At 60.7% G+C, this 49,136-nt stretch carries 40 protein-coding genes; 22 read left to right on the top strand and 18 right to left on the bottom strand.

Annotation, left to right across the window (positions count from 1 at the left end):
• Window positions 1–158 precede the first annotated feature (158 nt).
• From GIV35_RS19645 to rloA, 3 genes are read right to left on the bottom strand one after another with little or no spacing between them, the layout of a single operon-like run.
• Entirely contained in the window at window positions 159–1,145 is a 987-nt protein-coding gene (locus tag GIV35_RS19645) for an alpha-L-glutamate ligase-like protein (RefSeq protein WP_003193326.1), read from the bottom strand.
• The gene (gene rloB / locus GIV35_RS19640) at window positions 1,145–2,677 is read right to left on the bottom strand and encodes an osmotic stress tolerance membrane protein RloB (protein WP_105227806.1); all 1,533 of its coding nucleotides are present in this window, start codon (window positions 2,675–2,677) and stop codon (window positions 1,145–1,147) included. The genes GIV35_RS19645 and rloB overlap by 1 nt, the downstream gene beginning before the upstream one ends.
• Before the next feature lie 18 nt (window positions 2,678–2,695).
• Complete coding sequence (rloA, locus tag GIV35_RS19635; RefSeq protein ID WP_014719501.1) at window positions 2,696–3,220, bottom strand: retropepsin-like aspartic peptidase RloA; 525 nt, start codon at window positions 3,218–3,220, stop codon at window positions 2,696–2,698.
• A gap of 270 nt (window positions 3,221–3,490) precedes the next feature.
• Between rloA and GIV35_RS19630 the strand changes: the two genes are divergently transcribed.
• From GIV35_RS19630 to prpD, 6 genes are all read left to right on the top strand, one after another.
• Complete coding sequence (locus GIV35_RS19630; protein WP_014719500.1) at window positions 3,491–4,204, top strand: GntR family transcriptional regulator; 714 nt, start codon at window positions 3,491–3,493, stop codon at window positions 4,202–4,204.
• Window positions 4,201–5,094, top strand: a complete 894-nt coding sequence (gene prpB, locus GIV35_RS19625; RefSeq protein ID WP_003193320.1) for a methylisocitrate lyase — start codon at window positions 4,201–4,203, stop codon at window positions 5,092–5,094. The genes GIV35_RS19630 and prpB overlap by 4 nt, the downstream gene beginning before the upstream one ends.
• A gap of 42 nt (window positions 5,095–5,136) precedes the next feature.
• A complete protein-coding gene (prpC, locus tag GIV35_RS19620) occupies window positions 5,137–6,264 on the top strand; it encodes a bifunctional 2-methylcitrate synthase/citrate synthase (protein ID WP_236264457.1) in 1,128 nt (375 codons plus the stop codon).
• Between the two features lie 183 nt (window positions 6,265–6,447).
• On the top strand, window positions 6,448–9,042 hold the full coding sequence (gene acnD, locus GIV35_RS19615; RefSeq protein WP_236264458.1) for a Fe/S-dependent 2-methylisocitrate dehydratase AcnD: 2,595 nt from the start codon (window positions 6,448–6,450) through the stop codon (window positions 9,040–9,042).
• 11 nt (window positions 9,043–9,053) lie between these two features.
• Window positions 9,054–10,244 (top strand): 2-methylaconitate cis-trans isomerase PrpF, encoded by a 1,191-nt coding sequence (gene prpF / locus GIV35_RS19610; protein ID WP_236264459.1) that lies wholly within the window; start codon window positions 9,054–9,056, stop codon window positions 10,242–10,244.
• 199 nt (window positions 10,245–10,443) lie between these two features.
• Window positions 10,444–11,928: a 2-methylcitrate dehydratase gene (prpD, locus tag GIV35_RS19605; protein WP_105227800.1), complete on the top strand. Its 1,485-nt coding sequence runs from the start codon at window positions 10,444–10,446 to the stop codon at window positions 11,926–11,928.
• Window positions 11,929–12,059: 131 nt separating this feature from the next.
• Here prpD and GIV35_RS19600 read toward each other — a convergent pair whose 3' ends face one another.
• Genes GIV35_RS19600 through GIV35_RS19580 form a run of 5 tightly spaced genes read right to left on the bottom strand, consistent with a single transcriptional unit; the run spans window position 12,060 to window position 17,582 of the window.
• On the bottom strand, window positions 12,060–12,788 hold the full coding sequence (locus GIV35_RS19600) for an alanyl-tRNA editing protein (protein WP_236264460.1): 729 nt from the start codon (window positions 12,786–12,788) through the stop codon (window positions 12,060–12,062).
• A gap of 2 nt (window positions 12,789–12,790) precedes the next feature.
• A complete protein-coding gene (locus GIV35_RS19595; protein WP_105227796.1) occupies window positions 12,791–13,783 on the bottom strand; it encodes a serine O-acetyltransferase in 993 nt (330 codons plus the stop codon).
• 37 nt (window positions 13,784–13,820) lie between these two features.
• Window positions 13,821–14,735 (bottom strand): PLP-dependent cysteine synthase family protein, encoded by a 915-nt coding sequence (locus tag GIV35_RS19590; RefSeq protein WP_105229178.1) that lies wholly within the window; start codon window positions 14,733–14,735, stop codon window positions 13,821–13,823.
• A gap of 16 nt (window positions 14,736–14,751) precedes the next feature.
• A complete protein-coding gene (moeB, locus tag GIV35_RS19585; RefSeq protein ID WP_236264461.1) occupies window positions 14,752–16,614 on the bottom strand; it encodes a molybdopterin-synthase adenylyltransferase MoeB in 1,863 nt (620 codons plus the stop codon).
• A 23-nt stretch (window positions 16,615–16,637) separates the two neighbouring features.
• A complete protein-coding gene (locus GIV35_RS19580) occupies window positions 16,638–17,582 on the bottom strand; it encodes a DMT family transporter (protein WP_034128416.1) in 945 nt (314 codons plus the stop codon).
• A 109-nt stretch (window positions 17,583–17,691) separates the two neighbouring features.
• Between GIV35_RS19580 and GIV35_RS19575 the strand changes: the two genes are divergently transcribed.
• Complete coding sequence (locus tag GIV35_RS19575) at window positions 17,692–19,116, top strand: aminotransferase-like domain-containing protein (RefSeq protein WP_213153651.1); 1,425 nt, start codon at window positions 17,692–17,694, stop codon at window positions 19,114–19,116.
• A 104-nt stretch (window positions 19,117–19,220) separates the two neighbouring features.
• Here the strand turns inward: GIV35_RS19575 and ppsR are convergent, their stop codons facing one another.
• Complete coding sequence (ppsR, locus tag GIV35_RS19570; RefSeq protein ID WP_003193298.1) at window positions 19,221–20,039, bottom strand: posphoenolpyruvate synthetase regulatory kinase/phosphorylase PpsR; 819 nt, start codon at window positions 20,037–20,039, stop codon at window positions 19,221–19,223.
• A 178-nt stretch (window positions 20,040–20,217) separates the two neighbouring features.
• Between ppsR and ppsA the strand changes: the two genes are divergently transcribed.
• From ppsA to GIV35_RS19530, 8 genes are all read left to right on the top strand, one after another.
• Window positions 20,218–22,593, top strand: coding sequence for a phosphoenolpyruvate synthase (gene ppsA, locus GIV35_RS19565; RefSeq protein WP_003193296.1), 2,376 nt, complete (start codon window positions 20,218–20,220; stop codon window positions 22,591–22,593).
• Window positions 22,594–22,699: 106 nt separating this feature from the next.
• Window positions 22,700–23,689: an alpha/beta fold hydrolase gene (locus GIV35_RS19560; protein WP_105227792.1), complete on the top strand. Its 990-nt coding sequence runs from the start codon at window positions 22,700–22,702 to the stop codon at window positions 23,687–23,689.
• Between the two features lie 229 nt (window positions 23,690–23,918).
• Window positions 23,919–24,410, top strand: coding sequence for a ribonuclease E activity regulator RraA (gene rraA, locus GIV35_RS19555; protein WP_014719488.1), 492 nt, complete (start codon window positions 23,919–23,921; stop codon window positions 24,408–24,410).
• A 25-nt stretch (window positions 24,411–24,435) separates the two neighbouring features.
• Window positions 24,436–25,431: a zinc transporter ZntB gene (locus GIV35_RS19550; protein ID WP_054897192.1), complete on the top strand. Its 996-nt coding sequence runs from the start codon at window positions 24,436–24,438 to the stop codon at window positions 25,429–25,431.
• Between the two features lie 86 nt (window positions 25,432–25,517).
• Entirely contained in the window at window positions 25,518–25,763 is a 246-nt protein-coding gene (locus GIV35_RS19545) for a hypothetical protein (RefSeq protein ID WP_014719486.1), read from the top strand.
• A gap of 2 nt (window positions 25,764–25,765) precedes the next feature.
• Window positions 25,766–26,590, top strand: coding sequence for a mechanosensitive ion channel family protein (locus GIV35_RS19540; protein WP_003193288.1), 825 nt, complete (start codon window positions 25,766–25,768; stop codon window positions 26,588–26,590).
• 87 nt (window positions 26,591–26,677) lie between these two features.
• Window positions 26,678–27,268, top strand: coding sequence for an RNA polymerase sigma factor SigX (sigX, locus tag GIV35_RS19535; RefSeq protein WP_046382425.1), 591 nt, complete (start codon window positions 26,678–26,680; stop codon window positions 27,266–27,268).
• A 107-nt stretch (window positions 27,269–27,375) separates the two neighbouring features.
• Window positions 27,376–28,356 carry an OmpA family protein gene (locus GIV35_RS19530; RefSeq protein ID WP_105227786.1) on the top strand — a complete coding sequence of 327 codons (981 nt, stop codon included), beginning with the start codon at window positions 27,376–27,378 and terminating at the stop codon, window positions 28,354–28,356.
• 57 nt (window positions 28,357–28,413) lie between these two features.
• Here the strand turns inward: GIV35_RS19530 and cobA are convergent, their stop codons facing one another.
• From cobA to GIV35_RS19490, 8 genes are all read right to left on the bottom strand, one after another.
• Entirely contained in the window at window positions 28,414–29,157 is a 744-nt protein-coding gene (gene cobA / locus GIV35_RS19525; protein WP_236264462.1) for a uroporphyrinogen-III C-methyltransferase, read from the bottom strand.
• A 10-nt stretch (window positions 29,158–29,167) separates the two neighbouring features.
• The gene (locus GIV35_RS19520) at window positions 29,168–31,876 is read right to left on the bottom strand and encodes a nitrate reductase (RefSeq protein WP_223023632.1); all 2,709 of its coding nucleotides are present in this window, start codon (window positions 31,874–31,876) and stop codon (window positions 29,168–29,170) included.
• A complete protein-coding gene (nirD, locus tag GIV35_RS19515; protein WP_200649260.1) occupies window positions 31,876–32,193 on the bottom strand; it encodes a nitrite reductase small subunit NirD in 318 nt (105 codons plus the stop codon). The genes GIV35_RS19520 and nirD overlap by 1 nt, the downstream gene beginning before the upstream one ends.
• Complete coding sequence (gene nirB, locus GIV35_RS19510) at window positions 32,190–34,643, bottom strand: nitrite reductase large subunit NirB (RefSeq protein WP_034128365.1); 2,454 nt, start codon at window positions 34,641–34,643, stop codon at window positions 32,190–32,192. The genes nirD and nirB overlap by 4 nt, the downstream gene beginning before the upstream one ends.
• A 232-nt stretch (window positions 34,644–34,875) precedes the next feature.
• On the bottom strand, window positions 34,876–36,543 hold the full coding sequence (locus GIV35_RS19505; RefSeq protein WP_236264463.1) for a bifunctional protein-serine/threonine kinase/phosphatase: 1,668 nt from the start codon (window positions 36,541–36,543) through the stop codon (window positions 34,876–34,878).
• Window positions 36,543–37,754: a nitrate/nitrite transporter gene (locus GIV35_RS19500; protein WP_032903097.1), complete on the bottom strand. Its 1,212-nt coding sequence runs from the start codon at window positions 37,752–37,754 to the stop codon at window positions 36,543–36,545. The genes GIV35_RS19505 and GIV35_RS19500 overlap by 1 nt, the downstream gene beginning before the upstream one ends.
• A gap of 146 nt (window positions 37,755–37,900) precedes the next feature.
• Window positions 37,901–38,476 (bottom strand): ANTAR domain-containing response regulator, encoded by a 576-nt coding sequence (locus tag GIV35_RS19495; RefSeq protein ID WP_003193274.1) that lies wholly within the window; start codon window positions 38,474–38,476, stop codon window positions 37,901–37,903.
• A 13-nt stretch (window positions 38,477–38,489) separates the two neighbouring features.
• Entirely contained in the window at window positions 38,490–39,689 is a 1,200-nt protein-coding gene (locus GIV35_RS19490; protein WP_236264464.1) for a CmpA/NrtA family ABC transporter substrate-binding protein, read from the bottom strand.
• 247 nt (window positions 39,690–39,936) lie between these two features.
• Between GIV35_RS19490 and GIV35_RS19485 the strand changes: the two genes are divergently transcribed.
• From GIV35_RS19485 to GIV35_RS19465, 5 genes are all read left to right on the top strand, one after another.
• Window positions 39,937–40,857, top strand: a complete 921-nt coding sequence (locus GIV35_RS19485; RefSeq protein WP_236264465.1) for a secretin N-terminal domain-containing protein — start codon at window positions 39,937–39,939, stop codon at window positions 40,855–40,857.
• A 14-nt stretch (window positions 40,858–40,871) separates the two neighbouring features.
• Complete coding sequence (locus tag GIV35_RS19480; protein WP_034128368.1) at window positions 40,872–41,087, top strand: FliM/FliN family flagellar motor switch protein; 216 nt, start codon at window positions 40,872–40,874, stop codon at window positions 41,085–41,087.
• A 164-nt stretch (window positions 41,088–41,251) separates the two neighbouring features.
• A complete protein-coding gene (locus GIV35_RS19475) occupies window positions 41,252–41,641 on the top strand; it encodes a winged helix-turn-helix domain-containing protein (RefSeq protein WP_072447526.1) in 390 nt (129 codons plus the stop codon).
• The gene (locus GIV35_RS19470) at window positions 41,628–42,095 is read left to right on the top strand and encodes a transglycosylase SLT domain-containing protein (RefSeq protein WP_054897185.1); all 468 of its coding nucleotides are present in this window, start codon (window positions 41,628–41,630) and stop codon (window positions 42,093–42,095) included. Before GIV35_RS19475 ends, GIV35_RS19470 begins: the two co-directional genes overlap by 14 nt.
• A gap of 85 nt (window positions 42,096–42,180) precedes the next feature.
• Window positions 42,181–43,200, top strand: coding sequence for a quinone-dependent dihydroorotate dehydrogenase (locus GIV35_RS19465; RefSeq protein WP_236264466.1), 1,020 nt, complete (start codon window positions 42,181–42,183; stop codon window positions 43,198–43,200).
• Window positions 43,201–43,327: 127 nt separating this feature from the next.
• Here GIV35_RS19465 and rmf read toward each other — a convergent pair whose 3' ends face one another.
• Window positions 43,328–43,543, bottom strand: a complete 216-nt coding sequence (rmf, locus tag GIV35_RS19460) for a ribosome modulation factor (protein ID WP_002553055.1) — start codon at window positions 43,541–43,543, stop codon at window positions 43,328–43,330.
• Between the two features lie 532 nt (window positions 43,544–44,075).
• Between rmf and rlmKL the strand changes: the two genes are divergently transcribed.
• Together rlmKL and GIV35_RS19450 are read left to right on the top strand one after the other, a co-directional pair.
• Entirely contained in the window at window positions 44,076–46,340 is a 2,265-nt protein-coding gene (rlmKL, locus tag GIV35_RS19455; RefSeq protein ID WP_034128371.1) for a bifunctional 23S rRNA (guanine(2069)-N(7))-methyltransferase RlmK/23S rRNA (guanine(2445)-N(2))-methyltransferase RlmL, read from the top strand.
• A gap of 223 nt (window positions 46,341–46,563) precedes the next feature.
• A complete protein-coding gene (locus tag GIV35_RS19450; RefSeq protein WP_236264467.1) occupies window positions 46,564–48,987 on the top strand; it encodes a sensor domain-containing diguanylate cyclase in 2,424 nt (807 codons plus the stop codon).
• Window positions 48,988–49,136: the final 149 nt, after the last annotated feature.

The following is a 49,136-nucleotide window of genomic DNA, read 5'->3' as shown; positions in this document are numbered from 1 at the left end:
GGAGGGGATTGTAGTCCTCTGTAGGACTTGCTCCTAGAGGGGATGTCGGTGATAGCTCGATAGAGGGTATAGGCTGAGAGGCAAATGGCTTGTCAGAAAGCTATCGCAGGCAAACCAGCTCCCACCCATCGAGCCCGGGCTTGCCTGCGATGCGCTGCTTAGCCTTCAACCGGCGGAATATGCCCGAACATCTCCTGCACGAACTTCACCCGTTCCTCGGGGGTTTCTGTCACCCCGGCCGCCTTGAGCTCTTCAAGCCGTGCCTCCACCGCATGGGTGCGCAAAGTCAGGCCGCAATCGTTGGCAATCTGGATGTTCAGCCCAGGCCGAGCGTTCAGCTCGAGGATCAATGGGCCTTTTTCCTGGTCCAGCACCATGTCCACGCCGATATAACCCAGCCCGCACAGCTCATAGCAGCCGGCGGCGAGCTTCATGAAACCGTCCCAGTTGGGCAGTTGCACGCCATCCACCGCGTTGGTGGTGTCGGGGTGCTTGGTGATGATGTTGTTCAGCCAGGTGCCGCGCAGGGTCAGGCCGGTGGCCAGGTCTACACCCACGCCAATCGCGCCCTGGTGCAGGTTGGCCTTGCCGCCGGACTGGCGGGTGGGCAAGCGCAGCATCGCCATCACCGGGTAGCCCATCAGCACGATGATGCGGATGTCCGGCACGCCTTCATAGCTGATGCTCTTGAAGATCTGGTCGGGCACCACGCGGTACTCGATCAACGCGCGGTCGCGGTGGCCGCCGAGGGAATACAGGCCGGTGAGGATGCTGGAAATCTGGTGCTCGATCTCCTCATGGCTGATGATTTTGCCGGACACCGTGCGATAGCGCCCTTCAAACCGGTCGGCCACCACCAGGATGCCGTCGCCGCCGGCGCCCTGGGCGGGCTTGATCACGAAGTCGCTGCGCCCACCGATAATCTCGTCGAGCTTGTCGATCTCCTTTTCGGTGGAGATCACCCCGTACATTTCCGGCACGTGGATGCCGGCCGCCAGGGCCCGTTCCTTGGTGATGATCTTGTCATCCACGATGGGGTACAGGCTGCGCTTGTTGTACTTGAGCACGTAGTCGGCATTACGCCGGTTAATGCCCATGATCCCCCGCGCTTCCAGGGCCTTCCAGGTCTTCCAGAAGCCGAACATCAAGAGTCAGCCTTCAGGAACGCCTTGAAACGCACCAGCTCGGTGAGGCGATAGCCGCGGTAGCGACCCATGGCCAGCATGAAGCCCACCAGGATCAACAGGATCGCCGGGAAGGTGAACACGAAGTAGACCAACTCCGGCACGCTCATGATCAGGTGCGCCAGGGACGCAGCGAACAGCGTGCCAATCGCCACTTTCAGCGCATGGTTGGCGCCACGCTCCTCCCAGGTGATCGACAGGCGTTCGATGGTCATGGTCAGGATCACCATCGGGAACAGCGCCACCGACAAGCCGCGTTCCAGCCCCAGCTTGTGGCTGAACAGGCTGATGGCGGCAATCAGCACCACCACGAAGGTCAGCACCACCGACAGCCTCGGCAGCATCTGCAGTTTAAGGTGTTCAAGGTACGACCGGAGCGACAGGCCCAGTGCCGTGATGATCGTGAACAGCACAATCCCGAAGCCCAGCTGGGTCTCGCGGAATGCCAGGGCGATCAGTACGGGGGTGAAGGTGCCCAGGGTCTGCAGGCCGATCAGGTTGCGCAGGATCAAGATCACCAGCACGCCTATCGGGATCATCACCATGATCATGAAGGTCTGCTGGGTTTGCAGCGGCAGGCCGTACAGCGAGTATTCGAGGAAGTTGGCGTCGGTGTTTTCGTCCGTCAGCTTGGCCAGGCGGATGGCGTTCATCTCGCTGTTGTTCAGGCTGAAGGTCACCATGGCTTTCTTGCCGCCATCGACGGTGATCAGGTTTTCATCGCCGGTCCACCACAGCAGGCGGTCGGCGGGCAGGCCCTGTTCACCAGTCTCCGGGTTGAAGTACAGCCAGTCGTTGCCGTTGAAACTGCGCAGCCATAGTTCCGGGGTTTGCGGCTGGTCGGCCACCAGGCGGATGGTGTGGACTTTCTCTACCGGCACGTGGGCGATGGACAGCAGCAGTTCGACGATCTTGGCTTTGTGCGGCGTCGAGGGGTCGCCGGCCAGCAGCAACTTCACATTGTCGTCGTTGAGGTTGTTGGTGCGCTTGATGGCCTCACTGATAAAGGTCTCGACGTCGGCCGAGTGCTGGCGGATCGGGGCCAGCAAGGCTTCGGCGGCGATCTTCTCGGGGCCTTCCACGGGCATGCTGTCGCGGAAGGTCGGGCCTTTGATCTTGACCTTTTCGCCGCTGTAGCGCTTGGTCAGCACCAGGCGGTAATAGAGGGTCTGGTTGCCCTTGGCCCGACGCGCCGACCAGGTGACCTTGCGGTTGCCGTCGATGCGGTTGACGCTCACCCCGTAGTTGTTCGAGATAAAGCTCTCATTGAGGCTGACGAAGTCGCGGCTCAAGGGCGGCACGAACATCTGGATCTTGACCGGGTCTTTCGGGTTGGCGACGAACTCGACCTTGGCGTCGATGTTCCACAAGTCGTCGGTGGCATCTTCGGTGACGGGAATTCCCAGCACGAAGATCTGATAAGCGGTGACCGAAATGCCCAGCACCACCAGCAAGGTGATCAGGATTTTCAGGTGCAGGGTCAGAGAGCGCATTCGGTTTACTCGGCGGTATTAAGCGTCGGCGGCGCAGGCGGGTTTGCCTGCTGCATATTTAAGACTAGGGTCGACCAGCGCATCAAAGCGTTTCAAGGCTTCGGAGCCAATCAGCAGCGGGTATTGGAATGCGCTGCGGTCAGTCAAGTTCACTTCGATGCTGCGTAAAGCACTGCCCATGCAGATATCCAGCGCAATCACTGGGCGGGCGGTGTAGTTCTTGTCCTCATCGGGATCGTAGTCGCCGGCGCGGCGCTTGATCTTGCTGACGCGCGCCAGGGGCAGTTCGATGGGGTGGGAATGGGCGGTGTCGATGGCCAGGTAGAAGCGTACCCAGGATTCGCCATTGCGCTTGAAGCGCTTGATATCGCGGGCACTCAACGAGGCGGTCTTGGCGCCGGTGTCGAGTTTGGCCGCCACTTCCAGGTCGATACCCGCAAGCTTGGCGTATTCATTCAGGCCGTACACGGTCTTCTCGGCGCCAGCGCCAAGGCTCGGTATGCACAGCAGGCACATCACTAGTAGGTAAGGCTTGAGTCTCATAAATCCTGAGGCAGGGCAGTGCACTGTTCATTTCATGGGGACTGGCATTGCTGCGCAATCTCGGGTGCGCCCTTTCATCATTTGATGTCAGGCAAAAGCGGCGGGCATTCTAACATGATGCTTTTTTGGCGCCAGCGCTGGCAGGCGGCCATGCCTTGGCAAGCGAATGAGGGGGTTATTAGACGATTGTCGACAATGTGTATTTATTCTTTGACTGTGAGAGGCTTATTGGCTAGTTTTTGCGGCATTGATTTTAAAGGTGTCGACAATATGCTGGAGCAACTGGAAAAACCATCGGTGGCACCAGACGATTCCCAGACCATGTCGGAGAACGTCTTCCGGCGTATCCAGGCCGCCATCGTCAAAGGCGAAATCGCCCCCGGCAGCAAGATTTCCGAGCCGGAGCTGGCGCGCACCTACGGCATCAGTCGCGGCCCGCTGCGCGAAGCGATCCATCGCCTGGAAGGCCAGCGCCTGCTGGTGCGGGTGCCTCATGTCGGCGCACGCGTGGTGTCTTTGAGTCATGCCGAGCTGGTCGAACTGTATGAGATTCGCGAGTCCCTGGAGGGCATGGCCTGTCGCCTGGCCGCCGAGCGCATGACTGACGCAGAGATCGAGGAGCTGCGCCAGGTGTTGCACACTCACGAACGGGATGCGGCGTTCCAGGCCGGTGTCGGCTATTACCAGCAGGAAGGCGACTTCGATTTTCACTACCGCATCATTCAAGGTGCCGGTAACCGCACCCTCACCCAAATGCTCTGCGGCGAGCTGTATCAACTGGTGCGCATGTACCGCATCCAGTTCTCCGCCACCCCCAATCGTCCACGCCAGGCCTTTGCCGAGCATCACCGCATTCTGGACGCGATTGCCGATCGCGACGGTGAACTGGCCGAACTGTTGATGCGCCGGCATATCGGCGCCTCCAAACGCAACATTGCCCGTCACTTCCCGGACGGTGCGCCTTCATCACGAGGTGAGTCATGAGTTCCAACAACAACAGCACTCCCGGCCAGCGTTTCCGTGACGCCGTCGCCAGTGAACAGCCCTTGCAAGTGGTGGGCGCCATCAACGCCAACCATGCGCTGTTGGCCAAGCGCGCCGGCTTCAAGGCGATTTATCTGTCAGGTGGCGGTGTAGCCGCCGGCTCCCTCGGCGTGCCGGACCTGGGTATCACCGGCCTGGATGACGTGCTCACCGACGTGCGCCGCATTACCGACGTGTGCGACCTGCCGCTGCTGGTGGACGTGGACACCGGTTTCGGCTCCTCGGCGTTCAACGTGGCGCGTACCGTCAAGTCGATGATCAAGTTCGGCGCCGCCGCCATCCATATCGAAGACCAGGTGGGCGCCAAGCGCTGCGGTCATCGCCCCAACAAAGAAATCGTGTCCCAGCAGGAAATGGTCGACCGCATCAAGGCCGCCGTGGATGCGCGCACCGATGACAGCTTCGTGATCATGGCGCGTACCGACGCCCTGGCAGTCGAGGGCCTGGAGTCCGCCCTGGAGCGTGCAGCCGCGTGCATCGAGGCCGGTGCCGACATGGTATTCCCGGAAGCCATCACTGAACTGGAGATGTACAAGCTGTTCGCCTCCCGCGTGAAGGCGCCGATCCTGGCGAACATCACCGAGTTCGGCGCGACACCGCTGTACACCACCGAACAGTTGAAATCTGCGGATGTTTCCATTGTGCTGTACCCGCTCTCGGCCTTCCGTGCCATGAACAAGGCCGCCGAGAATGTCTACACCGCGATTCGTCGCGACGGTACCCAGCAGAACGTGATCGACACCATGCAAACGCGCATGGAGCTTTACGATCGCATCGACTACCACACCTTCGAGCAGAAGCTCGACGCGCTGTTTGCCGCGAAAAAATAAACCCTGTGGTTCCCTGAACAACTACAAAATTGGAGAACGAACATGGCTGAAGCTAAAGTATTGAGTGGTGCTGGCCTGCGTGGCCAGGTCGCCGGGCAGACTGCACTGTCCACCGTGGGCCAGGCCGGCGCTGGCCTGACCTACCGTGGCTACGACGTGCGCGAACTGGCCGCCGACGCCCAGTTTGAAGAAGTCGCCTACCTGCTGCTGTACGGCGAACTGCCAACCCAGGCCGAGCTGGCCGCCTACAGCAACAAGCTGAGCAAACTGCGTGACCTGCCCCAGGCGCTCAAGGAAGTGCTCGAACGCATCCCCGCCGACGCCCACCCGATGGACGTGATGCGCACCGGTTGCTCGTTCCTGGGCAATATCGAGCCGGAGAAAGACTTCAGCGTACAGCGCGATGTCACCGACCGCCTGCTCGCCGCGTTCCCGGCGATCATGTGCTACTGGTATCGCTTCAGCCACGACGGCCAGCGCATCGATTGCGTGACCGACGAGCCAAGCATCGGTGGCCACTTCCTGCATTTGCTGCATGGCAAGAAGCCGAGCGAGCTGCACGTCAAAGTGATGAACGTGTCACTGATCCTCTACGCCGAACACGAATTCAACGCTTCGACCTTCACCGCACGGGTGTGTGCATCGACATTGTCCGAACTGTATTCCTGCGTCACCGCTGCCATCGGCTCCCTGCGCGGCCCGCTGCATGGCGGTGCCAACGAAGCGGCGATGGAAATGATCGAGCGTTTCTCCTCGGCCCAGGAAGCGGTTGAAGGCACCCTTGGCATGTTGGCGCGCAAAGACAAGATCATGGGCTTTGGCCACGCGATCTATAAAGACAGCGATCCGCGCAATGAGGTGATCAAGGGCTGGTCGAAAAAACTCGCTGACGAAGTGGGCGACACTGTGTTGTTCCCGGTCTCCGAAGCCATCGACAAGACCATGTGGGAACAGAAGAAGCTGTTTCCCAACGCCGATTTCTACCATGCCTCGGCGTACCACTTCATGGGCATCCCGACCAAGTTGTTCACGCCGATCTTCGTATGCTCGCGCCTGACCGGCTGGGCTGCGCATGTGTTCGAGCAGCGCGCCAACAACCGCATCATCCGTCCAAGCGCCGAGTACACCGGCGTTGAGCAGCGCAAGTTCGTGCCAATCGAACGTCGCTGAATGGGATGGGCTGTGCCCGCTGGTTCATGTGCTTTTTTGTGGGAGCTGGCTTGCCTGCGATGGCATCACTGTGGTGTGACAGGTACACCGAGGTGATGCCATCGCAGGCAAGCCAGCTCCCACAGGAAACAAAGCCAGTGTCGACAGTTCACCTTTCGAACTTACCGTGACCGAGTCCTGATGATGAACACTGAATTTCGCAAACCGCTCCCCGGCAGCCGCCTGGATTTCTTCGACGCCCGTGCGGCTGTCGAGGCAATCACCCCCGGCGCCTACGCCGCGCTGCCCTACACCTCGCGCGTGCTCGCCGAGAACCTGGTGCGCCGTTGCGACCCGGCCACTCTCGACGCGTCCCTGAGCCAACTGATCGAGCGCAAGCGCGACCTCGACTTCCCGTGGTTCCCGGCCCGCGTGGTGTGCCATGACATCCTCGGCCAGACCGCACTGGTCGACCTCGCCGGCCTGCGCGATGCCATCGCCCAGCAAGGCGGCGACCCGGCGCAGGTCAACCCGGTGGTGCCCACCCAACTGATCGTCGACCACTCCCTGGCCGTCGAGGCCGGTGGTTTTGACCCGCAAGCCTTCGAAAAAAACCGCGCCATTGAAGACCGTCGCAACGAAGACCGTTTCCACTTTATCGAGTGGACCAAAAAGGCCTTCAAGAACGTCGATGTGATCCCGCCGGGCAACGGCATCATGCATCAGATCAATCTGGAGAAAATGTCCCCGGTGATTCAAGTGCGTGACGGTGTGGCCTTCCCGGATACCTGTGTCGGCACCGACAGCCATACGCCTCACGTAGACGCCCTGGGTGTGATCGCCATCGGCGTCGGTGGCCTGGAAGCCGAGAGCGTGATGCTCGGCCGTGCGTCGTGGATGCGCCTGCCGGAAAGCGTTGGCGTGGAATTGACCGGCAAGCTGCAACCGGGCATCACCGCCACCGATATGGTGCTGGCGCTCACCGAATTCCTGCGCCAGCAAAAGGTGGTCGGCGCCTGGCTGGAGTTCTTCGGCGAAGGGGCTTCGGCACTGACCTTGGGTGACCGTGCCACCATCTCCAACATGGCCCCGGAGTACGGCGCCACCGCCGCGATGTTCTACATCGACGCGCAAACCATTGCCTACCTCAAACTCACCGGTCGCGAAGACGAACAAGTCGCCCTGGTCGAGCAATATGCACGCCACACTGGCCTGTGGGCAGACGACCTGAAAGGCGCGCAGTACGAGCGCAACCTGAGCTTCGACCTCTCCAGCGTCGTGCGCAACATGGCCGGCCCGAGCAACCCCCATGCCCGCCTGGCCACCCGCGACCTGGCGTCAAAAGGCATTGCCGGCCAATGGGATGACGTGCCGGGGCAAATGCCCGACGGCGCAGTGATCATCGCCGCTATCACCAGTTGCACCAACACCAGCAACCCGCGCAACGTGATCGCCGCCGGCCTGTTGGCACGCAACGCCAACAAGCTTGGTCTGACCCGCAAATCGTGGGTCAAGTCGTCCCTGGCGCCGGGCTCGAAAACCGTGGCCATGTACCTGGAAGAAGCCGGACTGGGCCATGAACTGGAAAAACTCGGCTTTGGCGTGGTGGCCTTTGCCTGCACCACCTGCAACGGCATGTCCGGCGCGCTCGACCCGGTGATCCAGCAAGAGATCATCGACCGCGACCTGTACGCCACCGCAGTGTTGTCGGGTAACCGCAACTTTGACGGGCGCATTCACCCTTACGCCAAGCAAGCGTTCCTGGCGTCGCCGCCGCTGGTGGTGGCCTATGCGATTGCCGGTACCATCCGTTTCGACATCGAAAAGGACGTGCTCGGCCTGGATGCCGACGGCAAGGAAATCCGCCTGCAAGACATCTGGCCGAGCGATGAAGAGATCGACGCGGTGGTCAAGGCTTCGGTGAAACCCGAGCAATTCCGTGCGGTGTATATCCCGATGTTCGCCATCCACGAAGACACCGGGCCCAAGGTCACGCCGCTGTACGACTGGCGCCCACAAAGCACCTATATCCGCCGCCCGCCGTACTGGGAAGGCGCGCTGGCCGGTGCACGGCCGCTCAAAGGCATGCGCCCGCTGGCGGTGCTGCCAGACAACATCACCACGGACCACCTGTCGCCGTCCAACGCGATCATGCTTGACAGTGCCGCCGGTGAATACCTGGCGAAAATGGGCTTGCCGGAAGTCGACTTCAACTCCTACGCGACCCACAGGGGCGACCATTTGACGGCGCAGCGCGCCACCTTCGCCAACCCGAAACTGTTCAACGAAATGGTGCAGGAAAACGGCAAGGTCAAGCAGGGCTCTCTTGCGCGTATCGAGCCGGAAGGCAAGGTCACGCGGATGTGGGAAGCGATTGAAACCTACATGGAGCGCAAGCAGCCGCTGATCATCATCGCCGGTGCCGACTATGGCCAAGGTTCGTCCCGTGACTGGGCGGCCAAGGGCGTACGCCTGGCCGGTGTGGAAGCGATTGCCGCCGAAGGCTTCGAGCGCATCCACCGCACCAACCTGGTGGGCATGGGCGTGTTGCCCCTGGAGTTCCTGCCGGGCACCGACCGCCACACCCTGCAAATCGACGGCAGTGAAACCTATGACGTGGTCGGCGAGCGCACCCCGCGTGCGCAACTGACCCTGGTGATCAACCGCAAGAATGGCGAACGTGTCGAGGTGCCAGTGACCTGCCGCCTGGACACCGCCGAAGAAGTGTCGATCTACGAGGCCGGTGGCGTGTTGCAACGTTTCGCCCAGGACTTCCTGGAATCAAAGGCGACCGCCTGAAGAGGATAACCATGGCACACGTAGCGCAAATCAAGATCCCCGCCACCTACATGCGTGGCGGCACCAGCAAGGGCGTGTTCTTCAGCCTTAAGGACCTGCCCGCAGCGGCGCAGGTGCCGGGCCCGGCACGCGACGCCTTGTTGCTGCGGGTGATCGGCAGCCCCGACCCCTATGACAAGCAGATCGACGGCATGGGTGGGGCCACCTCGAGCACCAGCAAGACCGTGATCCTGGCCAAAAGCAGCCGCGCCGATCACGACGTGGATTACCTGTTTGGCCAGGTCTCCATCGACAAGCCATTTGTCGATTGGAGCGGCAACTGCGGCAACCTGTCGGCGGCGGTGGGTTCGTTCGCCATCAGTGCCGGCCTGGTCGATGCGGCCCGCGTACCCCATAACGGCGTGGCCGTGGTGCGGGTGTGGCAGGCCAATATCGGCAAGACCATCATCGCCCACGTGCCGGTCACTGACGGCGCGGTGCAAGAAACCGGCGACTTTGAACTGGACGGCGTGACCTTCCCGGCCGCCGAAGTGCAGTTGGAATTCATGGACCCGGCGGCGGAAGAAGAGGGCGGTGGGGGTTCGATGTTCCCCACCGGCAACCTCGTCGACGACCTGGAGGTGCCCGGCGTCGGTACCTTCAAGGCCACGTTGATCAACGCCGGTATCCCGACGATTTTCATCAATGCCCAAGACCTGGGCTACACCGGTACCGAGCTGCAAGGCGCGATCAACAGCGACCCCAAGGTCCTGGCGATGTTCGAGACCGTGCGAGCGTATGGCGCGTTGCGCATGGGCCTGATCCAACACCTGGACGAAGCCGCCCAGCGCCAGCACACGCCCAAGGTGGCGTTCGTCGCCAAGCCTGCAGATTACGTGGCCTCCAGCGGCAAGGCGATCAAGGCCGGCGATGTGGACCTGCTGGTGCGCGCCTTGTCGATGGGCAAACTGCACCACGCGATGATGGGCACCGCGGCGGTGGCGATTGGCACCGCCGCGGCAATTTCCGGCACCTTGGTCAACCTGGCGGCGGGTGGCGTAGAGCGCAATGCCGTGCGCTTCGGGCACCCGTCCGGCACCTTGCGTGTGGGGGCCGAGGCCAGCCAGGTGGACGGTGAATGGGTGGTGAAAAAAGCCATCATGAGCCGCAGTGCGCGGGTGTTGATGGAAGGCTACGTGCGCATTCCCGGCGACGCGTTCTAAAGGTCTACACAGAACCCCTGTGGGAGCGGGCTTGCCCGCGATGACGGAGTATCAGTCGACATCTTTATCAACTGAAAAATCGCAATCGCGGGCAAGCCCGCTCCCACAAGGAATCTTTATTCCAAGGCGGGCAACCAGACCCGCCCTGATGATCAACCGTGAGCTTGAGGAATAAACCCACCTATTTAGGAGAACTGCCATGAGCGCCAACGTCGACCAGAACAACCGCCCCGACTACGACCCGGTTTTGCAGGGCATCGCCGACTACGTCCTCAACTACCGCATTGACTCCCAGGACGCCCTGGATACCGCCCGCAACTGCCTGATGGACACCCTCGGCTGTGGCCTGCTGGCCCTGCGCTTCCCCGAGTGCACCAAGCACCTGGGGCCGATGGTCGAGGGTACCGTGGTGCCGTTCGGTGCACGGGTGCCGGGCACTTCGTTTCGCCTGGACCCGGTCAAGGCCGCCTGGGATATCGGTTGCATCGTGCGCTGGCTCGACTACAACGACACCTGGCTTGCCGCCGAATGGGGCCACCCTTCAGACAATCTTGGCGGCATCCTCGCCGTGGCCGATCACCTGTCGCAAAAGCGCCTGGCCAATGGCGACGCGCCGCTGACCGTGCGTGCAGTGCTGGAAGCGATGATCATGGCTCACGAAATCCAAGGGGTGATTGCCTTGGAGAATTCCTTCAACCGGGTAGGCCTCGACCATGTGTTGCTGGTGAAAGTCGCTACCACGGCGGTCACCGCCAAGCTGATGGGCGCCAACCGCGAGCAGCTGCTATCGGCGTTGTCCCACGCCTTTGTCGATGGCCAGGCGCTACGCACCTATCGCCATGCACCGAATGCCGGCTCGCGCAAATCCTGGGCTGCAGGCGATGCATCGAGCCGCGGCGTGCGCCTGGCAGACATCGCCCTGCGTGGCGAAATGGGCATCCCCGGCGTGTTGAGTGCGCCGCAGTGGGGCTTCTATGACGTGCTGTTCAGCCACACCAACAAGGACCTGGCGCTCAAGCCCGAGGACAAGCGAGCTTTCAGCCTGCCCCAAGCCTACGGCACCTATGTGATGGAAAACGTGCTGTTCAAGATCAGCTTCCCTGCCGAGTTTCACGCGCAAACCGCCTGTGAAGCGGCAGTCGCCCTGCATCCGCAGGTCAAGCATCGTTTGCATGAAATCGACCGTATCGTGATCACTACCCATGAGTCGGCGATTCGCATTATTTCCAAGGTCGGCCCATTGGCGAATGCCGCCGATCGCGACCACTGCCTGCAATACATGACCGCCGTGCCCTTGGCGTTCGGCAATCTGGTGGCCGAGCAGTATGAAGATGATTTCCACGCGGCCCACCCGATCATCGATGAGCTGCGCGACAAGATGGCTATCGTCGAAGACCCGCGCTACAGCCGCGAATACCTGGAGGCCGACAAGCGCTCGATTGCCAACGCGGTGCAGGTGTTTTTCACGGATGGCACCTGCACCGAGCAGGTGGTGGTGGAGTACCCGATTGGCCATCGTCGTCGTCGGGTGGACGGCATTCCACTGCTGGAAGACAAGTTCAAGGCCAACCTGGCCACGCGGTTCACTGCGCAACGCAGCGCTGAGATTGTTGCCCTGTGCAAGGACCAGGCGCGGCTTGAAGCGACACCTGTGAACCGTTTCATGGACCTGTTCACGATCTGAAAAACAGCACGGTCGCTGTGGGAGCTGGCTTGCCTGCGATAGCGGTGTGTCAGCCCCACATGAATTGACTGGATGTCAGCTATCGCAGGCAAGCCAGCTCCCACAGTTGACTGAAGTTTCTGCTTCAGAATCTATTCAAACCGCAGTATCACCCGGCGGTTGTGCTTGCTCTTTTTCTCGATCTTCTCGCAGAACACCCGGCCGATTTCCTCGGTATTGAGTACATGGGTACCGCCGCAGGGCTGGATATCGATGCCGGGGATTTCAATCACCCGTACCGAACCCGAGACCACCGGCGGCGCAACCGCCTGGGTACGGGTGATCTGCAGCAGGGTCGCGTACTCGGTGGCAGGCATCGACAGAGTTTTGACCGCGTGGGCTTGTTCGATAAGGGCGTTGAGGTCTTGGGTGAGGCGGTCTTTGTCCAGGGTCATTTCTGGCAGGTCGAAATCCAGGCGGCCTTTATCTGCGCTGATGCTGCAACCGGTCACGGGCGCGTCGATGAGGGAGCACAGCAAGTGCAGGCAAGTGTGCATCTTCATGTGCTGGTAGCGCCGCTCCCAATCCAGCCCGGCGTCGACCTGGACGCCAGCGGCCAACTGTTCGGGGCAGTGATCCACCTGGTGCCAGATGATCGAGCGCAACACCGGGTCGCGCACGGTGCCGGTCACTTGCACCCGGGTGCCTTCGGCCAGGGTGAGGTGACCGGTATCGCCCGGTTGCCCGCCGCCGGTGGGGTAGAACAGGGTGTGCTCCAGGGCGATACCTTGTTCGCTGACGGCAATCACCCGGGCGCTGAAGGCGTTCTGGTAGGGCGCGCTGTCAAACAGCGCCAGGGTTTCCATGGTATGCACGGACATGTTCAACCTCCGACGATCAATGGGGTGGCTTGCAAGAGGTGGCGCACCAGTGCGCTCAAGCCAGGGGGAGAGAGCAGGGTGATTTCAAATTCCGGCCCGCACACCTTCAGGTTCAGCGGCAGGCGTGGCAGTTGTTCGCCGGTGTCGAGGCGACGCAGGCGAAACTGCAGGTGGTGCCGCTCTTTCACCGTGGGTTCAAGCATCAGCCCTTGCAGCGGATGAAAGTCGGCGTCCAGCACGGTGACCTTGTGGCCGGCACTCACTTCGCCCACCACGTGCAAGCGCTCATCCAGGGCGAAGGCGCCGAGGTAGTTGCTGTGGTCCGATTCATCGTTTTTCTGCAGTTGGATCTGGTTGACCACCTTGACCTTGGTGCCTGCCGGCACGTCCTGGGTAATCACGCAGGAGGGGCTGATAAACACGTTATCGCCGATCGAAACATAGCCCAGCACGCGGGCGCCGGCGCCGACTTCGACGTTGTTGCCCAGGCGCGGGTGGCGTTTGCCGTCCGGGTTGTTGGCAATACCGCGCGCACCCAGGGTCACGCCGCAGAGGATGTAGCAGTCGTTGCCGATCACGCAGGTCTCGCCGATGACCGTGCCGTAGCCATGGTCCAGCACAAAGCGGCGGCCGATGCGCGCTGCCGGGTGAATCTCGGCGCCGGAGAGAATCTTGCCCTGGTTACTCAGTTTGAGGGCCATGCGCGAAAAATCGCCGTGGTCAGCGGACTGGAAATGCCACACCAGGTGCGCAAGGCGGTAGAACAGCACGGCCTTGAACGAGGCGTAGGATTCCAGGATCAATTCACCGCGCCCACGGGACGCGGGGTCGCGATAGGCATAGGCAATCAGGTCCTCGGCCACCGCCTGGGCGGCGGTCTGGATCAACGGCGCCAGGTGCGGCTCCAGCTGCTTCATCTGTCTGGGCGTCAGGGTGGTGATGAGGTGGGTGAGCAACTCATCGTGCAGCTGTTGCATGTCGATAAAGCCCCCCATGGAGACACCCCCGTACGTTGAATGGTTGGAAGCCCCGTTATTCGAAACTGGGCAGGTAGCTGTCGGCATTGTCGTAGACCATGGTCAACACCACCGTTTCAGGCGGCAGTTCGGGGGCGAGTTGGGCGATGGCAACCATGTTGGCGGCCGAAGATAGCCCCAGGCTGATGGCATCGGTGCGCATGATGCGTTTGATCATGTCCAGGCAATCGGCGTGCGACACCTTGAGCATGCCGTCGATCACGTCCAGGTTCAGGATGCTGGGGATCAGGCCGATCGACAGGCCCTGGATCCCGTGCGCCGCGTGCCGGTCCTTGAGCAGGTCGCACTCTTCCGGTTCTACGCCCATCACCCGCAGCGCTGGCCAGGCGGCCTTGAGGGTTTCGCCGATACCGGTGATGTGTCCCCCGGTGCCAATGCCGCTGACGAAGTAGTCCGCGCGCTGTTCACCGAAGGCGCGAAGGATTTCCGGGGCGGTGGTGTCGCGGTGGGTTTGGGGGTTGGCACCATTGCGTTGCTGGTTGAGCATCACGTAGTTGGGGTTCTCCAACTGCAGCTCCATGCACTTTTCGCCGTGGGAGTTATTGCCCAGGCGGCTATCGGACAGCACTACTCTGGCGCCGTACAGACGCAGCAGCTTCTGTTTTTCCGGGCTGTAGTTGTCAGGGATCACCAGCACCACTTTATAGCCCAGCACATTGCCGGCCATCACCAGGCCAATGCCGGTGTTGCCGCCACTGGGTTCGATGATGGTCTGCCCGGAATCACGGATCAGCACGCCGCGGCGCTCGGCATCCAGGATCATGCCCAGGGCGATGCGCGCCTTGTGGCTGCCGCCGGGGTTGAGGGACTCCAGCTTGGCGTAGACCTCGATGCCGAGGTCTTCGGAAAACTGGGCCAGACGCACGATCGGCGTTTGACCGATGACGTCGAGAATGGAGTTATGCAGCATCAGCACGTCCCCACTTTCAGTACAACGGCATGTCAGGTTCGACGTCGCGAACCCAATGTTTCATGCCACCCTGCAGGACTTTGGTGTTGGCAAAGCCGGCCGCCAACAGGGTGCTGGCGGCTTGCTCGGCACGAGCGCCTGCGTAGCAGATCAGGTAGTGGGTGTTGTCGCGGCTCAGGCTGGCGAGTTGCCCATCCAGTTCTGCCAACGGGATATGCACCACGCCCGGTAATTTGCACACTTCCAGTTCGCTGGCGTCCCGCACGTCGAGCAATACATCGGCGCTGCTGGGGTGTTCGAGCACTTGCTTGAGCACCTGGGGCTTGATGTAGCGTTCCGCGGCCAGGGAGGGCTGGCTCGGTACGGCATCGGCGCAGGTGGCCGGCGCGACGGTTTCGCTATGGCGCAGGTCCGAGCAGCAGGGGCAATCAGCGCGGCGCTTGAAGCGAATCTCGCTGAACTTCATCGCCAGTGCGTCAAAGCGCATCAAACGGCCGGACAGGGGTTCGCCAATGCCGATCAGCAATTTGATCGCCTCGGTGGCCTGGATCATACCGACCACGCCCGGCAACACGCCGATCACACCGCCCGCGCTGCAATTGGGCGCCAGCTCAGCGGGCGGGGCCTTGGGGAACAGGCAGCGGTAGCAAGGCCCACCTTTATAGTTGAGCACGCTGATCTGCCCGTCGAAACGGTAGATAGCGCCGTACACCAAAGGTTTGCCCAACTGCACACAGGCGTCGTTGACTAGGTAGCGGGTGTCGAAATTGTCGGTTCCGTCGATCACCAGGTCATAGGCGCCCACCAGTGCCAGGGCGTTGTCGCTGTTGAGCGCGGTGTTGTACGCGTTGATCTGGATATGCGGATTGAGGTCCAGCAGGCGCTGCTTGGCGGACTCGACCTTGGGCATGCCCAGGGTGCTGTTGCCATGCACAATCTGGCGTTGCAGGTTGCTGCTTTCCACCACATCAAAGTCCACCAGCCCCAGGGTGCCGATGCCGGCCGCGGCCAGGTACAGGCTGATGGGCGAGCCCAGCCCGCCGGTACCGATGACCAGCACCTTGGCTTTCTTCAGGTTCAATTGGCCTTCGCGGCCGACGCCCGGCAGGGTGATGTGGCGCACGTAGCGCTGCACTTCTTCGTTGCTCAGGGTATCGATGTCCATGCCGCCTGAGGTGGCGAGCAACACTTCGATCCGGGATTTCGGCGGCAGGGCTTCATCGGCTTCGATCAGCGCCTCCTCGGCGGTAAACAGGAAGTGTTCCTTGAGCTGGTTGTTCTTTTCATGGAACAGGTGCTGACGCAATTGGGGGTGATGAGTGCAGAGATTTTCAATGACTTCGCGCAATGTCGATCCGGCGCCCTCAAGGGTCGATTCCGGCAGCTTGGCCACGCGAACCAGAATGTCGGGGAAAGAGACAGCGTTCATGGACAACTCCGTGTGCAGGTCGTTGAAAGGTTGAAGGGGGAAATGCTTGCCATCCCAGGCAAACAGCTTGGAGCCCAGGGCCTGGCCCTGGCGGACATCCACCACCAAATAGCTGACGGGGAAGATCGGCTCGCCCAGGAACAGTGCCTTGTCCTGGTCTTCGTCACTGAAATAGGCGCCGACATCCGGGTGTGAGTGGTAGATCACCACCACCGGGTTGTCACTGCGAAACGCCTTGTTCATCAGCAAGGTGTCGGCCACCGAAAAGGTGTAGCCATTGGCCGCGCTGCGTGGGTACATCTCGGGGTTCTTGCGGTGCAGCTCATTCTGGATATTGCTGCCCAGGTACACGCTGCCGTCGGCGAAGACGAAACCACAGCACTCCTCGGGGTAGCTGCGGCTGGCGTGGGCATAGATCTGTTCCAGGGCGGTGGGGCGGAGGACGTCCATGTTTCTCTCGCGTTGGTTGAGGGTCACTTTTTCTTGGCCATGAGTTTTTCAATCGGCAACTTGGTGATCGCAAAGCCGGCCAGCAGGATCGCCGAGTACAGCATCAGGTCGCGGGAAATTTCCACGCCTTCGTACCAGGCACCGATGATGACCGCGAACACCGGGAAGATGATGAAGACGAACGACAGGATGATCGGGCTCAGGCGCTTGAGCAGCATGAAATACACAATGAACCCACCCACCGAGGCCACTAGCCCCAGGTAGAACAGCGCGCTCCAGGAGCGCAGGGTGATGTCGTCGAACGTCGGTGTTTCAAACCACAGGCCAGCCAGGAACAGCATCAGCCCGGCAATGCCGATGGGCAGGGTGTTGTAGGTGATGACGCTGATGGCGCTGCCTTTTTGTTTGGTAATGACATAGCACAAGGCGTGCATGATCGCGGCGCTCAGAATGGCCAGTACCCCGAAGAACTCGGCGTGGTCCAGGTGCAGGCCCTGGCTCTTGATGATCATGTAAAGGCTGCCGAAACCAATGCCGATGCCGACCACCTGGGAGAAATAGATGCGCTCGCGCAGGAACAGCGCGGAGAAGATCAGGATGAACACTGGCATGCAGCTGAACAGCAGGGCCGTGAGGCCCGACGACACATGCATTTCGCCGTAATTGAGCAAATAGTAGGGAACGCTGAAGTAGGACAAGGTCACGAATACGAAGAACCAGCGGCTTTCCCGGGGAAACAGGATCGGCTCACGGCGCACCATGGCAAAACACAGGAACAGCGGAAACGCGATCAGAAAGCGCAGGCCGGCGGATGTCAGCGGCGGCACGCTCTCGACGGCAATCTTGATGCCCAGCCACGTAGTGCCCCAACTCAGGCACACGATAAGGAACATCACGCTGGTCACCAGCCCGGCGAGCCACTGTTTTTGCGTTTTTGTTTTTGCAGTGTTTTCGAGAACGGCGGACATTGGCATCGTATATTGCTTCCCTGAGCCGAAATTGAACTCTATATTGAACTTGTAATGAGTTATGTTTATCGGCGATTGAACCCGTAAAAGCACACTATTAGGGCGAAAGATGGCTGTCAAAACAAATATTGACATGGTGTCAATTATGCGTGAGGGCCTGTCCAACGGGCAGGGCGTGAAGTACAAGCGCCTGTCTGATGTGATGGAACGGGGCATCCTCGAAGGCTTGATTGAACCGGGACGAAAACTGCCGCCCCATCGGGTGCTTTCCGACAATTTAGGCGTGACCATCGGCACCATCAGCCGGGCTTACGGTGAGCTGGAACGCCTGGGCCTGGTGGTTGCACGGGTAGGTGACGGCACCTTCGTGCGTAAGCGTGGGATGGAGCGCCAGCGTGATGAGGGCTTTCGTAATTTCAGCGAGGAGCCGCGCCAGTACTTCGACATGAGCCGCAACATGCATATTCCCGGGCAAGAGACGGTGTTTCTCGCCCAGAGCTTCCAAACCCTGTCGACCAACGCCAAGTTCCTCCAGGACATCAGCGCCTACACCCCGGACGCCGGCCTGCCGCGTTACCGTGAAGCGGGTGCGCAATGGCTGGTGCAGCGCGAGTTTCATCCGATTCCCGAGCAGGTCATCTGCGTCAACGGCGGCCAGCACGGCTTGCTGTGCGCCATGATGGCGTTGCTGCGTGCTGGCGATACGGTGGTCACCGAGCAGTTGACTTATCCCGGGCTGATTACCGCTGCGCGTATGCTGGGGGTGCGGCTGATCGGCCTGGAGATGGATGAGGAAGGCGTACTGCCCACGGCGCTGGATGAGGTCTGTCGCAATCACCGTATTTCGGCGTTGTACTGCACGCCGACTATCCAGAATCCGACCACCGCTGTGTTGTCGGTGGCGCGCCGCGAAGCCTTGGCCAGGGTGTGTCGCGAACATAACCTGCTGATTCTGGAGGACGAAGCCCACGGTGTGCTGGTGGAGGACCGTCCGCCGCCCCTCAGCTATTTCGCGCCTGAGCGTACGATCTTGATCAGCAGCCTGAGCAAGGCGGTATCGGCCGGTTTGCGGGTGGGCTACGTGCATGCGCCGCCGGCGCTGGTCAGCCGCATCTCGGCGGCGCTACGTTCGACCTGCTGGATGGCCACACCTGTGACCCTGGAACTGGCGACCCAGTGGATTGAAAACGGCACGGCGGAATATTTGTTGCGTCAGCAGATCAACGAGATCAGCCGTCGCAAGACGCTGGTCGAAGATTTATTGATCGGCCTGGCCTATCGCACCCACCTCAACAGCCCGCACTTCTGGATCGAAGTACCGGAGCCCTGGCGTGCCTCGGAAATCGAGGCAGAGCTCAAGCAGAACAACTACCTGATCGCCACCGCCGAGGCGTTTGCCGTGGGGCAGACGGCGGTGCCGCAGTTTATTCGGGCGAGTATCTGCAACACGTCGGGCGATGATCAGTTATTGCGCGAGGGGTTTGATGCGTTGGCGACGGCGTTGGGGCAGGGGGGCGGGCGATTTCATCTGTAAATCCGCGTTACCGTTCATCGCAGGCAAGCCAGCTCCCACAGGGGAATGCATTCCAACTGTGGGAGCTGGCTTGCCTGCGATAGCGTCAGTTCAGGCGACAGAGATCACTTGAAGCGCCGCTCCACACCCTTCTCCACCAGAATCTTCGCCGAAATCTCTTCCACCGAAAAATGCGTGGAATTGATGTGCGCAATATTCTCCCGGCGGAACAGATTTTCTACTTCACGCACTTCAAATTCGCACTGGGCATAGCTGGAGTAGCGGCTGTTGGGCTTGCGTTCGTTGCGGATGGCGGTCAGCCGGTCCGGGTCGATGGTCAGGCCGAACAGTTTGTGTGAATGCGCGCGCAAGGCGGCGGGCAGGGTCAGGTGTTCCATGTCGTCTTCGGTCAGCGGGTAGTTGGCTGCACGAATACCGAACTGCATGGCCATGTACAGGCAGGTCGGGGTCTTGCCGCAACGCGACACGCCCACCAGGATCAGGTCGGCCTTGTCGTAGTAGTGGGTGCGGGCACCGTCGTCGTTGTCGAGGGCGAAGTTCACGGCCTCGATACGCTCCATATAGTTGGAGTTATGCCCGATGGAATGGGACTTTCCGACGGAATAGGACGAATGTTCACTCAACTCCTGTTCCAGCGGCGCCAGGAAGGTGGAGAAAATGTCGATCATGAAACCATTCGACGTTGCGAGAATCTCACGAATGTCTTGATTGACGATGGTGTCGAAAATGATCGGGCGAAAACCGTCTTTTTCAGCCGCCAGATTGATTTGTTGTACCATGGCCCGCGCTTTATCCACGCTGTCTATATAAGGCCGGGTGAATTTGGCGAAGGTAATGTTTTCGAACTGCGCGAGCAGGCTCTGGCCCAATGTTTCGGCTGTGATGCCGGTGCCGTCGGAAATAAAGAAAGCAGATCGTTTCATTTGAGCCCTGGGCCTTAAGCTGATGGCGAATCTTGGATATGATAGGCGCGATTTTGCCGTCCCGCAGTGGGCCGCATTCTCACTTATTTTCCAGGTCCAGGCCACAAGCGCTGGCGTTAGCTCCTACTGAGCAACCCGCGTCCTGAGCTTTTCCAACACAGAAAGTGGAGAGATCACCTTGGTAGAGTACGTAGTTTCCCTCGATAAGCTCGGCGTCCATGATGTAGAGCATGTGGGGGGCAAGAACGCATCCCTCGGCGAGATGATCAGTAATCTTGCAGGCGCTGGTGTCTCGGTGCCCGGTGGTTTCGCCACCACGGCCCAGGCTTACCGCGACTTCCTCGAGCTGAGCGGCCTCAACGCCCAGATCCACGCCGCGCTGGACGCCCTGGACGTCGATGACGTCAACGCCCTGGCCAAGACCGGCGCCCAGATCCGCCAGTGGATCATGGAAGCCGAGTTCCCCGAGAAGCTCAACGAAGAAATTCGCACCGCCTTCGCCACTCTGTCGGCCGGTAACCCGGACATGGCTGTTGCCGTGCGTTCCTCTGCCACCGCCGAAGACTTGCCGGACGCCTCCTTTGCCGGCCAGCAGGAAACCTTCCTCAACATTCGCGGCGTCGAAAACGTGATCCGCGCGGCCAAGGAAGTGTTTGCCTCCCTCTTCAACGACCGTGCGATTTCCTACCGCGTACACCAGGGTTTCGACCACAAGCTGGTGGCCCTGTCTGCCGGTGTGCAGCGCATGGTGCGTTCGGAAACCGGCACTGCCGGTGTGATGTTCACCCTGGATACCGAATCCGGTTTCCGTGACGTGGTGTTTATCACCGGCGCCTACGGCCTGGGCGAAACAGTCGTACAAGGCGCGGTCAACCCGGACGAATTCTACGTACACAAGGGCACCCTCGAAGCGGGCCGCCCGGCCATCCTGCGCCGTAACCTGGGCAGCAAGGCCATCAAGATGATCTACGGCGACGAGGCCAAGGCCGGTCGCTCGGTCAAAACCGTTGAAGTCGACAAGGCCGAGCGCGCGCGTTTCTGCCTGACCGACGCTGAAGTCAGTGAGTTGGCCAAGCAAGCGATGATCATCGAAAAGCACTACAAGTGCCCGATGGACATCGAGTGGGCCAAGGACGGTGACGACGGCAAGCTGTACATCGTGCAGGCGCGCCCGGAAACCGTGAAGAGCCGCACTTCGGCCAACGTCATGGAGCGCTACCTGCTCAAGGAAACCGGCACCGTGTTGGTAGAAGGCCGTGCCATTGGCCAACGCATTGGCGCAGGCAAGGTGCGGATCATCAAGGACGTGTCCGAGATGGACAAGGTCCAGCCGGGTGACGTACTGGTTTCCGACATGACCGACCCGGATTGGGAACCGGTGATGAAGCGCGCCAGTGCCATTGTCACCAACCGTGGCGGGCGTACCTGCCACGCGGCGATCATTGCCCGTGAGCTGGGGATTCCGGCAGTCGTGGGTTGCGGCAACGCCACCCAACTGCTCAAGGATGGCCAGGGCGTGACCGTTTCCTGCGCCGAAGGCGATACCGGCTTTATCTTCGAAGGTGAGCTGGGCTTCGATATCAAGCAAAATTCCATCGATGCCATGCCCGACCTGCCGTTCAAGATCATGATGAACGTCGGCAACCCGGACCGCGCCTTTGATTTTGCGCAGTTGCCGAACGCCGGCGTGGGCCTGGCCCGCCTGGAATTCATCATCAACCGCATGATCGGCGTGCACCCCAAGGCACTGCTGAACTATGACGGGCTGCCGCTGGACATCAAGGAAAGCGTCGACAAGCGCATCGCTGGCTACAACGACCCGGTAGGTTTCTACGTCGAGAAACTGGTCGAAGGCATCAGCACCCTGGCTGCGGCGTTCTACCCGAAAAAGGTCATCGTGCGCCTGTCGGACTTCAAGTCCAATGAATACGCGAACCTGATCGGCGGCAAGCTCTACGAACCGGAAGAAGAAAACCCGATGCTGGGTTTCCGCGGCGCCTCGCGTTACATCAGCGAAGCCTTCCGTGACTGCTTCGAGCTCGAATGCCGTGCGCTCAAGCGTGTGCGCAACGAGATGGGCCTGACCAACGTCGAGATCATGGTGCCGTTCGTGCGCACCCTGGGCGAAGCGAGCCAGGTCGTGGACCTGCTGGCAGAAAACGGCCTGACCCGCGGCGAGAACGGCCTGCGCGTGATCATGATGTGCGAATTGCCGTCCAACGCCATCCTGGCTGAAGAGTTCCTGGAGTTCTTCGACGGTTTCTCCATCGGCTCGAACGACCTGACCCAGTTGACCTTGGGCCTGGACCGCGATTCGGGGATCATCGCCCACCTGTTCGACGAGCGTAACCCAGCGGTCAAGAAGCTGCTGGCCAACGCCATCCAGGCTTGTAACAAGGCTGGCAAGTACATCGGTATCTGCGGCCAAGGCCCTTCGGACCACCCTGACCTGGCCAAATGGCTGATGGAGCAGGGGATCGAGAGCGTCTCGCTGAACCCCGATTCCGTGCTGGAAACCTGGTTCTTCCTGGCCGAAGGCCAAGCGTCCGCCTAAGGGCGTAAGGTCAAAAGTGCCGGTCACTCGTTGCGGGTGACCGGCATTCTTATCTGTACAGGGCGGGAATCCTTGCGGACGCCGCCCTTTTTTGTGCAAGAGCATTATGCAAAGCAGCAGCCATCTGTTTCCTGTCGCCCTGATCAGTGCTGAACGTCGCGGCGACCTGAGTGAAGACGTCTACCGGCTCAAGCCCGGTAACAGCCCGGACGGCACCGTCGAGCTGGCGGTTACCCGTTTGGGCCTGGCCGATGTCCCGGAAAACCGGGGCACGCCGATTATTTTGTTGCATGGCAGTTTTTCCAACCGGCGTTTCTGGTATTCGCCCAAAGGTATCGGCCTGGGGGCTTACCTGGCGCGTCGCGGATTTGATGTGTGGATCCCGGAAATGCGCGGCCATGGTTTGTCCAAGCGCAATCACGACTACGCCAGAAACCGTGTCGCCGATTACGCGCGCTACGATTTGCCGGCCGTGGGGGCGTTTGTGTGTGAGCAAAGCGGGCAGATTCCGCACTGGATCGGGCATTCCCTCGGTGCCACTACCCTGGCTGCGGCCTTGGGTGGGCGGCACTTGGATGCATCGGCGGTGGCCTCGGTGGCGTTGTTCGGCTGCCAGGTCAGTCGCACCCACTGGCCGTTGAAAATTCCACCGGTGGAGTGGAGTGGTCGCTTTATTCTCAAGCGCCTTGCCCATCTGTCCGGCCCACGCTTCAAGCGTGGGCCCGAGGACGAGCCGGCCGGCGTGATGATCGAAGCGATGCGTTGGAATGGCCTGTTCGGCCGGTTTGGCGATGCCGAGCATGACTGGTGGAAAGGCTTGGCGCAGGTCGATGTGCCGCTGTTGGCGGTGAGCGCAGCGGGAGACCGGCAAGACCCGGACTGGGCCTGCCGCAAGCTCTTCGAGCAAGTGGGTAGTGAGCATCGCCAGTACCTGTGCCTGGGACGCCAGCAAGGTTTCAGCGAGGATTTCGGCCATGTGCAGATGCTGGTCAGTAAAGCGGCCCAGGCCCAAGTGTGGCCTTTGGTCGAGCGTTGGTTGAACGACCCGCTGACACCCTTGTTGGGTACGCAGCCCGAGGTGTCCGCAGCGGTTTGACGAAACGCTCTACCAAGGGCGTTTCACTCTTGAATGGTTGCGGCTAAGATATGACGCGCCACGCGCTTCTGGTCATATTCAGTCGCGTAACGTGTATTGCGTTGCGCTGATCGTGGTTTGATCATGGCCGCCGCCCACCCGCAGGCGCTTAAAGAATGCCTGTCGCGGGGCGTTTTCTTGATGTACACCGTGGATGTTCGACCTCTTCTTTGATGACAGGAGTTTCTCGATGAACCATTACGTGACCCCCGACCTGTGTGACGCCTACCCGGAGCTGGTGCAGGTAGTGGAGCCGATGTTCAGCAACTTCGGTGGCCGAGACTCCTTTGGTGGAGAGATAGTCACCCTCAAATGCTTCGAGGATAACTCCCTGGTCAAGGCGCAGGCTGACCTGCCGGGCGCTGGTAAAGTGCTGGTGGTCGACGGTGGTGGTTCGCTGCGCTGCGCGTTGCTGGGTGACATGATTGCCGAGAAAGCCGCGAAAAATGGTTGGGAAGGGCTGGTGATCTACGGGTGCATCCGTGACGTAGACGTCATCGCCCAGACCGACCTGGGTGTGCAGGCCCTGGCCTCTCATCCGAAAAAAACCGACAAGCGCGGCCTTGGCGACCTGAACGTGCCGGTGACATTCGCAGGCGTGACGTTTCGCCCCGGTGAGTACATTTATGCCGATAACAACGGGGTGATCGTGTCACCCAGCCCGCTGAAAATGCCTGAATAAACTGCCGCAACCGATCGGGGTGAGGATGTTCGAAGAAGAAAACGCGCAATGGGGGCTGGTGCATGCCCTGGTGCTGGACGGTAAAGGCGGTGCGCGTTCGATTGCCCGGACTGAGCTCGACGATTTGCAGTTGCAGCCCCAGGAAAGCCTGTGGCTGCACTGGGATCGCAGCCATCCTCAAACCCAGACCTGGCTGCGTAAATCCAGCGGCCTGAGCGAGTTTGCCTGTGACCTGCTGCTGGAGGAAAACACCCGTCCACGCCTGTTGCCGCTGCCGGACGCCGAATTGCTGCTGTTTCTGCGCGGAATCAATCTCAACCCAGGCGCGGAGCCGGAAGACATGGTGTCGGTGCGCATCTTCGCCGCCGCCAACCGAGTGATTTCTCTGCGTTTGCGCCCCTTGCGCGCTACCGATGAGTTGCTGGTGCAACTGGCAGACGGCAAAGGCCCCAGGACGGCGTCTGAACTCATCCTTTATATGGCTCAGTACCTGACCAACAAAGTGCAGGATCTGGTTGCTGGCTTGTCTGAAATCGTCGATTCCGAGGAAGAAAAACTCGATGCCGACGAACGGTATACCCCGGAGCACGGCAGCGTTCTGCAGATCCGTCGAAGAGCCGCCGGACTCAAGCGCTTCCTGGCCCCCCAGCGGGATATTTTCGCCCAGCTGACACGAATCAAATTGGCGTGGTTCTGCGACGACGATGCCGACTATTGGAACGAACTGCACAACAGCCTGACCCGTTACCTGGAAGAGCTGGAATTGGCCAGAGAGCGCGTGGGGCTTGTGCTGGAGGCTGAAGACCGGCGCTTGAGCCTGCGCATGAACCGCACCATGTACCGATTCGGGATCATCACCGGGATCTTCTTGCCGATGAGTTTTCTTACCGGTTTGCTCGGTATAAATGTGGGCGGCATTCCGTTCTCTGCCAGCCCTTACGGATTCATGATTGCATGCCTGTTGATGGTGTCTGTGGCACTGGGGCAATGGTGGCTGTTTCGACGATTGCGCTGGGTTTGACCTGAATATGACCTGAACGTAAGAAAGGGCCGATGTGACCCGATGAATTTTACCCTCGTCTTTTAAATCACTTGCGAGAGGTCTCTATGCACGATCCGTTCGAACAGTCTTTGCGTGACATGCTCAATGCTTCGCCATCCAACCGTGATGACGATGCCTGCCTGGGCCGCGTACTGAAAACCGCCAACCGTCAGGTAGGGGCGGGTGACCTGTTCGGTTTGCTCGGGCGTTGGTTGCCGGCGTTGATGATGGCCCTGAACAACGGTTCGGCCCATGTATCACCGGTTTCCCGTCGTAAACCTCTTGCTAGCACTGCTGATAAGGCTGATTGAATATGGAACTTGATCTCTGGACCCAGAGCCTGGTCACCGCGATGACCGCATTGTGGACCAAGGTGGCGAATTTCATTCCCAACCTGTTTGGTGCCCTGGTCCTGGTATTGCTGGGTTTTGTCGTGGCCAAGCTGCTCGATACCCTGCTGTCCAAATTGCTCGCCAAACTGGGGCTCGATCGCCTGATGGCCGGCACTGGCCTGACCAAATTGCTCGGCCGCGCAGGGTTGCAAGTACCGATTTCGACCCTGATCGGCAAGATCGTCTATTGGTTCGTTCTACTTATTTTTCTGGTTTCTGCAGCGCAGTCCCTTGGACTTGAGCGAGTTTCAGCTACGCTCGACATGCTGGCACTGTATTTGCCGAAAGTTTTCGGCGGCGCGCTGGTGCTGCTGGTGGGGGTTTTACTCGCGCAACTGGCCAACGGGCTGGTGCGCGGGGCCGCCGAAGGCGTGGGGTTGGACTACGCGGCAGGCCTGGGGCGAATCGCACAGGGGCTGGTGATCATCATCAGTATTTCCGTCGCGATCAGCCAGTTGGAGGTCAAGACTGACCTGCTCAACCACGTTATTGTGATTGTTTTGATTACCGTTGGTCTGGCAGTTGCGCTGGCCATGGGGTTGGGAAGCCGGGAAATTGCCGGTCAGATTCTTGCGGGAATCTATGTGCGTGAGCTGTATCAAGTTGGGCAACAGGTGCGTGTGGGCGAGGTCGAAGGGCAAATCGAGGAGATCGGCACAGTCAAGACGACCGTGCTGACCGATGACGGGGAACTGGTGTCGCTGTCGAACCGGATTCTCCTGGAGCAGCAGGTCAGTAGCCGCTAATCCGGCAAATCCTGCTAATGTACGCCGCCGCAAACCCGGGTGACCGGGTTGCAGCGGACATTGACCTGACTGTCGGCACGACTTGTTTTGAATAAAGCCCAAACGCTGTCCACGCGCTATGACCCCCGTGAGCTCTCTGATGAGGAGTTGGTCGCGCGCTCGCACACGGAGCTGTTTCACGTAACACGCGCGTACGAAGAATTGATGCGCAGGTATCAACGCACTCTGTTCAACGTTTGTTCAAGGTATTTGGGGAACGATAGAGACGCGGATGATGTCTGTCAGGAAGTGATGCTCAAGGTGCTATACGGCCTGAAGAACTTCGAGGGCAAATCGAAGTTCAAGACCTGGCTGTACAGCATCACGTACAACGAGTGCATCACGCAGTATCGGAAGGAACGGCGAAAGCGTCGCTTGATGGACGCTTTGAGTCTGGACCCCCTTGAGGAGGCGTCTGAAGAGAAGACGCCGGCACCCGAGGAGAAGGGCGGACTTGATCGCTGGTTGGTGCATGTGAACCCGATTGACCGCGAAATTCTGGTGCTTCGATTTGTCGCAGAGCTGGAATTTCAGGAAATCGCTGACATCATGCATATGGGTTTGAGTGCTACAAAAATGCGGTACAAGCGTGCTCTTGATAAATTACGTGAGAAATTTGCGGGCGAGACTGAAACTTAGTGCGTAGCAAATATCTCTTACGTGTAGGCAAGTTCTGTTAGACTTGTCGCCGAGTTGTCCCCCGGTTTGTGGGACTGCTTTACAATCACCAGATGGGGATTTAACGGATGAAACTGAAAAACACCTTGGGCTTGGCCATTGGTTCTCTTATTGCCGCTACTTCTTTCGGCGTTCTGGCACAAGGCCAAGGCGCAGTTGAAGGCGAGCTGTTCTACAAGAAGCAGTACAACGATAGCGTTAAGCACATCGAAGACGGCTTCAACCCAGGCGCTCGCATTGGTTACTTCCTGACCGACGATCTGTCGTTGAATCTGTCGTACGACAAGACCAACCACACCCGTTCGAACGACGGCACTGGCAACCAGAAGATCAAAGGTGACACTGGCAGCCTCGTTGCTCAGTACCACTTCGGTCAGGCTGGCGTTGATAGCCTGCGTCCATACGTTGAAGGCGGTTTCGGCCACCAGAGCCGTACCAACGTTAAGGCTGACGGCCACAGCGGTCGCGACCAGACCACTTTCGCTACCATCGGTACCGGCGTGAAGTACTACTTCACCAACAACCTGTACGCTCGTGCTGGTGTTGAAGCTGACTACGGTCTGGACAACGGCAAGTGGGACTACTCCGCACTGGTTGGCCTGGGCGTGAACTTCGGCGGTAACGCTGGCGCAGCTGCTCCAGCTCCTACCCCAGCACCAGCTCCAGAGCCAGTTCCAGAGCCAGAAGCTCCGGTTGCTCAGGTTGTTCGTGTTGAGCTGGACGTTAAGTTCGACTTCGACAAGGCCGTTGTTAAGCCTAACAGCTACGGCGACGTTAAAAACCTGGCCGACTTCATGGCTCAGTACCCAGCTACCAACGTAGAAGTTGCTGGTCACACTGACTCCGTAGGTCCAGACGCTTACAACCAGAAGCTGTCCCAGCGTCGTGCTGACGCTGTTAAGCAAGTCCTGGTTAAAGACGGCGTTGCTCCTAGCCGTGTAAATGCTGTTGGTTACGGCGAATCCCGCCCAGTTGCTGACAACGCAACTGAAGCTGGTCGCGCTGTTAACCGTCGCGTAGAAGCGTCGGTTGAAGCTCAAGCTCAGTAATTACTGAGTAAAGAAAAGCCCGGCTCCGGCCGGGCTTTTTTTCGCCTGCGATTTGCCTCAGGCGCTTGCCGCAGCGGCGATGCTGGCCATCTGTGCGGCGCCGGCAACCTGGCCAATCACCAGGATGGCCGGGCTCTTCAGCGCAAAAGCTTTTGCAGCTTCATGCATGGCCGCCAGGGAGCTGCGGCATTCGCGTTGTTGGGGTAACGAAGCGTTTTCGATCATTGCCACCGGCATATCCGCAGCCATGCCGCCGTTGAGCAGCTGTTCGCGGATTTCTTCCAGCTTGGCCACGCCCATATACACCACCAGCGTGGTTCCACCCTCCGCCAGCGCACGCCAGTTCAGGCTACTGTCGTCCTGGGTATGCGCGGTGACCAAGGTCACTCCACGGCTCACCCCGCGCAAGGTCAAAGGGATGTCACACTGGGTCGCCCCGGCTAGCCCTGAGGTGATGCCATTGACCAATTCCACCTCGACTCCACGCTCGCGCAGCCAGGTTGCCTCCTCGCCACCGCGGCCAAAAATACACGGGTCACCGCCTTTAAGGCGTACTACGCACTTGCCCTGGCGTGCATAACGCAACATCAGGCGGTGAATGAAATCCTGCGGGGTAGAGCGACATCCCCCGCGCTTGCCGACGGTAATTACCCGAGCGCTGGTGCAGTGTTCCAGTACTGTCGGGTTGACCAGATCATCAATCAGCACGACGTCCGCTGCCTGCAGAGCCCGTACCGCTTTCAGGGTCAGCAACTCCGGGTCACCCGGTCCTGCGCCTACCAGCCACACTTTTGCGCTCATGTTGTTCTCCTTACACACTGATGGCGATTGGCTGCGGGTTGCTGGCCAAAAGACGTTTGATTTCCGGCACGCAGGAGCCGCATTGGGTGCCGCAGCCCAGGGCCTGTTTGAGGCCATCCAGGTCCAGGCCGCTGCCGATACCGGCACACACGGCGTTTTCGCTGACGTTCTTGCAGTTGCACACAATCTTGTTGCTGGCCGTTGTACCGCCCGGCGGCGCGCTCAAGGGCGCCAGTAACCAGCGCCGCAGTTGCTCGTCGGCCCGGCCTTCCAGCCACAGGCTTTGCAGCCAGTGACGGGCCAGTGTTTCGCCGGCCAGGCGCAGGGCGGTGATGCGACCTTTCTCGATTTTTACGCGCTTGCCGATTGAGCGGCGCGGGTCGTCATAGGCCATTACCGGGCCGTCGTTGAGGCCCAGCAGGTGGTCGATACGGGTCAAGAGTTGCAGGTCGGGCGCCTCGGTATGCGCGGCGCGCACCAGCAGCGCGGGGCGTTCACGGCCAGCCAGGCTCAGGCTGACGTAGGCAAAGGTTTCACACAGTGGGCGCAAGGCTTCGAAGTGCTGCTGTACATCGCCTTCGATCAGCGCAAACAGCTGCCACGGCAGTTGCACTGCTTCCAGGCGCACGCCGCTGTGCTTGAGCTCCGGCTGCTTGGACAAAGGGTCGAACGCCGGTTGAGTGAGGGTATTGACGCCGCCCTTGAGAAAGCGGTCGCCCCAGTGCATGGGCAGAAACGCTTGGCCGGGACGCACACTGTCATCGCTGCCGACGGCGACGATCACGCTGCCGCGACGGCTTTTCAGGCTGACCAGGTCACCCTCTTTGAAGCGGTGGCGGCGTAGCTCATCCGGATGCAGGCTCAACAATGCTTCACTGACGTGCCCGAACAGCTGCGCTGCCGTGCCGGTGCGGCTCATGCCGTGCCATTGATCACGCAGGCGACCGGTGATCAGGGTCAGGGGGAATCGCGCATCGCGCTGTTCCTTGGCGGCGCGGTAAGGCTCGGCGACAAATCGCGCCCGGCCCGTGTCAGTAGGGAAAATGCCGTCGGTGTACAAGCGCGACGTACCTGCTTGCGCACCCTCGGGAAACGGCCATTGCTGCGGGCCCAGCCGGTCGAGCAGGGCGTGGCTGATGCCGGACATATCCAGGTCACGGCCTTGGGTCAGTGGTTTGAATTCATCAAACAGCTGCGCCGCTTGCTCAAAGGCGAACAGGCTCGGCAGCCCTGGACGCAGACGGCGCTCCAGGCGCTGTGCGAAATCCACCGTGATCGCCCAGTCCGCGCGAGCTTCACCCGGTGGGTTGATGGCGCGGCGCACGTGGGAAATACGCCGCTCGGAGTTGGTCACCGTGCCGTCTTTTTCACCCCAACTGGCGGCGGGCAGTAGCAGGTCGGCATAGGCGGCGGTTTCGGTGGTACGAAATGCTTCCTGCAACACCACGAACGGGCACGCTGCCAAAGCGGCGCGCACCGCGTTCTGGTCGGGCAGCGATTGGGCAGGGTTGGTACAGGCGATCCACAACGCCTTGATCTTGCCAGCCTGCACCTGTTCAAACAGTTCGATGGCGGTAAGGCCCGTAGTCGCGGGCAGTTGTTCCACGCCCCAATAGGCCGCCACTTCGGCGCGGTGTTCAGGGTTGGCCGCTTCGCGGTGGCCCGGCAGTAAGTTGGACAGGCTGCCGGTTTCGCGCCCACCCATGGCGTTCGGTTGGCCGGTCAGGGAAAACGGCCCGCAGCCCGGCCGGCCAATGGTCCCCGTGGCTAAATGCAGGTTGATCAGTGCACTGTTTTTGGCGCTGCCGGCGGTGGATTGGTTAAGCCCCATGCACCACAGCGACAAAAAGCTGCTGGAGGTGCCCACCCACTGCGCGCACAGGCGCAACTGTTCGACGCTGATGCCGCACAGCTGCGTGACCATCTGCGGCGTGTAGTCATGCACCAGGCGCTTGAGTTCGGCCAGACCGTCGGTGTGGGCCTGGATAAACGCGCGGTCGATCCAGTCTTCCCACAGCAGTAAATGCAAAATGCCGTGGAACAACGCCACATCCGTTCCCGGCAAGATGGCCAAGTGCAGGTCGGCCAAGTCGCAGGTGTCAGTACGCCGAGGGTCAATCACCAGCACTTTCATCTGCGGGCGTTGCGCCTTGGCTTGCTCCAGGCGTCGGAACAATACCGGGTGGGCGTAGGCCATATTGCTGCCGACGATCATCACGCAGTCGCTGTTTTCCAGGTCTTCATAGCTGCACGGCGGCGCATCGGCGCCCAGGCTGCGCTTGTAGCCGACCACCGCCGAAGACATGCACAGCCGAGAATTGCTGTCGATATTATTGGTGCCCACCAACGCGCGGGCCAACTTGTTGAAGCTGTAGTAGTCCTCGGTCAACAGTTGCCCGGAAATATAGAACGCCACACTGTCGGGCCCGTGTTCGGCAATGGTATCGGCGAACACGTTGGCCGCGTGGTCCAGGGCAGTGTCCCAGTCGGTGCGGGTGCGCGCCAGTTCTTTGCCCAAGCGCAATTGCGGGTAAAGAGCGCGGGCGCTCAAGTCGCCGGTCAGGTGCAGGCTCGCGCCTTTGCTGCACAACTTGCCGAAGTTGGCCGGATGGCTGGGGTCGCCTTGCACCCCCAGGATCTGTTCGCCGTCATGCTCGATCAGCACGCCGCAGCCCACCCCGCAATAACAACAGGTGGACGCGGTGGTCTGGCGGTTCATCAACCCGCGTCCCGCAGGGCCAGCATCACACGGCCGTTTTCGACACGGGCCTGATGATGGTGGGCGCAGCCGATATCCGGGGCCTGGGCTTGGCCAGTCGCCAGGTCGATCTGCCAGTTGTGCAGCGGGCAGGCCACCCGCTTGCCGTAGATCAAGCCTTGGGACAGCGGCCCGCCTTTGTGTGGGCAGCGGTCGTCGAGGGCAAAGACTTCATCGTCACTGGTGCGAAAAATCGCAATGTCACCTTTGGGCCCGCTGATGATGCGCGAGCCCAGGGTGTTGATTTCATCGAGGGCGCAGATATCCAGCCAGTTCATAGCGAGACCTCCAGTTGTTTGACGGGGATCACGTCGAATTCCTTTTTCAGCAGCGGCTGTTCCAGGCGTTCCTTCCATGGGTCCTGCTCGAATGACAACGAGAACTGCAAACGCTCATTGAGGGCCTGGCGGCGGGCCGGGTCTTCCAGCACAGCCTTCTTGATATGCTCCATGCCCACCCGCTGCAGGTAGTGCACGGTGCGCTCCAGGTAGAAGGCTTCTTCGCGGTATAGCTGCAGGAATGCGCCGTTGTATTCGCGTACTTCCTCGGCGGTTTTCACCTTGACGAAGAACTCCGCGACTTCGGTCTTGATCCCGCCGTTGCCACCGATGTACATCTCCCAGCCCGAGTCGACACCGATAATGCCTACGTCCTTGATGCCCGCTTCCGAGCAGTTGCGTGGGCACCCGGAGACCGCCAACTTGACCTTGTGGGGCGACCACATATTGAACAGGTCATGCTCCAGCTCGATGCCCAGTTGCGTCGAATTCTGCGTGCCAAACCGGCAGAACTCGCTGCCCACACAGGTTTTGACGGTGCGGATGGATTTGCCATAGGCATGCCCGGACGGCATATCCAGGTCCTTCCATACCCCTGGCAAGTCCTGCTTCTTGATACCGAGCAAGTCAATGCGCTGGCCGCCGGTGACCTTGACCATCGGCACGTTGTACTTGTCGGCCACATCGGCGATGCGGCGCAGCTCCGAAGGATTGGTCACGCCCCCCCACATTCGTGGGACCACAGAGTAGGTGCCGTCTTTTTGAATATTGGCGTGGGCCCGTTCGTTGATCAGCCGCGATTGCGGGTCGTCCTTGGCTTCGCCGGGCCAGGTGGAGATCAGGTAGTAATTGAGGGCCGGGCGGCAGGTGGCGCAGCCATTGGGGGTGCGCCAGTTCAGGTAGCGCATGGTGCTGTCGATGGTCAGCAGGTGCTGCTCGCGGATGGCCTGGCGGATCTGCCCGTGGTTGAGGTCGCTGCAGCCACAGATGGCTTTTTCACTTTTGGGTTTGACGTCGGCGGCGCCGCCCACGGTGTTGATCAGGATCTGCTCGACCAGCCCGGCACAGGAGCCGCAGGAACTGGCGGCCTTGGTGTGTTTTTTCACCTCATCGACACTGAACAGCCCTTGTTCCTGGATCGCCTTGACGATGGTGCCCTTGCACACGCCGTTGCAGCCGCAGACTTCGGCGCTGTCGGCCATGCTCATGGCTTTGTCCTGGCCTTGGTGGCCGACATCGCCGAGTGCATTTTCACCGAACATCAGATGATCGCGGATTTCACCGATGGCGTGGTTCTCACGGATCTGGCGGAAATACCAGCCGCCATCGGCGGTATCGCCGTACAGGCAGGCGCCGACCAGGATGTCGTCCTTGATCACCAGCTTCTTGTACACGCCGCCAATCGGGTCGGAGAGCGTGATGGTTTCGGTACCTTCGCCGCCCATGAAGTCGCCGGCGGAGAACAGGTCGATGCCGGTGACTTTCAGCTTGGTCGAGGTCACCGAGCCCTTGTAAGTGGCAAAGCCCAATTGGGCCAGGTGGTTGGCGCAGACCTTGGCCTGTTCGAACAAGGGCGCCACCAGGCCATAGGCGATGCCGCGATGGCTGGCGCATTCACCGATCGCGTAGATACGCGGGTCGTAGGTTTGCATCGTGTCGTTGACCAGGATCCCACGGTTGCAGGGGATGCCGGACTTTTCCGCGAGTTCGGTATTGGGGCGGATGCCGGCAGCCATCACCACCAGGTCGGCGGGGATGATGTCGCCATTCTTGAACTGCACCGAGCCGACGCGGCCATTGCCGGCATCGTGCAGGGCCTGGGTTTGCTCGCACAGGCGAAACACCAGGCCGCGGCTCTCCAGTTCGGTTTGCAGTAGCTGGCCGCTGGTCTTGTCCAGTTGCCGCTCCAGCAGCCATTCACCGATGTGCACCACCGTCACGTGCATGCCGCGCAGCATCAGGCCGTTGGCCGCTTCCAGGCCGAGCAGGCCGCCGCCGATCACCACCGCATGCTTGTGGGTCTTGGCGGTGTCGATCATCGCCTGGGTGTCGGCAATGTCGCGGTAACCAATCACGCCCTGCAAGCTGTTGCCGGGAATTGGCAGGATAAACGGCGTGGACCCGGTAGCGATCAGCAGGCGGTCATATTCGGCCTCGGTGCCGTCTTCGGCGATGACTTTGCGCTTGACTCGGTCGATCTGCACCACTTTGCGGTTGAGCAGCAGTTTGACGTTGTTGTCCAGGTACCAATCCAGGTCGTTGAGCACGATCTCTTCGAAGGTTTGTTCACCGGCCAGTACCGGCGACAGCAGGATGCGGTTGTAGTTGGTGTGAGGCTCGGCGCCGAACACGGTGATGTCGTACAGCTCGTTGCTCAGCTTGAGCAGTTCTTCAAGGGTGCGAACCCCGGCCATGCCGTTGCCGATCATCACCAGTTTGAGTTTTTTCATGTCGTTCTCCGCAATGGCTCGACAAATCGTGCGCAAACAAAAAAGGCATCCCCGCTAGTCAGCTAGCGAGGACGCCTTTGTCCTGGTCCCGTTCTATCGGGAAGCTCGGCCCTTCGTCGTTGAAGGAGCGGCTATATGTGGGGTGTTGAGAACGTTAATGCAGCAGCTGTGCCAAGTCCCTATAGCCCAGGTTTACTGGGCGTTTACACGGAGCGTCGGCGTATTCTGCCCGCTAGTGGTGCATCAGCCAGTACAGCAGCACCAGATTGAGTAGCAGCGAAGCCATCGCCAGGGTCTGCCAGACTTTCAAGGGTTCGCGTTCGAGCAAGGGGCGTGGGCGTACGCTCAATTCGCGGCGATCGGCCTGCTCCAGCACCAACAGCCATTCTTCGGCGGTTTCATAACGTTGGGCCGGGACAGCGATCAGCGCTCGTTCCAGGCTATGGGGCAACCACTCTGGCAAGTCAGGGCGATAACGGCTGGCGCTGACGGGTTGGGAAAACCTGGGCCGTTGGAAGGCCTCGATTTCACCGTAGGGGTAATGCCCGGTCAGCAGGTAATACAAGGTCACGCCGACGCTGTACAAATCCTGTTGTGCCGTAGGCTGCTCGCCAGCGAACGCCTCGGGCGCGATGAAACTCGGGGTGCCGGGCAGCAGGTGGGCACGGTCCTCGGAGAGCCCGGGGCAATAGGCCAGGCCGAAGTCCAGCACACGCAGTTCGCCATCTTCTCCCAGCAGCAGGTTTTCCGGCTTGATGTCGCGGTGCAGGATCTGCCGGCGATGCAACAGGCCCACGGCGCGCAGCAAGCGTTCGGCAATCGACTGCCATTGCGCCAACGGCAGCGGGCCTTGTTGTTGGAACAGTTGGGCCAGGGTTTGTCCGGCGTATTCGCGCATCACGTAGTACAAATGCTGACGGCCACTGGCCGCATGCACTTCGGGAAAGGCACGGCCGGCGACCCGGCGCAGAAACCATTCCTCCGACAACAAGGCCTGTGCGGCGTCGGTATCGTCGCAACGCAACGGTAAGGTCTTGAGCAGCCAGGGTTGCCCCTGGGCGTCGTGCACGCGGTACAGCAACGACTGCCGACTCTGCGCCAGCACGCTTTGCACCTGCCAGCCTTCAAAGGTTTGCCCGACTTTCAGTGGTGGCGGCAGCGGCCATTGCTGCAACTGCACCAAGGCGTCGCCGAGGGTGGCCGCGCCGAGTTGATCGATGCGCACCAGCAAGGCGCTGGCGTTGTCTTGGCTACCCGCCAGGTGGGCGGCGTTGACCAGGGTGTTGACGGCCAGCTCGAGGTCGCTTTGTTCGCGCAGGATCGCGCCGATGCTGTGATCGCCCAGCGTGGCCCACACCCCATCGCTGAGCAGCAGGAAACACTCGCCCTCGCGCAACGGGCCATCGAGGAAGTCCAGCACCAGATGCTGATCCAGGCCGAGGGCGCGCTTGAGCACATGTTGCATGCCCGGCTGTTCCCACACATGGTCTTCGCTGATGCGTTGCAACTCGCCGTCAAGCCAACGGTACGCCCGGCAATCACCGACATGGGCCAGGGTGAAACGCTGGCCGCGAAACACCAGGGCGCTGAGGGTGGTGAGCAACGGTTGGCCGCCGCCGTTGGCTTGCAACCAGCGATTTTGCGCCAGTAACAAGCGCTCCAGCGCCTGGGCCACGCCCCAGGTCTGTGGCGTAGCGTAGTAGTCCAGGGCCAGGGCCTGCAGGGTCGAGCGTGCGGCCAGGCCACCGTCGGCGCACTGGCTGACGCCGTCGGCCAGTGCGCACAGGTAGCCTTTGCTCGCGGCCAGTTCCGCCATGGGCGTGACCACCCGCAGCGCATCCTGGTTCTCGCTGCGCGGGCCGATGGCACTGGCCTGGGCGACGCTCAGTTGCAGGCTCATCAGACGCGGGCGGCGGTCACGGCGGCCGAACCCCAGGTGGTTCTCCAGCGCCGTTTCACCCCATGCAGGCCGAACCAGGCCAACACACCGAGGCTGGCGAACAACCACAGGGCCAGTTGATAGCTGCCAGTACTCTGCTTGATGGCGCCCATGCCCGCCGCAAGGGCGAAGCCACCGATGCCACCGGCCATGCCGATCAGGCCGGTCATCACGCCGATCTCACTGCGAAAACGCTGCGGCACCAATTGGAATACCGCGCCATTGCCGGCGCCCAGGCCGAGCATGGTGCAGACGAAAAGCGCCAGCGCTGCGTAGGAGCTGGGCAGGTTGAACCCCACTGCCGCAATGCAGATCACCGCCACGCTGTACATGCCGAGCAGGGTTTTGATCCCGCCGAACCGGTCTGCCAGGGCGCCACCCAATGGGCGCATCAGGCTGCCACCGAACACACAGGCGGCGGTGTAGTAGCCGGCGGTCACCGGGCTCAGGCCGTACTGGTCGTTGAAGTAGCCGGGCAGGGCGCTGGCCAGGCCGATAAACCCGCCGAAGGTCACGCTGTAGAAGAACATGAACCACCAGCTGTCGCGGTCGCCCAGGGCCTTGAAGTAGTCGGCCATGGATTTGGCTTTCGGCCGTTCAGGCGCATTGCGCGCAAGCCAGGCGAATACGATCAGGGTCAGCACCAGTGGGATCAGCGCAAAGCCGAACACATTGCTCCAACCAAAGGCGGCCGCCAGCACGGGCGCCAGCAACGCCGCAAACACGGTGCCGGAGTTACCGGCGCCGGCGATGCCCATCGCCTTGCCCTGATGCTCCGCCGGGTACCACTGTGACGCCAAGGGCAGGGCGACCGCGAAGGACGCACCGGCCATGCCCAGGAACATGCCCAGCAGCAGCGCTTGTTCGTAGCTGTGGATCCCCAGTTTCCAGGCGCAGAACAGCGCCACGATCACAATCACTTGGCCAATCAGCCCGGCGGTCTTGGGCGACAGCTTGTCGGCCAGCATCCCCATCAAGAAGCGCAGCACCGCGCCCGCCAGGATCGGGGTGGCCACCACCAGGCCGCGCTGTTGAGTAGTCAGGTGCAAGTCAGCGGCAATCTGCACCGCCAGGGGGCCCAGCAGGTACCAGACCATGAAGCTCAGGTCGAAATACAGGAACGCGGCAAACAGGGTCGGGGTGTGCCCGGATTTCCAGAAGCTTGATTTCATCACGCACCTCAACGGTTGGGGGTCTAGAAACGAAAAAACGCCGCCACCGGGTTCGCGAGGGCAAACCGGGTGGGCGACGTCTTTGTCGTGAAGGGGCAACCGCCGTTGGCTACCTGTGATAATTCTTTAGCAAGAGCTGAGCCAGATCAGCCGAGCAACTCGCTCATGGCAATAATCTGCTCCGCCACCTGGATCAGTTTCTGTTGACGGCTCATGGCCTGGCGGCGCATCAGGGTGTAGGCCTCTTCCTCGTTGCAGCTCTTCATCTTCATCAGCAGGCCCTTGGCCAACTCGATGCGCTTGCGTTCGGCCAGTTGCTGGTCGCGGGCATGAAGCTGGGCGCGCAGGGCCTGGTCACTCTCGAAGCGCGCCATGGCCACATCGAGGATCGGTTGCAGGCGCTGGGCCTGGATACCTTCGACGATATAGGCACTGACGCCGGACTTGATGGCCTGGCGCATTACATTCGGGTCGTGCTCGTCGGTGAACATCACGATGGGCCGTGGCTGATCGCGGCTGACCAGCACTACTTGCTCCATCACATCGCGCCCGGGTGACTCGGTATCGATCAGGATCACATCAGGACGCACTGTTTCGACGCGTGCGGGCAGGTCGATGGTCAAGCCGGACTCATCGATCACCTCGAAGCCGGCCTCGGTCAATGCGGCCTTGAGGCGCCCGACCTTGCGCGGGGTGTCGTTGATCAACAGGATTCGCAGCATCGTCGGGCTCCTGTCAGCGCAGCGCTTGGCGATTGGCATCATCGGCCAGGGCATGCAGGTGGAAGCTGCGGGCGTAGCCAGCGGGGTCGCTGCCGTCCCAGGTCTTGCCGTCGAGCAACTGGCTGCGGCGCATGTCCGAGTCGCCTGCGTTAATGCCCAGCGCCTCGGCAGCCTGGCGATACAGTGCCAATTGCTGAACTTGCCGGGCAACGCCCAGGTAGTCAGGGTCTTCCCGCAGCAAGCCCCAGCGCCGGAACTGGGTCATGAACCACATGCCATCGCTGAGGTAAGGCAGGTTCACCTCGCCGTCGGCGAAAAAGCGCAGTGCATGGGGATCCTGCCAGTGGTTACCCAGGCCATCGTCATAGTGCCCCAGCAGGCGCGGTTCGATGCAGCCCACAGGTGCGTCGAGGTATTCACTGGCACTGAGCAACTGGGCGGTAGAGCGGCGGTTTTCACGGCTCTGTTCGATAAACCGGCTGGCCTCGAGAATCGCCATGACCAGCACGCGTGCGGTATTGGGGTACGCGTCAGCGAAGGCTTGGGTGCAGCCCAGGACTTTTTCCGGGTGGTCCGGCCAGATTGCCTGGCTGGTCGCCAGGGTAAAGCCCTGGTTCTGTTGCACTGCGCTGGCGCACCAGGGTTCACCCACGCAAAGTCCATCGATGCGTCCGGCTTGCAGGTGCGCCACCATTTGCGGCGGCGGCACCACCACACTGTTCACATCCTGCAATGGATGAATGCCTTGGCTCGCCAGCCAGTAATACAACCACATGGCGTGGGTGCCGGTGGGAAACGTCTGAGCGAAGGTCAGTTTTGTCCGGCTTTGGTGCACATGGCCTTTCAACGCCTCAGGAGTGATCACCCCTTGCTGTTGCAGGCCGTGGGACAGGTTGATGCCCTGGCCATTCTGGTTCAGCCCCATCAGCACTGCCATGGGGCTGGCGGCGACGCCGCCGATGCCCAGGTGTACGGCATAGATCAGCCCGTAGAGACTGTGGGCGGCGTCCAGTTCACCGCTGACCAGCTTGTCGCGCAGGTTGGCCCAGGATGCCTGGCGTTTGAGGTTGAGTGTGAGGCCGTAGGGTTGGGCGAAGCCCTGGGTGGCGGCGACCACCAGCGAGGCGCAATCGGTCAGGGCCATGAACCCAAGGTCCAGGCTGCTCTTTTCCGGGGCATCGCTGCCATTTACCCAAGCCAGCGGATCGTTCATCAATACCTGCCTTTTCTGAAAAAAAAAGCGCCGTTTCCCAGGTTGGCGTTACAGGCCATTGCAGGGGAACGACGCCTTTGTCCGTAGGCCCGTACCGCCGTTGGTGCGAGCCTGATACAGAGTGCATAGCAAGGCACATGCCATGGGTGGGCCGGTGCAACTGGCCGTCAACTTTCCATCATGATTGAACCTCGTGCGCCTCGCAGTATGGCCGCTTCCTCAGGCCAGACCGTCAGGCATTCCCACGGTGCACGCTGATTTCCTCGCAACCCTCAATTGCCGCTGGCAGTACAGCGTGCTGCTGTGCGCCGCGCTGTTGCTGGGCAGCCGCACGGCCTGTGGCGAGGTGTACCAGGCACAGGATGAGGGGCTGCCGGCTTTCTTTGCTGCGTTGTCTGTGTCATTGGGCCTGCCCGTGGTGACCAGCCGTGCCGCGGCTAATAGGCAGGTGAGCGGAGCATTCGATTTTGCGGCGCCGCAACAGGTCATTGAAACGCTCGCCGCGCGCGAAGGCTTGATCTGGCACAGCGATGGCCAAGTGTTGCACGTCTACGCTGCCGACGAAGCGAGAAGCTCGGCGGTGGCGCTGCAACATATTAGTGTCGACAGGCTGCGTGGCATCATGCGACGTGCAGGGCTGGATGAGCCACGTTATCCGCTGCGCGCAAACGGGGCGCGCATGTTCTACGTATCCGGGCCTCCCAGCTATGTCGATCATATATTGCGGCTGACGCAACTGATGGATCGACCCCCTCGCAAGTTGCCAGAGCGCCCGCCTGCATTTGGCGTGGTGCAAGTGGTCAATTTCCCGGTGGAAGATCACTCGCACGGCGTGGGTACCAACAGGGGCCTGGTACCAGGCATGCTCTCGATGATCCATGCCCGGCTATCCCAGGCGCAGAGGGTCCAGTTGGCCGACGGCCGCCTTGCGTTGCTGGCCTATCCGGATACCAACAGTGTGTTGATCAAGGGCTCGCCTGCCCAGGTGAAAGTTATCGAGAAACTGCTGGCCGAGCTGGATGTGGCCCAGGTGCTGAATGAAACTTTGCCAGGGCAGGCGCATGCCGGTGGTGGAGACCCGCAGGCCGGGCCACCTCAGTTGACCGCCGCGCAATATGAGCGTGTGCAACGTGCGTTCCTACGGACGGAGCGCGAGTTTTCCCCCTGAGAAGGCGTTTGTCCATGCACCTGGAAATACTGCTGCAGGAGCAATTGATCAGCCGCAAGCGTTTGGCCGCGTTCGCGCCGGGAAAAGTGCTGCCCTTGGACCCAGGCGTCACACGATGTGTGGAGGTGCGGGTCAATGGACAATTGATGGCGTTAGGTGAGTTGGTGCAGTTGGAGGACCGGCTAGGAGTTGAGTTGCAGGAGACTTTCCAGGAGTGGCTGTCGCGATAAGGGGCGCAAGCGATTTGTCTGACCGGCAGCGGCCCAAAAAAAACCATTGAATGGGTTTTTTCCTAACGCGAGTCTGCGGGGCGGTTTTTATAGTCGTGCCAATGGCAGGTGAGCCGGTTCACACAGTAAGGATTTGAATGTCAGTAGTCGATACAGAGGTGCGTATGGCCGTCGTGACGCAAGAAGCGGCGGCATCCCTGGTCTTCGCTCGCTGGACCTTGCACGGCGATGGTCGGTTGATAGGCGCGGATGCGGATATACAGCTGCCTCCCAAGGAGGGGCAGGTGCTGCGGTTGCTGCTGGCCTCCGGTGGCGCACTGATGACCAAGGACCGCTTGCTGGAACTGGCCTGGCCTCGGGGCGAGGTAGCCGATGAGTCACTTACGCGTTGTATTTATTCCCTGCGCAAGCATTTGAGGGCCGACAAAGGCTTTATCAAGACTATTTATGGCAAGGGCTATCGCTTTACATGCCCGGTACGGGTGGGTGATCAACCGAGGGCTGTCCTGCACCTGTGCGCCGTCTGTGGTCAGGCCAGTAATGTTAAAGGTTAGGGTCGGGGGCAGAGGCCTGTTGTTCAGTGTGCTGATGGGCTGTAACCCGGCATGGGCCTATTGCTGGGAAGAGGCGGCCAGCCGCTACGATCTCGAGCCAGAGTTACTGCAGGCTATCGCCTCAGTCGAGTCGGGTTCCCGTGCGCAAGCAATGAACTACAGCAACCGAAACGGCACACGGGATATTGGCTTGATGCAGATAAACAGCATTCACCTGCCTCGTTTGCTCAAGCAGGGTATTACCGAAGAGCGGTTGTTGAACGAACCTTGCCTGTCGGTGGAAGTAGGCGCCTCGATTCTTGCCGATTTTATACAGCGTTTTGGCTACAACTGGACGGCAGTGGGCGCTTACAACGTTGGGCCCGGCCCCGGCCCTCAGCGTGAGGCATTACGCCTGCGCTACGCCGAGAGGATCTGGGTGCGCTATGAGGCCTTGATGGCGCAGCGTCAATGAGATCGAGTGTCATGCCTCGCATGCAACCCACCGCCGCGGCTATAATCACCGCCACCTTTTACCGCCATCCGAGTCTAGCCCGCCCATGTATAACCTGGCCCGCCAGCTGTTGTTCAAACTTTCCCCGGAAACCTCCCACGATCTGTCCCTGGACCTGATCGGTGCTGGTGGCCGCCTGGGGCTCAATGGCCTGGTATGCAAGGCACCGGCGAAGATGCCGGTGTCGGTGATGGGGCTCGACTTCCCCAACCCGGTCGGGCTGGCAGCCGGCCTGGACAAGAACGGCGCCGCCATCGACGGGTTTGCGCAGTTGGGTTTCGGCTTTGTCGAAATCGGCACCGTGACCCCACGGCCGCAACCGGGCAACCCCAAGCCCCGCATTTTCCGCCTGCCGGAAGCGGAGGCGATCATTAATCGCATGGGCTTCAATAACCTCGGCGTCGACCATCTGCTGTCGCGGGTTCAGGCGGCGAAATACACCGGCATCCTGGGTATCAACATCGGCAAGAACTTTGACACCCCTGTGGAACGTGCGGTGGATGACTACCTGATATGCCTGGACAAGGTCTATGCCCACGCCAGCTATGTCACCGTCAACGTCAGCTCGCCCAACACTCCGGGCCTGCGCAGCCTGCAATTTGGCGATTCCCTCAAGCAACTGCTCGAAGCCTTGCGCCAGCGCCAGGAAGACCTGGCCGTGCGTCACGGCAAGCGTGTGCCCCTGGCCATCAAGATCGCGCCGGACATGAGCGATGAAGAAACCGTACTGGTGGCCCAGGCCCTGGTGGATTCAGGGATGGACGCGGTGATTGCAACCAATACCACCCTCAGCCGCGTGGGTGTCGAAGGCCTGTCCCATGGTGACGAGGCGGGCGGCCTGTCGGGCGCGCCAGTGCGTGACAAGAGCACCCATATCGTCAAGGTGCTGGCGGGCGAGTTGGCTGGGCGTTTGCCGATCATCGCGGTGGGCGGTATTACCGAAGGCAAGCACGCGGCCGAGAAGATCGCGGCTGGCGCCAGCCTGGTGCAGTTGTACTCCGGCTTTATCTATAAAGGGCCGGCGTTGATTCGCCAGTCGGTGGATGCCATCGCTGCCTTGCGCTGACAATCTGCTGGGCAATAAAAAGGGCTCCATAAAGGAGCCCCTGGGCCGAAGCCCGCCGCCCGGATGGGGCGCGCGTGGTTAAGTCGTTACTCGTTCAGAAATGTGTGTCGGAATAAAGTGCCCCTGATTAGCCGACGGCGTGAAGTTCGTTGAGTCTGTGGATGCCCGCAGTGCCTGTCATACCGTCCCAGTTGTCGCCGCGTCCTTCTCGCCAGCCGTTGATCCAGGCTTGGCGTACCGACGGTAGAGTAAATGGGCAAAGCTCACGGGATTTTCCATGAACGCCATATTGATATCCGCGTAAAAATGCTCTTTCCAACGGATCACGCTTAAGTCTTCTCATAGGGTGTTTCCCTCACTTGTTGACTGTCTAGATATCCTTCGGCCTTGTCCAAGGCCGGGCAGAGTTTTTCTGCCGTTGGTGGGCTCGCTGCCGGCGTGGCGAGCCGATGTGTCGGCACCGTTACGGCGCCAACCTGTGTTGAGTTCTAACCAATAGGTCACATGTATTCAATGATCGTTTTGTCATAAGCACGTAACGATAACGATGCTATAGCCATAAGCTGGGATGGTTATTCGCCCCTTTTATAGGGCAAAGCCAGCTATGATGTGCCCTGCACAGAGGAAAGGTTTAATCCCTTGGTGAGAATGACCACCTGTTGCAGTCGGTTATTATTCGACGAAGGGTCGGAATATTTCTTTTTGTTGCACAACATTCTTCTTCTGCCTCGCCAATAAAGGCTCAAGGGCCCGTCAGACGGGGTGGAATGGCACATTCGTGCCACGCGAGCACTCTTCGAGAAAAGTGCTTGATTGAAAACCGAACCGGCGATGCGTCGCCTGTTCACTTATTGCTGAAAAGCCTGGAATGCCCCATGTCGGACCGTTTTGAACTCTTCCTCACCTGCCCCAAGGGCCTCGAAGGCCTGCTGATCGAGGAAGCCGTCGGGCTTGGCCTTGAGGAAGCCCGCGAGCACACCTCGGCCGTGCGCGGCATGGCCGACATGGAAACCGCTTACCGCCTGTGTCTCTGGTCACGCCTGGCCAACCGTGTGTTGCTGGTGCTCAAGCGCTTCCCGATGAAGGACGCCGAAGATCTTTACCACGGCGTGCTGGACATCGAATGGGCTGACCACATGGTTCCCGACGGTACCCTCGCGGTGGAGTTCAGCGGGCACGGCTCGGGCATCGACAACACCCACTTCGGCGCCCTGAAGGTCAAGGATGCGATCGTCGACAAACTACGCACCCCGACCGGCGAACGTCCGTCCATCGACAAGATCAACCCTGACCTGCGCATTCACCTGCGCCTGGACCGTGGCGAAGCCATCCTGTCCCTGGATCTTTCCGGCCACAGCCTGCACCAGCGCGGCTACCGCCTGCAGCAGGGTGCGGCACCGCTGAAGGAAAACCTGGCGGCGGCGATCCTGATCCGCGCCGGCTGGCCGCGTATTGCGGCCGAAGGCGGCGCGCTGACAGACCCGATGTGCGGTGTGGGTACCTTTCTGGTCGAGGGCGCGATGATCGCCGCCGACATGGCCCCCAACCTCAATCGTGAACTGTGGGGGTTCACCACCTGGCTGGGCCACGTCCCGGCGCTGTGGAAAAAACTGCACGCAGAAGCCACTGAGCGCGCCGCTATCGGCATGAACAAGCCGCCGTTGTGGGTGCGTGGCTATGAAGCCGACCCACGCTTGATCCAGCCTGCTCGCAATAACATCGAGCGCGCCGGGCTGAGCCATTGGATCAAGGTGTACCAAGGCGAAGTCGGTACTTTCGAGCCGCGCCCGGACCAGAACCAGAAAGGCCTGGTCATCTGCAACCCACCTTACGGCGAGCGCCTGGGTGATGAAGCCAGCCTGTTGTACCTCTACCAGAACCTCGGCGAGCGCCTGCGCCAGGCCTGCATGGGCTGGGAAGCGGCGGTGTTTACCGGCGCGCCGGACCTGGGCAAGCGCATGGGTATCCGTAGCCACAAACAGTATTCGTTCTGGAACGGCGCATTACCGTGCAAATTGTTGCTGATCAAGGTCAACCCGGACCAGTTCGTCACGGGCGAACGCCGCACTCCTGAACAGCGCCAGGCCGAACGTGAGCAAGCGGCCTACGACCAGGCCCCGAGCGAGCCGGCAGAGCGTCAGTACAACAAGAACGGCAACCCGATCAAGCCCGCCCCGGCCCCCGTGGTGGAACAGGCGCGCTTGAGCGAAGGTGGGCAGATGTTCGCCAACCGTCTGCAGAAGAACCTCAAGCTGTTGGGCAAATGGGCCAAGCGCGAAGGGGTGGATTGCTACCGTGTGTATGACGCTGACATGCCTGAATACTCCATGGCCATCGACCTGTACCACGATTGGGTGCACGTACAGGAATACGCCGCGCCTAAGTCCATCGACCCGGAAAAAGCCTCGGCCCGCATGTTCGATGCCCTGGCGGCAATTCCCCAGGCACTGAATGTCGACAAGAGCCGTGTGGTGGTCAAGCGTCGTGAGCGTCAGAGCGGCACCAAGCAATACGAGCGTCAGAGTGCCCAAGGCAAATTCACCGAGGTCAGTGAAGGCGGGGTTAAGTTGCTGGTCAACCTCACCGATTACCTGGACACCGGCCTGTTCCTCGACCATCGCCCGATGCGCATGCGCATCCAGAAGGAAGCGGCGGGCAAGCGCTTCCTCAATCTGTATTGCTACACCGCCACAGCCAGTGTGCATGCTGCCAAGGGCGGCGCGCGCAGCACCACCAGCGTCGACTTGTCCAAGACCTACCTGGACTGGGCGCGTCGCAATTTCTCCCTCAACGGCTTCTCCGACAAGAACCGCCTGGAGCAGGGTGACGTGATGGCGTGGCTGGAAGCGAGCCGCGATGAATTCGACATGATTTTCATCGACCCGCCGACCTTCTCCAACTCCAAGCGCATGGAAGGCATCTTCGACGTGCAGCGTGACCATGTGCAGTTGCTCGACCTGGCCATGGCGCGCCTGGCGCCGGGAGGCGTGCTGTACTTCTCCAACAACTTCCGCAAGTTCCAGCTGGAAGACAACCTCAGCGAACGCTATGCGGTCGAGGAGATCAGCGACAAGACCATCGACCCGGATTTTGCGCGCAATGCCAAGATCCACCGCGCCTGGAAAATCACCGCACGCTGATTTCCCCTGTAGGAGCGAGCTTCTGTGGCGAGGGAGCTTGCTCCCGCTGGGCTGCGCAGCGGCCCCGGAAGCTTGTGGGCGCTTCGCACCCGAGCGGGAGCAAACTCCCTCGCCACAATAAGCCCGTTGACGGTTTTGCGCTGGTCAAACCCATGACCGATGGCTATAACTTAAGCCCTAGCCAAAGTGACACCCCCGCACACTGGCGCTGTGAGTGTTGCCTATGCCGATGCAAGTCGTTCGCCCGAAAATCCTTGGTTTTATCAGTGAGCAGGCATCGGCTTGGCTGGTGGCATTGGTGGTGTTAGTGGTTGGTAGCGCGCTGACGGTGGTCGTCGCGTGGGCGGCGTCCGACCTGTATCAGCAACAGGTGCGCCAGCGGTTCCAGTTGCTGGTCAACGAGCGCTACAGCCGCATCCAGGAACGTTTTGAAGACCAGGAACAACGCCTGGGCAGCCTGCAGCGTTTCTTCGTCAATTCCGGCGAGGTGTCCCGCGCCGAGTTCGACGGTTTCGCCAAACCGCTGTTGTTGCATGCCCGTGCCTATGCCTGGGCACCACGGATATTTCGCACGCAGCGCAGCCTGTTTGAACAGGACATTTCTCGCCAGCGTGGCATTCCCTTCAGTATCCGCGAACTCAATACCTCCGGTGAATTGGCGCCAGCGGCCGAGCGCGATGAATACGTACCGGTGCTGTACAGCCAGACGCAAAGTTTGCTGGGCTCGCCGCTGGGCTTTGATCTGCTGGCGCAGCCCCTGCGTCGTGCAGCGCTGGAGCGTGCGCAACAAAGCGGCCAGTTGGCGGTGTCACAGCCCATGCAATTGGTGGGGGTGGAGCCCGCTTATGCGGCAGGCGTGTTATTGGTGGCGCCCGTGAGCAAAGTCGTGGGGGCCGAGCCTTATGGTTTTGTGATGGCGGTGATCAGCATGCGCCAGCTGGTGGCCGAGGGGTTGCCCAGGGCCAACCGTGACAATTTGGTGATGCAGATCGTAGACACCTCCGACACCCAGCAACGGGTGTTGTATGCGTCCAGTAACGCGTTGGGCAGCAGTGGCTTGACGGCTGCACGCCGCCTCTCCCTGGGCGATCATGTCTACGCTCTTAGCCTGAGCGCCAGCGAGGTGTTCGACAGGGCCAACCATTCTTCGATGCACGCCATTCTGGCGATGGGCGTGTTGCTCAGCGCCTTGCTCAGTGCGCTGCTTTACATGTTGGTCAGCCAGCGCCAGCGCGCACTGAAATTGGTGGAGCAACGCACCGTTCAATTACGTGCCCGTGAGCAGGAGTTGCGTGGCGCCCATGGGCAACTGCGCAGCGTGTTGAATGCGGCAACTCAAGTGGCGATCATTGCCACTGACCTGCGCGGTGTGATCAACACCTTCAATGCCGGTGCCGAACAGATGTTGGGCTTCAAGGCCGAGGAGGTGCTGGGGCATATGACCTTGGACCGTTTGCATGTGGCCGTGGAACTCGACGCCCGCGCTGAGCCGTTGAGCAGGGCGCTGGGCAAGCGCATTCCGGCGAGCCAGGCGATGCTGGTGGAGAGCCCGGACAGTCAACATGAAGGACGTGAGTGGACGCTAGTGCGCAAGGATGGCAGCCAGTTGACGGTCAACATGTTGCCGACCGTGCTCTTGGATGACCATGGCCTGTGGGTCGGGCACCTGGCGATTTACCTGGATGTCACCGAGCAAAAGCGCGCCTATGAGGCCCTTGCCGTCCGCGACCGCCTGCTGAAAAAACTCAGCGCCCATGTGCCTGGTGGCATCTTCCAGTTCACCCTGGAGCCCCAGGACAACGGGCGTTTCATCTATGCCAGCGAAGGCATGCGCGATATCTATGAAATCGAGCTGGGCATGCTGCAGAAGGATGCGCGCACGGTCCTGGAGCGCATTCACCCTTTGGATCTGGAGCGAGTGCGTGCGTCGATACGCCTTTCTGCGTTGCAACTGAGCCATTGGCGAGAAGAGTACCGCGTGCAATTACCCCTGCGAGGCCTGCGCTGGATTCGCGGCGAAGCGACGCCGGAAGAGTTGCCGGGAGGCGGTACGCTTTGGCACGGTTATGTATCGGATATTTCTGATCTCAAACGGGTCGAGGAAGAACTGCGCGCGCTGTCCATCACCGACTCCCTGACAGGGATCTATAACCGGCGCTATTTCCAGGATCGTCTCAAGGGCGAAATGCTTCGGCTCAACCGTATATCTGGCGCGCTGTCGTTGATCATGCTCGATATCGACCACTTCAAGCGCATCAACGATCAGCACGGCCATGCCGTGGGCGACAGCGTGTTGCAGGAGTTGTGCAAGCGTATCGGCCAACGCTTGCGCCGCACCGATGTGTTTTGCCGGATCGGCGGGGAAGAGTTCGTGGTGCTGTGCCCCAACACCGACGGCGCTCAGGCCTACAGCCTGGCGATACAGTTGTGGCAGTCGTTGCGCGATGCGGCGATGGAACCGGTGGGGGTGGTTACCGCCAGCTTCGGCGTGGCCAGTTGGCGGATCGACGAAGGCATCGATGGGTTGCTGCTGCGCGCTGATTCGGCGGTGTACGTGGCCAAGCAGGCGGGCAGGGATCGGGTGCAGGTATGTGGGAGCGGGCTTGCCCGCGAAGGCGGTGTGTCAGTTGTCGAAGATATCGACTGAACACCCGCTATCGCGGCATAGTTATCTACATAACTCTGTTAGCTCAACGGTAACCACGATGCGAAGCGAGCCGCTCTTGATCTTGATCTGCTTTTGATCTTAGGCGCCCCGTTAAACCACGCTGGCCGGAATTCGACAGGGATTTGGGG

It is taken from the genome of Pseudomonas sp. PA-1-6B, from assembly GCF_021609545.1.
Classification (GTDB): domain Bacteria; phylum Pseudomonadota; class Gammaproteobacteria; order Pseudomonadales; family Pseudomonadaceae; genus Aquipseudomonas; species Aquipseudomonas fluorescens_BV.
This window is presented reverse-complemented; position numbering and strand designations above follow the sequence as displayed.

Excerpts from the sequence above, each read along its gene's own strand:
- GIV35_RS19520 (WP_223023632.1), bottom strand. The coding sequence starts at position 31,876 with ATGAACCGCCAGACCACCGCGTCCACCTGTTGTTATTGCGGGGTGGGC.
- acnD (WP_236264458.1), top strand. The coding sequence starts at position 6,448 with ATGAACACTGAATTTCGCAAACCGCTCCCCGGCAGCCGCCTGGATTTC.
- rmf (WP_002553055.1), bottom strand. The coding sequence starts at position 43,543 with ATGAGAAGACTTAAGCGTGATCCGTTGGAAAGAGCATTTTTACGCGGA.
- prpB (WP_003193320.1), top strand. The coding sequence starts at position 4,201 with ATGAGTTCCAACAACAACAGCACTCCCGGCCAGCGTTTCCGTGACGCC.
- GIV35_RS19580 (WP_034128416.1), bottom strand. The coding sequence starts at position 17,582 with ATGTCCGCCGTTCTCGAAAACACTGCAAAAACAAAAACGCAAAAACAG.
- GIV35_RS19470 (WP_054897185.1), top strand. The coding sequence starts at position 41,628 with ATGTTAAAGGTTAGGGTCGGGGGCAGAGGCCTGTTGTTCAGTGTGCTG.
- GIV35_RS19480 (WP_034128368.1), top strand. The coding sequence starts at position 40,872 with ATGCACCTGGAAATACTGCTGCAGGAGCAATTGATCAGCCGCAAGCGT.
- rloA (WP_014719501.1), bottom strand. The coding sequence starts at position 3,220 with ATGAGACTCAAGCCTTACCTACTAGTGATGTGCCTGCTGTGCATACCG.
- cobA (WP_236264462.1), bottom strand. The coding sequence starts at position 29,157 with ATGAGCGCAAAAGTGTGGCTGGTAGGCGCAGGACCGGGTGACCCGGAG.
- GIV35_RS19545 (WP_014719486.1), top strand. The coding sequence starts at position 25,518 with ATGCACGATCCGTTCGAACAGTCTTTGCGTGACATGCTCAATGCTTCG.
- rraA (WP_014719488.1), top strand. The coding sequence starts at position 23,919 with ATGAACCATTACGTGACCCCCGACCTGTGTGACGCCTACCCGGAGCTG.
- GIV35_RS19500 (WP_032903097.1), bottom strand. The coding sequence starts at position 37,754 with ATGAAATCAAGCTTCTGGAAATCCGGGCACACCCCGACCCTGTTTGCC.
- moeB (WP_236264461.1), bottom strand. The coding sequence starts at position 16,614 with ATGGACGTCCTCCGCCCCACCGCCCTGGAACAGATCTATGCCCACGCC.
- rloB (WP_105227806.1), bottom strand. The coding sequence starts at position 2,677 with ATGCGCTCTCTGACCCTGCACCTGAAAATCCTGATCACCTTGCTGGTG.
- GIV35_RS19540 (WP_003193288.1), top strand. The coding sequence starts at position 25,766 with ATGGAACTTGATCTCTGGACCCAGAGCCTGGTCACCGCGATGACCGCA.
- GIV35_RS19645 (WP_003193326.1), bottom strand. The coding sequence starts at position 1,145 with ATGTTCGGCTTCTGGAAGACCTGGAAGGCCCTGGAAGCGCGGGGGATC.
- prpC (WP_236264457.1), top strand. The coding sequence starts at position 5,137 with ATGGCTGAAGCTAAAGTATTGAGTGGTGCTGGCCTGCGTGGCCAGGTC.
- GIV35_RS19550 (WP_054897192.1), top strand. The coding sequence starts at position 24,436 with ATGTTCGAAGAAGAAAACGCGCAATGGGGGCTGGTGCATGCCCTGGTG.
- GIV35_RS19465 (WP_236264466.1), top strand. The coding sequence starts at position 42,181 with ATGTATAACCTGGCCCGCCAGCTGTTGTTCAAACTTTCCCCGGAAACC.
- GIV35_RS19590 (WP_105229178.1), bottom strand. The coding sequence starts at position 14,735 with ATGCTGCATAACTCCATTCTCGACGTCATCGGTCAAACGCCGATCGTG.
- GIV35_RS19495 (WP_003193274.1), bottom strand. The coding sequence starts at position 38,476 with ATGCTGCGAATCCTGTTGATCAACGACACCCCGCGCAAGGTCGGGCGC.
- GIV35_RS19490 (WP_236264464.1), bottom strand. The coding sequence starts at position 39,689 with ATGAACGATCCGCTGGCTTGGGTAAATGGCAGCGATGCCCCGGAAAAG.
- rlmKL (WP_034128371.1), top strand. The coding sequence starts at position 44,076 with ATGTCGGACCGTTTTGAACTCTTCCTCACCTGCCCCAAGGGCCTCGAA.
- GIV35_RS19630 (WP_014719500.1), top strand. The coding sequence starts at position 3,491 with ATGCTGGAGCAACTGGAAAAACCATCGGTGGCACCAGACGATTCCCAG.
- prpD (WP_105227800.1), top strand. The coding sequence starts at position 10,444 with ATGAGCGCCAACGTCGACCAGAACAACCGCCCCGACTACGACCCGGTT.
- prpF (WP_236264459.1), top strand. The coding sequence starts at position 9,054 with ATGGCACACGTAGCGCAAATCAAGATCCCCGCCACCTACATGCGTGGC.
- GIV35_RS19600 (WP_236264460.1), bottom strand. The coding sequence starts at position 12,788 with ATGTCCGTGCATACCATGGAAACCCTGGCGCTGTTTGACAGCGCGCCC.
- GIV35_RS19505 (WP_236264463.1), bottom strand. The coding sequence starts at position 36,543 with ATGAGCCTGCAACTGAGCGTCGCCCAGGCCAGTGCCATCGGCCCGCGC.
- GIV35_RS19450 (WP_236264467.1), top strand. The coding sequence starts at position 46,564 with ATGCCGATGCAAGTCGTTCGCCCGAAAATCCTTGGTTTTATCAGTGAG.
- GIV35_RS19595 (WP_105227796.1), bottom strand. The coding sequence starts at position 13,783 with ATGGGGGGCTTTATCGACATGCAACAGCTGCACGATGAGTTGCTCACC.
- GIV35_RS19560 (WP_105227792.1), top strand. The coding sequence starts at position 22,700 with ATGCAAAGCAGCAGCCATCTGTTTCCTGTCGCCCTGATCAGTGCTGAA.
- GIV35_RS19575 (WP_213153651.1), top strand. The coding sequence starts at position 17,692 with ATGGCTGTCAAAACAAATATTGACATGGTGTCAATTATGCGTGAGGGC.
- GIV35_RS19475 (WP_072447526.1), top strand. The coding sequence starts at position 41,252 with ATGGCCGTCGTGACGCAAGAAGCGGCGGCATCCCTGGTCTTCGCTCGC.
- GIV35_RS19530 (WP_105227786.1), top strand. The coding sequence starts at position 27,376 with ATGAAACTGAAAAACACCTTGGGCTTGGCCATTGGTTCTCTTATTGCC.
- nirD (WP_200649260.1), bottom strand. The coding sequence starts at position 32,193 with ATGAACTGGCTGGATATCTGCGCCCTCGATGAAATCAACACCCTGGGC.
- ppsR (WP_003193298.1), bottom strand. The coding sequence starts at position 20,039 with ATGAAACGATCTGCTTTCTTTATTTCCGACGGCACCGGCATCACAGCC.
- nirB (WP_034128365.1), bottom strand. The coding sequence starts at position 34,643 with ATGAAAAAACTCAAACTGGTGATGATCGGCAACGGCATGGCCGGGGTT.